The organism is Streptomyces sp. NPDC026417 (genome assembly GCF_055567695.1).
In genome coordinates this window covers 1-45,128 of record NZ_JBVHPY010000036.1, presented here as the reverse complement: position 1 = coordinate 45,128, position 45,128 = coordinate 1, and the positions used below count along the sequence as shown (strand labels likewise).

Sequence of the window (45,128 nt, the reverse complement as noted above, 5' to 3'; positions counted from 1 at the left end):
GAGCCCGCAGCCGAAGGTGAGGGTTGATAAGCCACCCCGAAAGCCTCCCACCCACGCGACCAGCACACCCACCGAACTTACGAAAAGATCAGTAGACGTCATCTCATTTGGTGTTTGCCGAGGTGGATAGTCGCTGGCAGACACGATGCGTTGGCGGTTGAATGCTCCGGTGAGCGACTACTGGACGCCTGCCCATCACGCGGTGGAGCACGAGGATGCGGAGACCCTGGCCCGGTTGCTGGCCGATGGCACCGATCCCGATGAAGTCTTCAACAACATGACGCTGCTGACCCATGCAATCGACGTCGAGGGAGACGGCTCACTCCAGAGTGGCCAGCCTTTGACGGTGCATACCACTGCGATCTTGCTGGCCTTCGGGGCTGACCCGGAGCTTGCAGGTCCGGGTGGTCGCACTCCCATGGAGGTGGCCGAACACTACTGCCACGACCTGGCAGTGAAGCTACTGCGCACCCACATCAGCGGGTCAGACGCTGGTAACAGATGAGAGTGCAGGCGATGCTTGTGGAGGCGAGGAAGGGTTCGGCCTTGCGCTCGTAGCGCCGGTGGAGACGGCGGCAGCCGGCGAGCCAGGACATGGTGCGTTCGATGGTCCAACGGTGACGTCCCAGCCGCTGCGAGATCTCAACTCCCCTGCGGGCAATACGGTGCCGGATGCCTCGGCTGGCTAATCATCGCCGCAGGTGGTCATAGTCGTATCCCTTGTCGGCGTGGAGTTTGGCGGGCTTACGACGCCGAGGGCCCCGGTGGGATCGAACCGGCGGGATGCCTTTCACGAGCGGGATCAGTGCCTGGCTGTCATGGACGTTGGCACCCGAGATCCCGATGGACAGTCCGGTCCCGTCCACATCGGGTAGTCGGGCAGTTCGACCCGTTGGAAGCGTTCGGGCACCGCCCCAAGCAGGTCCGCCGGCAGCTCGCACGCGTTGTACAGCCGACCTCCACCACCGAACAGTGCCTCGCTCAGTACTAGCTCGACGCATGCCAGAGACACCCGGTCCAAGAACGGCACCCAGCCGTGCCGCGCCTGGACGAGCACCGGCGGATCGTCCTGATCAAGGTCGCGCAGGCGTACGCCCCAGAAGGCGCAGCCCTGGTTTTCGCTGCGGAAGACGAGGACACCGCCGCACTCGTCATGCACGAACATCTCGGCGGGCGGCAGCAGCGGATCTTGGTTGGCGATCAGGCCGGACCGCGTACCCAGGAGCGTGTAGAACTCGCGCAGCACGGCCGGCAGGGAGCAGCCGAGCGTCGCCTCGGCCCGCGCCAGTTCCGCGGCCGGCGTGCCGTCGTCCTTGGTCAACGGCTCGTCCCAGGCTGCGGCGAAGCCGCGGACGAATGCCCACGCCCGCTCCTGGTCGGTGATTCCGCCGTCTAGAGCCTGGGCCACGTCGAACACGCCAGTCATGCCGCGACCGTACTGGAAGCACACGCCGTATCACCCAGAGACGATCAGGCCGCCAGCCAGTCCGAAGCTCCTCGCCAAGATCGTGTTACGAGCTCTTAGTCCGTTACTCCCGGATGTCCGTAGCGCATGCCATGATCCGGCCTCATGAGTGACCGTTCGCTTTCGTCCGGCTGGCTGGCCTCCTGGACCGACAGGGTCTCGCGGACCCTGACGGCAATGACAGGCGAGTTCGAGCGTCGGCACGGATTTCCCCCGGGCGCCAACGTGGTCCGGCTGGCAAACCAAGACGACCAAGCCGCGGCTCGCACCCTCGCCCAAGCGAGCCCCATCCCAGCTGACTTGATCACGTTCTACGACATCATCGGTGACGTCACTTGGTCGGATGTCGGCAACGGCTACTTCCTCGACCCGGCACGTGACGTCCTGCTGCGGCTCCAGGAGTACGGCGCTGTCGCTGTCGACGTGGACCCACCGGCCGGCGGCTTGGTCGTTGGCTCGAACGGCGGCGGCCTGTCCTATGTGGCGGGCCCTGAAGGGACGGTCTACCGGACGCGGACAGCGTCGCTGGACGAACCGGAACTCGACAAGGTGACCGATGACCTGCGGCAGTTTCTGGAACTGCTGGAGCGATCCCTGACACAGTTCGTCGCCGACGGCGAGCCGGACCCCCCATAGACGCAGTCCCATGGCGCTCATTTTGTGCCCGTCTACGACGGGCCCGGCTACCAGGTCAGGGCCTGTGGGAACAACGCCGACGGCGCGCACCGGACCTGCACACGGTGGCCCTGACGACTGTCCCGCATGGGAACGGTCGCGGTCCGGGGCCAGCTCGATGCGGGGCAGTCCGGGAGCAGCCCCGCGGGCACGAGGGTGGTTCCCACGGGAAACCCAGGTCGGCGAGCCGTTCGGCTGCTCCCGCACGCACGGTAGTGGTCCCAGCGAGTCAGGCGCCGAGATGTTCGCTGAGGCAGGCGTACATGGGGGCTCGCTGGTCGCCGAGGCTGCTGTAGTCCAGGACGGCTGGGTAGGTCTGGCGCGTCCCCGGGTACAGCGGTGTGCAGTCCTGCTCGGTGTCGTAGAAGACCGTGTACTCCCCCGGTGCGTCTCCGCTGCCGGCGGGATTCACCAGGTCGGCGCCGCACTGGACGCCAGGAGCGTTCATCAGCAGTACAGCGTCACGGGAGGTGTCGCTGGCGCTGCCGGTCCAGGCCACGCAGTAGAAGGAACTTGGGTCTCCGCCGGTGGACGGTTCGGAGATGATGTTGATCTTCTGCAGGGTGGGCGGGCCGCCGCACAGACGGTTGATGTCCTTGATGTAGTACGGGGCTCCGATGGCACAGATGTTCTTCTTGGGTTCACAAGATGCCGGGCCTGTGGGCAGCTTGTAGGTGACCGGCAGGCACGTGGCGGACCGGGTCGCCGGGGTCTTCTTCTCCGGCTTTGCTTGCGGAGGGTCTGCCGCCGGGGAGGTGGTCACCGCGCCGGATCGTTGGCTGGGGGAGGTCGTTGCGGGAGTCGTCGTGCCCGCCTCTGCCCTCGTGCTGGACCGCTGCTCGTCCCGGTTCTGATCGACGATCAGGAACGTGGCGGCGGCCATGGCGAACGCGGTGACGGCGGCCGCGGCAAGATTCCAGGTGCGACGGCGGGCGATCCGGCGCCGGGCCAGCGTCCAGGCCGGGTCGTCCTCGGCTGTCGACAGGCCCTCCCATCCGGCCGCCACCAGGTCACCCGCCAGGGTCGGCGCCTGGGCCCCTGGCTGCAGCACCTGGGTGGCCTGGGCGGCGAGCAGCCCGGTGCACTGGGCGGCCAGCTCGGCGGCCGTGGGCCGCTCTTCAGGGGTTTTGGCCAGTGCGGACGTCACCAGGGCCACGAGGTCATGGGGGATTCCGGCGAGCTCGGGGTCGGCGGACATCACCCGGGCCGCGACCGCATCCGGTGGACCGCTGCCGAACGGGAGGCGTCCGGTGGCGGCGTAGGCGAGCAGTGCTCCCCAGGCGAAGACGTCCCCGGCCGGCCCCACGGCGCCGGTGCGGTAGCCCTCGGGGCTGATCCACCCCGCGGTGCCGGTCATTACGCCGGTCCGGGTGACCGACGTGCCGTCCAGAGTATGGGCGATACCGAAGTCCAGCACCCGCGGCCCGTCTGGGGCAAGGATGACGTTTCCCGGCTTCACATCGCGGTGCACCACCCCGGCCGCATGGATGGCTGCCAGCGCGGCCGCGGTCCCGGCCGCCAGCGCGTACAGCCAGGCACCGGACAGCGGTCCGTGCGCGGCGACGTGTTCGCCAAGGGTGAGGCCGGGCACGTACGGGGTGGCCAGCCAGGGAACGTCCACGTCGGAGTCGGCGTCCAGCAGCGGCACCAGACAGGGCCCCGTGACCCGCCGGGACACCTCGACCTCCCGTTTGAACCGGGCCCGGAACTCGCCGTCGCCGGCTTGCGCCGGGTGGACGACCTTGACCGCCACCCGCAGCCCGCCGGAATCCAGGGCGGCGTGGACTGTTCCCATGCCGCCCGAACCGAGCCGGCCGATGACCCGGTACGGGCCGATCCGGCCCGGATCACCAGGCCGCGATGGATGAATTCGCGCTGACAACGACGCCCCCCACAGGCAAGAACACTCCGGCCGTCTCGGCCGGATCCGCAACTCTCTCACGCATGGCACGCGGAGGATGCGGAGCGCCGATTCCGATGACGCGGTGTGCGTCAGTTCTCTGACGGAATCGTCAGCGGGGGTTGGAGCACGTGGTGTGCCTTCTGCAGTGTCAGCAGGGCCAGTCTGTTCAGACCTATTCGCCGGGCTAGGCCGCCGGTGGCCGTAGGCGGCCGTTGACCCTACAGTACCTGGCTCGACAGAGTTCTACAGAGCTTCTATAGTGCAGCTATGGCGACCACGACGATTCAGGTATCCCGGCAGGTGCGTGATCATCTGGCCGAGCTCGCCCGGGAGCGAGGCGTGAGCTTGGGGCAGCTGGTCGAGGCCATGGCGGCTGAACTGCCTACGGCGTCGCAGCGCGCCGAGCGTCTCGCGGCCGACCGTGAGGTGGTGCGGCGCGTCATCGGGATCGAGCTGAGTGATGAGGAGTTCGACCAGGCTCCGGATGTCCGCGGCAACATCTACAAGATCGCTGCCGAGAAGGCGCGCGCAGCGCGGGGCAGTGCCGCGTGATCATTCTCGACACCAGTGCCGTACATGCTCTGGCTCTCGGACACAAAGCGTTGAACCTGCTCGCGGGCAATATGGCCCAGACGCCCACCGACCAGATCCGCGTTCCCGCCCTGTGCCTCATGCAGGCCGAGGCGGACGAGGAACATCTGCATCGCCGCGTCCTTGCGTTCTCCTCCGTGGTCGTCGATCCGCTCGACACCATGGCAGCCGCCACCGTCGGCACCATGATCCGCGACGGATACGGTGGCCCCGACACCTGCCACGCCCTCTACTGCGCCCTGCCCCGCGCCGAGTTCACCGGCATGTCCATCCTGCTCACCGAGCACGAAGACCACTACCCGCCCGGCGTGATCACTGTCGACATCAACTCCCCCGGCATGCTCGGCTTCCACTGAAGACTTCGCGCAGGCGTGTTCCTGAACGCCTTTCTTGGGCGGCCTGCTGATCACCTGAATGTGCCCGTGGCGCGCCGATAGGCGCGCCGGGGGCTGTGCCGAACGCATTCGGCACAGCCCCGCTCACGGCTGAGGGCGTCGGCCGAACAATGCCTGGCGCAGCGTCGGGTAGAGGTACTGAGGTTCGGTGTCGGCGTGGCACTCGGGGCAGTAGTGGTTGCCCTTGGGCAGGGCGATGTCATCGTCCTGATCCTGTGGGCTGGTGGACCTTCCGCATCCTTTGCACGGCACCAGCGCGGGTGCCGGTGCCGGTGCCGGCGGCTCGGATGCCCGGTCGTCGCGTGGTGCGCCCCACGGCTGCTGGTTCAATGCTGTGTCGAGTTCGGCTTGGCGAGCCTGGTCCCGGGCAGCGACCCGGGCGTCGTAGTCCTTGGGGTTGCCGAGAGCGTCAGTGAGGGTTTCCCACTGGCCGTGGCCGCACCGCCACCACACCGCCCCGTACGGGCCCTGCTCTTGGAGGCGGTCGAGGGTGGTGAATATCAGGGGGATGGCGTCCGCGTAGTCGTAGTAGCCATCACGGTCCTTACCGCCGCCGTAGCTGCCGCGCGACTGGTAGGTGCCAGACCAGATATCCCTCGTCTGCTGCAGCACCGCGTTCATCCGGTTCTTCAGCCCTTCGGGACCGGTGCGGGTGCCGGGGTTGAACACCACCGCGACCGGCGGATGCCCGTCTCGGCCGGTCGGCGCGTAGCGGGTACGCCACACCGGCAGTTCACGGCCCTGCAAGCCTTTGGTGGTGAGGCGGAAGTAGTGGGCGTACTTCTCGAACTTGGCCGCCAGGGTCTGCGCGGTCTCGGTGCAGTTGTCGACCTCCACGAACAGCACGGGTAGGCCGGCCTCCGGAGCCTGGAGGACCGCATCCGCCCGCACCCCGGCGCGGCCACCGCGGCTGCTGGGTAGATTCAAGGGCACTTCCGTAGACCAGGCGGCGACCGATCCCATACCCGCCGGGGTGGTCGCTTCCGATGCGGTGGTGGCCCTCGCGTCTGCGGGCATGGGGCGGCTGGACTGCCGGGATATCGGCCGGGTGGCCACAGCGGGCGTTCGGGTGATCGCTATGACGGTCTCGTTGACGGCCATCGCATGCGGGGCGCCCGAACGGGCCGCGCCCCGGGCGGTACCACCCATCTGATCCGCCGGCCGGTCCAACACTTCCGCTGCCGCGTCCAATCCCAGCGGCGTCAGCGACCACAGCTTGCCGCCCTCGCGCGTGCTGCCCTCCGAAACGGTCAGACCATGCCGGGCCAGATCCAACAAGGCGTTGCGGAACGCCTTGTTGTCCTTGTGACCTGGTGCCGTGAGCCGGTGGATCTGATCTGCCGTGGCCACCTTCAGCACACCCAGCGCGGCCAGGACGTGCCCGCGCACCGTACTCGTGGACCCGTACGGGTACGCCTTCGAACCACCCACCCCTACCCCCCTTTCGTTCTTGCCGCCCCGTGATCCTGCGGCGCCGGGCGCCGCGGCGGACCGACGTCGGCCGGGCCGCCAGCAGCCGATGCCACCCAGGCCCTCTTCTTCTCCGCCGCCGCTCACCCTGCCATCCACCACAGACAGGCAGGGTGAGCGGCGGCGGAGAAGAAGAGGGCTGTCGGGGTCGGTGGTTGGGGCTGGTCAAGGGGGCTGACCTGCGCAAACCGAATACCACGTACTTCGAGTGCCGGTAGGGGATTTGGTAGGGGGAAGGGTAAGAAGTTCGGTAGGGGAATCGGCCCCCGGTCCGCACCGGGGGTTCAGTGTTCCAGGCGGGCGGAGCGGGCCTGGCGGGTGATCTCGCCGCGCTTCTCCAGCTGCCGCAGTTGGTAGGCGGCCACCGAAGACTTGCTGGACAGGCCCACGGGACGGGCGGGCTCGCGCAGCGTATGCGCTTCACCGCGCTCTACGATCTCGCTCCGGATGAAGGCCAGAATCTGCTCCCTGCCGTGCGCTCAGGTACTCCAGCTTGCACCTCACCCTGCTCGCCGCCCCCGTCATGGGTAGTGCCGGTGCCGGCAATCCGTGGGACGTCCTCGAAGAGGTCTCCACTCAAGGCCCAAGAGTGCACCGGGCCGGGCGTCGGCAGGTGGGGCACCGCAATCACAGAGTGCAGCCTGTCCCACTCGAAGAGCACCGGGCCCGCGCTACTCACCGGCCGCACAGGGATCAGGCCCCGCAGTCCTCTGCCGATCTCATGAAGTACGGCAGTCCGTTGGCTGCTTATCGACGGGCAGGATCAGCAACAGGAGAACCGGTGCGGCGGACACGGGGTTTGGTTCAGGGGTGCAGGTGCTTGACCATGACGGCATACAGCGGTGAATCGGCGAAGGGACGCTGCTCTCCTACTTTTGTGTAGCCCCACGCCGTGTAGAGGGCTTGTACTTTCGGGTGGGTTACGTCGACCAAGAGTACGGCTAGGTCCTCGTTCCGCTCGGTCAGCAGCGCCTCGTGCAGCCGATCGGCTATCCCCTGCTTACGCCATGCGGGCCGCACCATCACTTCGGAGACGGCGAAGGTGGCGGCGTGGTCCTTGGTCGGCTCGTAGCCGGTGGAGCGCCACCACTCGCGCCCGGGTTGAAGTGGTGCGCCGTATGCGAAGCCCGTCGGCTCGTCGCTCTCGAATGCAACGACGCAGGTGAAGTCGTCCATCGCCGACCAGTGATCAACGAACCAGGGGAACTTGCGGTTGAATTCCAGGTCCATGGCGTCGGCGTAGGCGTCGGCGTGCACGTCGATAAGCAACTGCCGGAAGCCCTCGGGAAGGCTTCCGTGGCGGTAGTGCCGCAGGTCGATCACCCTGGTCATGCTCGACTCCATTCTTCTCGCATCCGGTCTGCCCAGTCCCTGGCGTACGTCGTGGATGGCGCCATCCGGAACAGGTCTCGGTGGAAGTCTCCGATCAGAGATCTCATGCGTCCAGGCAAGGAGACGCCATCCATGATCGTGAAGACCGTGGAAGCGGTGGCCGTTGCTTGTTCCGGTTCTTCCTGACGTAGTTGGGCAAGTGCGAGCTGGCATGTCGCCAGCGCGCGGTTACGTTGGAACTCGGCTGGGATCTTGGCCAGGGCGCGATGCGCCATCGCTTCGGCATCGGCGGGCCTGCCGTTGCGGTTGAGGATGACGGCGGACAGATGGTTCAGTTCCGCCGGCCCGTAGAAGGCGGTCCACCTCGGACGCTCGTCGTCAACCGCTCTGAGTAGGGCGTCCTGAGCTGTTCCGAGTGCTCTCTGGGCAGCCTGGGGGTCTCCTTTGGAGGCGTATGCGAGAGCAAGGCGTACACGCCCCAGGGATGCGTAGAACGGGTCCCTGCGCGCGGCCGGTGAGGCTGTAGCGGCTTGGGCCGCGGCGAGTTGCTCGCTGCCGTTGTTCCGCTGGTAGGCGAGCATCGCGAGGTTGATCCACACGCGCATCCCGGTGGGGGCGTCCTGGGACAGTCCGGCGAAGGTTGTCGCTTCGTGGAGATAGCACTGGGCGGTGTCGAGGTCTCGCAGGTCGATGCAGGACCAGGCCGCGATGGTGGTGTACTCAGCTGCGAGCGCGTACAGGGCGCGTCGGACGCGTTCGCTGGCGTTGCGTTGCTGGAGGTCCAGGACCTGAGCGCGGCCGTCGAGAGCCGCCGCCGCCAATGCCTGCTGACCTCCGTGGCGGTCGTCAGCCTCCACAAGAATGTTCATGCCAGCTGCGGCGCGGTGTACATCCGTCATGCCAACTGACCGGCGCTGTCTGCCGAGAGGAACGGCGGCGGCCGTGCCGGTTGTGGTGGCGATGAAGTCACGACGCCGCACGGGATCCTCCGGTGCATGGTGCATGGAGCTGGGTGCGTTGAACCCTAAGTCCGACACGGGGCAGCCGAACACACGCTCAAGTGCGACGCAGGTGCGGCCGATTGGGCGACGGCTCGTCCCATTTAGAAGGTTGCGGACAGTCCTCGGCGACATATCCCCTGGGCGGCCAGTGATCTCCATAAGCGCCTTGTTGCACCGTGCGGCCAACTCTTCCTGCGTGAGGCCGAGTTGATCCATTCGGCTTTGGAGGATGACGTTCGCTCCCATGCTGCTGAACGTATCGCCAGCGTCACTGTGATGCCCATACGTCAGGTAATGCGGACGTAAAGTCTTCCGGTTGTCCGCTACGCACGACTCCCCAACCCTTCCTGTTCTGACTGGCTCGCGGCCCGTTCACTGGACACCAGCCGCCCGGATCTGGGCGCGGCAGCAAACAACAACTGACCGAGCACCATGGTGAATCTGGGAGCTTTTCCGTGAACTCGCCACAGCAGCATCGGCCGCGCGCCACCGCGTACAACGTGGAAGGGCTCAGCCTCACCGCCTCGCGGAAGGCCTCCGAGACGAACGCCGAGGGCTCCTCCATCAACGAGTCGACGCGCTCCCGCATCGTTCCATCGTGTACGCAGGGGGACCTGGCAACAGCCGTGGGGCCGCGCTTTTGGTGGGAGACGAGGCTGATGGCCAATCCGGCGGCGGGTTTCAACGCCCGGCTCCGGGCGCGCCCTCGACTCACGGTGGCCCGCTGGTCCGGGAACGTCGAGATCGCCTCCCGTATCGCCGCCGCGCTTGTCGCCAACGCTGCCGAGTGGGGCCTGCCGTTCCATGACGGCTGCGTGGGACTGCGAATGACGCTGGGCCCCGACAGAGAGGAACTCGCCATTGAGGTAGACGACGCCTACCCGCGTTTCGACGCCTTCGAGACCGTGACGTCAGACCCCGAAACCGACCCCACCCGCAGCAGCCTGCGGTGGATGCTGCGCCAGGGGGTCCGGCTGTCATGGAAAGAGCGCAGGGACGCCGAGGGCGATCTCATCGGCAAGACCGTCAAGGCGATCGTCCCCATCGACAGCACGGAAGAGACAGCATGAGCCTTACCCAACAGCTCCCTCGCCGACGAACCGACAGGAAGCAGGCACGACCGGATACGCCCTTAGCGGGCTTCACCCCCATCCACGAGTTCATCGAGCCCGGCTCCATCGCATCCGACATGGGAGATCTCGCCTCCCGAGTCCGCGCCCTCATGGCACTCCAGCAACAGGTGTTGCAACTGCCCTTGGGTGGCCGGTTCTTCGACATCGTCCTCACCACGAGCGGCCCGCAGGCCTACGCCGTCATGGCGGTCATGGACGACATCCAGCACTCCGGTGACGAATCCGTTGACGCCTGCGGGCCGGTGATCGAGGACCCGCAGCGGTCGTGGCTGATCTGGCTGGTCCCTCCGGGTACCAGCGAGCAGTGGGCCCCGCACCGCTACGCGACGTGCCTCGGCCGGCCCCACCACCTCGCGCTGCCCGCCATCACGGCAACAGAGCCACCCGGCCCCTACTGGCGCCGCCCCTGCCGAGGCGACCGGCTCGTCCCGCCGACAGCTCTGCGCCAGTTGCTCGATCAGTTCCAGCCCGGCCCTGCACCCCACGAAGAGCTCATCGGTTCCATGTTGAGCACCATCTCCTGATCTCCGCGTGCGGCACAGATGTGCTGCCTCCCCGGCCCTGGCCGCACGCGGCTCCACTCCCTGCCGCCGAGACCATCCCCCCTCGGCGGCAGGGTCCCCATCACGAGAGACCCGGCCGTGATCACACACCGCAGCCAGCAAGAACTCCCATTCCCTTTGGCCCACATGGACCTGGAGCGCCTCCGCCGACACTACGAGCGAGAGGTCATCGAGGCCACGACGCGGACCGTCCGCGTCGCCCCCTACCTCCTGGCCACCTCATGCGCTGAACGACGCGCAGACCTGGCATCGATCGAGGACTACGTCGAGCAGCGGGGATGGCGCCTTGCACGCAGCAGCTTCGCGGACATCGGACAGCCCCCACCGCTCGGCGATCGGTCCGGCTTCGGCGAGGCCTTTCGGTACGCCGCGGCGGGCTTCGCGCACGGCATCGTCGCCATCAGCCGGGCAGCCATCACCACCGACGACGAGGCGTACCGGCACCTGCTCGACCAGCTGCACCAATACCGCGTATTCCTGTCTTATCTACCGGCCGACGGGGATCCGCCTTGCTGACCTCTCGCTCCTGGTGCCGGCCGCTCGCACCTCCCCCGGCGGACGGCACCAGGATCCGTCGAGCTCACTTCCGCCTACGCAAGGCACTCATGGACGCCAAACCTGCCCTCTTTGACCAACTGCTCCATCACGTACCCGGTGGCCCGGCGGAGCAGCCGGGGTCCCTGCGGAAGGGGGCTGCGGCTTTTGCTCGGAGCGGCGTTGGCTCGCGTTGTTCGTTACGGCGTGTTGGTGAAGGAGCGGCGGTAGGAGCGGGGCGGCACTCCCCGGCGGCGCACGAACTGTTCGCGCAGGACGGCCGCGCCTCCGTATCCGACGCGGTGGGCGATCTCCTCGACGGGCAGGTCTGTGGTCTCCAGGAGCTCCTCGGCGCTGCTCAGACGCAGGCTCCGCAGCCAGGCGTGGGGGGTGGTGCCGGTCGCGGCGGTGAAACGGCGGGCGAAGGAGCGCTTGCTCATCACGGCACGCCGGGCCAGTTCCGCGACGGGGAGCGGCTCGTGGAGGTTCTCGCGGGCCCAGGCGAGTACCTCGGCGAGCCGCTCGTCGCGGCAGTCTTCGGGGACGGGGGCGGCCAGGTACTGGGCCTGCCCGCCGTCGCGGTGAGAGGGCAGCACCACGTCCCGGGCGACGGCGTTGGCGATCGCGGCTCCGTGCTCCCGCCTGAGCAGGTGCAGGCAGAGATCGAAGCCCGCGGCGGCTCCGGCGCCTGTGATGATGCGTCCTTCGTCGATGTAGAGGGCGTCGGGTTCGACGGTGACGTGGGGGTGGCGGCGGGCGAGCAGTTCGGCGAACCGCCAGTGGGTGGTGGCCCGCCGACCGTCGAGCAGTCCGGCGGCGGCGAGCGCGAAAGCGCCGACGCAGTGGGCCGCGACCAGTGAGCCGCGCTCGTGTGCGGCCGCCAGTGCATCGAGCACGGCGGGCGCGGGTGGTGTGCGGAAGCCGGCCCATGGCAGGGCGATCACCAGATCGGCGGAGGCGAGCCGGTCCAGGCCGTGTGTGATGGTGAGCGGCACGCCGAGGTCGGTGGGGACAGGGCCGGGCCGGTCGGTGCACAGGGCGAAGTCGAAACCGGGCAGTGTCGCGCCGTGCGGGCCGAAGACCTCGGTGACGATGCCGACGGCGAGCATGCCGACTCCGGGCGGGGTGTACGCGGCGACGGTCACGAAGGGAGACACACGTGCAGTGTGGCACTAATCCTGCGATCAGCGGCAGTTGTGCCACTCGTGAACGGTCGGCCTCCCCGGAAGGATTGAGGCCATGACAGACGCACCGCTCGGCCGCAGCGCCGTATACACGATCCTGACCACTGGATATGTCGGTTCCACCGGCCCCGGAGTCGCCGCCACCGTCTCCTACATTTCCGACGCCGGCCGGCATGTGATCTTCGATCCGGGCATGGTGGCGAGTCGCGACCACATCCTCGCCCCGCTGGACAAGTTGGGGCTCGGCCCCGACGACATCACCGACGTGGTGCTCAGTCACCACCACCCGGACAACACCATGAACGTGGGCCTGTTCGAACGGGCCCGGGTGCACGACCACAAAGTGGAATACCTCGGCGATCAGTGGAGGAACCGGGATGCGGAGGGTTACGAACTCACCCCGTCGCTCAGGCTGATCCGCACCCCGGGCCGAGGACATCACACTGCTGGCGGGCACAGACTCGGGCGTGGTCGCCTTCGCCGGTGACCTGTGGTGGCACGCGGACGGCCCGGCGGAGGACCCAGTAGCCCCCGACCGTGAGGTGTTGCGCGCCTCCCGGCTCCGGGTGCTGACCGCTGCGGATCTGATCGTGCCCGGCCATGGCGGCCCGTTCAGGCCCGACGACACCACGCCACGCTAGCCGCCCGGTGTCCGGCATGAGCTGCGGAACTCCGTCCGGCCACGCTTCGATGGCACAGACGCCCGATCGTCAGACGTCGATGGCCATCGGTGAAGGTTCACTGTCCCAGGACAGTTCGGCGCCTGGGGGCCACGCTGGCGTTTTCCTGCTCGCAGCGAGATCGACCAGTGAGTTCGTCGATGGCGGCACGAGGGAGCGGCCCGGTGGCGGTGAGCTGTGCCGTGTCCCCGAAGCACCCCGGGTGCCACTTACGACTATCCAGTGCGGCGGCCGGTCGAAGGTGACGGTCAGCGAGCCGGTCAAACGCTGCGGTTCCTCACCAGCATGATGGAGCTGCCCGACGGTGTAGAGGGCGACGTCTTGACATCGGGCTACCAGCGGCAACTCCGCCGCGCCCCAGTGCGCGTAACCGCGTCCACAGCAGCAGTGCGGCCGGCCCGCTGCCCGGACTGCCCGGACTGCCCCCTGGCCGAACGATCGGCGGCTGGGTGCGTTGCGCCATGGAGATCGCCGCCGGGACGGGCAGTCCCAGCAGACGGTGCCCCGGCTCGCCCGGCGCGGCGCCGGGGCGGTCCGGGTGGCACAAGAGTGGCCGGCCCCCCTTGTCGCGTTCGTGGCAGCGAATGGAGCAGCTTCGCGGCCCGTGCTTCGCGACGCGCGCGCCCGTCTCCAGAGGGGGTCACGTCAGCGCGAATATCCCTAAAAGGGTGCACTTCTGCCATTTCGGTGGCCCTGGAGGCGGAGAGATCGGCAGAGTCTGCAGGGCAACGCCACCCGTCCCACGGCCTCCTGGCCCAGTGAAGGGAAACCGGACATGAAGTACCGCAAGCGTCTCGCCGTCAGTCTCCTCGCGGCATCGGCTCTCCTCGGCGCCGGTCTCGTGACAGCCTCCCCGGCATCGGCCGCCGCCACGGCATCCGCGCGGGGCACGGCCCCGGCCTGCGTCAAGCGGGACGTCATCAAACACCGAAAGTACGTAAAGGTCACCAACACCTGCAACGAGGCCATGCACCTGAAGGTCGTCATCGACTGGGGCAACGACTCGCCCTGCCTCACCTACCAGCCCGGTGAGCAGTGGGAGTGGAACTGGGGCCACGGCTCCTACGGCAAGGTCGTCACCTGCTGAACCGACCAGTACCCCCTGGCCAGTCTCCTCAATTGACTGCGCCGGGACGCGAGCACTCTCCGGCCCCGCACAGCCCTTCAAAGCCTGCCACCGGCAGGTCTTGCGGAAGGACTGTGCATGACCTCTTCAGCGGGCAACAGCTGCGCAGAACTGCGCCCCGACATGCGGTCGCTGCGGGCAGGAGACACCTTCGATCGTTCCGGGGCCTCCTGCGTGGCACGCCCCGGAACAGCAGGATGCAGCGGCGCCCCAGACCATCAGGCGGTCGGGGCGCTGCACGGGCGCTCGGGAGACTCCTCCGCCTCAACGGGCGTACGGGCGACCCACCGGTGGGCCGTCGGCCAGTGCCGCAGTCCGATCTCGGACCGTGCCGCCGGTACGCCAACGGCGTGCAGCACGCGGCGATGTGGCTGCGCGGCGCCACCCGGGACCAGCCCTGGGCTCCAAGGGGAAACAGCCGGCCTCCACCGTGCGGATCCCTCGCCGCGTTTGATCCAATCTCCCTGAAAAACGCGAAGGGGCCCCACTGGCAGGGGTAGGGGCCGCGGAAGCCGGAGATGACGCGCAGGTGGCCGGTGCGGGCGATCACGTGGGCGGGGAGGTGGTCGCTGCGCGTCCAGTGCGTGTCGTTGCGCTGGGGCGGCGCGGTCGGTGTGCCAGGCCGGTGTGCTGCCGTTCTTGGCGGGCTTGGCGGCGGGGGCGCGGGCGCCGCGCAGGCCGCTTGGATCGATGGCTACGGCCGGGGCCTGGAGCGCAGTCAGCGACTGCTGGACGCCGAGAGCGGACAGTGTGCGGCAGCCCGGCTCTAGAACCCCTTGGCGTTCATGTCGCTGAACTACGACTATATGCACGACCGTTGACGCGGCCATGGCAAGCGCTTACCTTCCAGAAACAAGCGCTTTGGTCATCTGCGCGTGCCGCCCGGTCGTCTGCCATGTTCACGTTGTCGAACCAGCCGTATGGTCGCACCGGGCCCGCCGCAGAGAAAAGGGGTCAGCGAACCCCTCGTCGGACGAGCCGCAACCACCTGGAGAGAGAACGATGCAACGGAGACCCGTCATCGCGTGCGTCGGCCTGCTGGCCGGCACACTCGTCGCGTTGTCCGGTACCACGGCGCAGGCAGCGTCCATCCGCTACGAGGCCGAGAATTCCCCGGCCGTCTGCACCGGCACCATCGACTCCGACTGGGCCGGCTACTCCGGCAGCGGATTCTGCAACGCCACCAACGCGGTGGGCGCCTACGCCCAGTTCACCGTGAGCGCCTCCACCGCCGGGACGGCAACACTGAGCATCCGCTTCGCCAACGGGAGCACCGCGGCCCGCCCCGCGACCCTCACGGTGAACGGCGCCTCGGCCACGTCCGTGTCCTTCGAGAGCACGGGCGCCTGGGGCACCTGGTCGACGAAGACGCTGTCGGTGCCGGTGAGTTCGGGCGGCAACACCGTCCGGCTCAGCCCCACCGCAGCCGCCGGGCTGCCCAACATCGACCATCTCGACGCGGAAGTGGGCGGCACCACCACCCCGCCGCCCTCGGCGAGCGCTCTCTACGTGGCGCCGAACGGCACCGACGGCGCGGCCGGCACCCAGGCGGCGCCCACCACGCTCACCTCCGCGATCAGCCGCATCACCTCCGGCGGCACCATCTACCTGCGCGGCGGGACGTACAACCACGCGCAGACGGTCACCATCCCGGCGGGCAACAACGGCACCGCCGCCGACCGCACCGAACTCCTCGCCTACCCCGGTGAGACGCCGGTCCTGAACTTCTCGGCCCAGGCCGAGGACCCGGCCAACCGCGGCCTCGCCGTCAACGGGTCGTACTGGCACGTCAAGGGAATCGTCGTCGAGCGCGCCGGGGACAACGGGATCTTCGTCGGCGGCAGCAACAACATCTTCGAGCGCACGGTGACGCGCTTCAACCGCGACACCGGCCTCCAGCTCTCGCGGATGCTGTCCAGCACCCCCAGCAGCCAGTGGCCGTCGAACAACCTCATCCTGAGCGCGGAGTCGCACGACAACGCCGACTCCGACGGCGAGGACGCCGACGGCTTCGCCGCCAAGCTCACCACCGGTCCCGGGAACGTCTTCCGGTACGCCGTCTCCCACAACAACATCGACGACGGCTGGGACCTCTACACCAAGACGGACACCGGCCCGATCGGCCCGGTGACCATCGAGGACTCGCTCGCCTACGACAACGGCACCCTCAGCGACGGTTCCCAGGCCGGGAACGGTGACCGGAACGGTTACAAGCTCGGCGGCGAGGACATCGGCGTCGACCACATCGTCCGGCGCAGCATCGCCTACCACAACGGCAAGCACGGCTTCACCTACAACAGCAACCCCGGCTCCATGAAGGTGTCGGACAACATCAGCATCGACAACGCCCAGCGCAACTTCAACTTCGACGCCGGCACTTCGGTGTTCACCAACAACACCTCCTGCCGCAGCGGCAGCGGCACCAACGACCGGATCATCGGCACCGCCGACGGCACCAACCAGTTCTGGTCCGGCACGAACGGCTCCCGCTGCTCGTCGTACGCCGGGGCCCTGCACTGGTCGTATGCCTCGGACGGCCGCCTGGTGGTCACCTTCGGTGGCTAAGCCGCACCTTCACCGCGGCCAGACCGCGAGAATGGCCTTTCTGGAGGCCCCGACGCCCCGACGGCTTGTCACCGGCCGCCGGGGCGTCACCGTCTCGTCCAGGCGGCGAGTGGACAGCGCCCGCGCTTCTCCGAGCCGAGCGGTCCTCACGAATCGCTCGCGGCGCCCGGTCGCTCTCCTTCGCGTGGGCCGTCCCGTCCGCGGAGCACCGCGGGCGGAGCGGTGCCGTCGGGCAACTGCTTCCTCGCGGCGGAGAGCGGGGAATGTCGAGCATCGCCGCATGTGCGTCCGCGACTTCGGCAGAGTCGGGCAGCGTCACGGCGCCGGGAACATCGGGCCGGCGCCAGGACTTCGCGGACGCGTTCGCCCATGACGGCCGGGGCGGGGCCCTCCGAAGAGGGCCGCTTTTGCCGATCCGGTCGGCTGCAGCGTCATGGGGTTTCTCGATCCTCCACAGCGTGGCCGATGAGTCTGTGGCTCCCGGTCAGTCCACACTCGTGACACCCGAGGACCCGAGGAAAGGACACCGCCGTGTCGGAGCTTCTCGTCGACTTCATCACCTCCCTCGACGGCTACGCATCGGGAGAGGGATGGCCCGGGTTCTGGGGCCTGGAGGGCCCGGAATACCTCGCATGGCTCGCCGCGCAGCCCGAGGCGACCTACCTGATGGGAGCGAACACTTACCGCCTGATGTCGGGCTTCGCCGCGGGCGAGGTCCCGAGCGGTCAGGACGAGTTCCGGCCCGAAGAAGAGGCCTCCGTCGACGAGCTGACGCAAGCGTCCAAGGTCGTGTTCTCCTCCTCGCTTAAGGAGCCGCTGACGTGGGCCAACGCCACGCTCGTCCGCGAGGACGCCGTCGAGACGGTCCGCGCCATGAAGTCCAATGGCTCGGGACTCCTCAGCACGATCGGCAGCCTCAGCCTGTGCCGGTCCCTGCTGCGAGCCGGACTCGTCGACCGCTTCCGGGTCGTGATGTTCCCCGTGATCACCGGGGCCACGGGCGAAGAACGCATCTACGACGGCTATCCGGACGTCGCCCTCGAAATGATCGGGCACCGCACCTTCGACGACCGCATCCAGCTGGTCGAGTACAAGCCCCGCGTGCTCGAGCACCCACCGCTCGGCACTCCTGCGTGACCTCACCCTGTCCGCCCGTCTGGGGCACCAGGCCGGCGCCAGGGTGTGGGGCAGACCTTCAGGGCTTTGCGCTGGCCGATGCCGTGAGGTCGGCAAAGATTCGTTGGCCGAGTGAAGGGCGTCTGCCGGGGCCGCTGGTTTGTCAGGCGTCGGTGCCGGCGGCCGCTTCGAGCAGGTCCATGGCGCGGTTGTGGAGGCGACGTTCGGCGTTGCGGCACGGTGCGTTGAGGAAGGCTTGTTGGGCCTCGGCAGGATCGCAGTTCAGCAGGCCCAGGGTCACGAACACGGCTTCGGCTCCGTGACACCCGTGGTCCTTGAGGAACTCCTGGAGTGCGTCCGCGTCGCCGGTGGACTCCCGGGACGGGCCGGGCGGTGTCCTGCAGGGCAGCGATGCCAGCCCGCCGCGGCAACGACTGCCACCACCCGAGTGAGACCGCGAGGGGTCCCTCAGCGTCGGGGCCGCATGCGAGCTGCGCGAGGTCCTGTGAGCAACTGCTCGGGTTCTCACGCTGGTCGTGGCATCGCCTGCTGCTCGTTCAGTCGCGGCTTGCGGCCTGTTTCCTGGACCAGGCGGTGGCGTCGTCTCCGTATCGGGCCAGGAGGCGTGCGAACTGGATGCGCTCCTCCGGTGACCAGGCGACGGTGATCTCCTGGAACGCCTTGCGCTGTTGTGCGGCGAAGCGGCTGCGTTCGGCCTCACCGTGCTCGGTGAGTTCGAGCACGGTACGACGTCCGTCGGCCTGGGACGCCGCCCGGCGCAGCAGCCCTTCCTCGATACAGGCGGCCACGGTCCGGCTGGCCACCGGCTGGGCGACGCCCATCTCGGCGGCGAGGCCGCCGACGGTCGTCTCGCCCGGCGCGTCGGCGATCACGTTGAGCACGAGGTTGCGGGAGAGGTCCTTGCTCGATGCCGGTGCACGTCGTCGCAGACGTGACAGCGCCGGGCCGATCTGGTTCAGCGCCGATTCGTCGGACGGCTGCTCGGAGAGGGGCGCGCTGCTCATGTGGCCGATTCTAGGCCCGGCCCGCACATTTGCATACCCGCAGACAAGTGCATAGCATTAGGTATGTAAATTTTGGACGAGTGACGAAACGAGGCGGACCGCCATGGCGCTCACCGCGATCACCAACGCGCAGATCTTCGACGGAGAGAAGCCGGCAGGCGTGCAGACCGTCGTCATCGACGGCGGGAGAATCGCCCGCATCGGGGGCCGCGCTCCTGAGGGCAGCGAGATCGTGGACGGCGGCGGCGCCACCCTGCTGCCGGGACTCATCGACGCCCACGTTCACTCCGCCCCGGGTTCCCTGGCGCTCGCCCTGCGGTTCGGGGTGACGACCGAACTGGAGATGCAGGGGATGAACACCCGGGAGAACCGGGGACCCGTCACCGACGACGACACGCAGGCCGACGTGCGCTCGTCCGGCTTCGCCATCACCCCGCCCGGCGGTCACCCGAGCGAGCTGATGCCCGAAGGGTTCCGGCCGATGCGGGATCTCCCCCCGGTGATGCCCCTGATGCCGTTCTCCACCACGCCCGAGGAAGCGGCCGCCTTCGTGCCCCAACTGCTCGGCCGCGGCTCCGACTTCATCAAGTTCATGATCGACGACGGCAGCGTGGAGGGGCACCCCGGACTGCCCGCGCTCGACCAGGCCACCGTGAACGCCGGGGTGGCCGAAGCCAAGAAGTACGGCGCCCTCACCGTGGCCCACGCGCTGACCGTGGACGCCACCAGGATGGCCGCCGAAGCCGGCATCGACGGCCTCACCCACGTATTCATGGACCAGCCGCACACCGCCGAGATCATCAGCATCATCAAGGACGCGGGCATGTTCGTCATCCCCTGCATCACTCTCAATGCCTCGATGATGGGGATCACCGGCAGCGAACTCGCCGACGACCCCCGGGTCGCCGCACGCCTCGACAGCAAGTGGGACCAGACCCTGCGCTCCAGCTACAACCGCTACCCGCAGGGCAAACTCGACGACGTGTACGACACCGTGCGCGCCCTGGACGCCGCCGGCGTCGACGTGCTGGCCGGCACCGACGCCTCCATGCCCGAGACGTTCTTCGGAGGCCTGGCCCACGGAGCGAGCCTGCATCACGAACTGCAATACCTGGTGGCAGCCGGCCTCACGCCTGCACGGGCCCTGCGCGCGGCCACCGCGACCACCGCCCGCCGCTTCCGTCTCAGCGACCGGGGCCGCATCGCCGAGGGACTCCGCGCCGACCTTCTCCTCGTCGACGGCGACCCGCTCGGCACCATCAGCGACACCCTCAACACCCGCGCCGTCTGGCGCCGCGGCACTCGCCTGGCGGCATGAGCCCAGCACTGCCCCCAGGGGGAAGACGGTGGAGGTTCGGGATTTGATTCGGCCTTGGCCGGACTCCTCCGAGCCGAGCGGTCCTCACGAAGCGCTCGCGACGCCCGGTCGCTCCCCCTCGTGTGGACCGGACCGCCAATCGTCAGGGTTCAGGGGCCGTCCCCGCGGCTTCGGCGCCATAAGGGCCTCGTTGATGGTCCCCGGCGCCTCAGCCGCCGCCACCGCACCGGGCGATGCAGACCCCTTCGACCGAGAGAGTAAGGCTCTAGCACCCGAGCGCCGGTGGCGGTGCCGTAGCTCCACACAGTGGTGAGCCGGACCGACAGCGGCGAACCGGCAGCAGTTGCCAGTGCGCCTGCTTCACCATGGCCGCACCCTGCCTCCACGGCCACGTGTCGCTTGACGACCCACCTGGTCTTGCCGAGGCCGGATCTGCGGGCCTGGCATCATCGTGGAGGCAGGGGTGGGAGGGGGAGCTTTGAAGTTGATGGTCTCTCGGATGACGGACAAGCGCACGCTGTTCTTCGGCGAGGCGGATTCCTACACAGTCATGACCGGCGGGGTGGCCGCTCAGGATCTGCTGGCCAAGCTGCGTACCTCCGCATTGCTGTACGACCACGTGATCCTGGCAGCGGCGTACTTCTGGCAGTCCGAGCAGCTTCGTCGTGTCCTTCCCTACGTGACGGAGCTCATCGAGACGGGTGAGATCCTGCCGTCGATCCGGTCCCCTTGGATCACCCGCGATGTCATCGACTACTTCGACAAGCGGATCGAGGACACCGCCGGACTGGTCGGCACTCCTATCTTCGGGATCCAGGCGCTCGCCTCGGAAATCGCCCGCCCGGAACAACGCCCGGTGGCCGAGCAGCTCGCCTCCATCGGCACGATGGTGCATCTGGACACCGGATCGGTGGAGGACACCTTCCGGGGCCTGTGGCTGACCGATTCAAGCAACGTGCGCGACCCGTTCTCCGTCCACAACGCGGTGCTTGAGACGACGGGCGGGCACGACGGCGTCGGCGATCTGCTGAGGGGCATCGGCTCGATCGCCCATCAGGCCTTTTTCTCCCGCAGTGTCGTGGCCCAGGAACTGTACGGTATGAACCTCCCTCCGGCGCTGACGACGGTGCTCATCGACCGGGCGTCCGAGCTGTACCTGCGGTCGAACGCCTCCGCATGCGGCAGCGATCAGCTCGTGACGGCGCGCTGGGCAGGCCCGGGCGGCTCGTCGGTGGGGCCATTGGCCTCAGCGAACATCGACCTGTTCACCCAGGTACTGGGGGTCTGCGGAATCTCCCGCCGACAGCTCCACGGTCTCGGGGACGACGAGATCCTGGCCATCAAGTACTCCGAGGAGTTCCAGGCGTTCCGCCAGACCTACTTCCGGCTCGTCGAGACCGCAACGCTCGAACATGGGAACTTCACCGACGAGGTCTGGAAGCGCTTTGAACGAATGCGGACGCGTGACCGCATGGCGAAGCGCTTGATCCGCGTACTGAAGTCGATTGAGCTGGCGTCGGGAGCCCTGTTCACGGCAGCGCTGGGCTCAGTGGTCCAGGAATCGACGACGTTCGGGCAGACCCTCATGGCCGCCAGCGGTGCGGGCGCCGGTGCCGGACGGTTCCTCGGCGGCCTCAAGCGCCTCAACACCACACCGGTCGACGATTTCGTGGAGTTCGCCACGCGCAAGGCGTACCGGGACCGGCTGCGCGCATCTTTCCGCCTGCGACGCTGAAGGCCCGGCCCCGGCCCGTGTCGCTCAGGTACGCGAGGCCTTGTCCTCCCGGTCGGTCACGAAGTTGACCAGCAGGGGACACTCGTTGCCGCACCGCGTGCAGCCCATCGCGAACCGGTTCTGGGCGGACTTCTCGAACAGGCCGCCGTCCACCACGCAGGTGTAGTTCGCCGCTCGGTTCTCGGTCATCCGGTTCTCCGCCGGGAAGTCCAGGTCGGGGAAGAGCGAGATGTTCGCGGAGTGCGCGGCGATGCGTGCCGCCCGCAGCCCTTCCAGAATGGAATCAAGGTTCGGGATCTGTCCGGTGTGCTCCTCCCGGGTCACCGAGTTCACCACGTCCGTTCCGCCCTCGACGGCAAGCATCCCGGCGCCCAGCGCGTTGGCGATGTGGTCGTTGCCGACGGCGGCGTCCGTGGGGATGGGGCCAAGGGTCATGACCGGGCCGGGGTAGCCGAGCTTTCCGCGGAGCAGCAGGGTGAAGGCCCCGATCTGCCCGAGTCGCATGTGGCCGACCGCTTCCAGCATGGTCGGCACCCCGAGTGCCCGGGCCTCGCGGTAGAACATCTGCTGTCGTTCGAGTTCTTGGACGTGCACGGCGTCCAGGGCGTCCACGGTGCTGGCCGGCCGGAACGTCGTACCCAGGCTGAGAGCCACTCCGTGCCGTTCGAGTATCGCGGCGATGTCCCCGAACCGCTCCGCGAGCACGCTCTCGGCACGGTCGTGGATCAGCATGTCCCGGACGACGATCCCGCCCCCGCGCGCGGTGGTCGCGGTCTGCCGGGTGACTCGGGCGAGCTCGTACATCTCGCGCGTGGGCGAGAGGTGGAGCGTCATCCACGCGACACCGGACGCCGCCTGCCGCTCGATCTCGTCGAGCAGGCGGGGGACGTCTATTCCGCGCCGCGGCTTGAAGCAGAGGTAGTGCGGCAGCGTTCCGACAGGCAGGCCGAGCTGCTCGCGCGCGGTCCGGTAGAGCGGGGTGGGCAGGCTGACCGTGCTGAGGTCCATCATCAGGTCGGGCTGGTAGCCGAGCTTGCCTATCTCCGCGATCTTCTCGACCTCGGTCGCCAGATCGGCCGCTTTGTTGCATCCGATGCTGGTGTTCACCTTGACCAGCGAACCCGGCCCCACCAGGACCGGACTCCCAGACGTCCGCAGAGCGACGAGGGAGCCCGAGTCGATGCGCGTTCGGGCCTCCGGCTCGCTCAGCAGGCCCTCGCGAACCTCTTGGGCGTCACTCAAACCGTTCATGGAGCCTCCGTCAGCGTCTGTGGACCATCGATGAGGGTCACGGAAAGCAACGCCCATCCTGACAGCGCCAAGGCGACCGGCGAAGACGTACTTCGCGTCGTATGACACGTGCCACCCCTGCCACCCCTGACTCGCCGGGGGGACGGGCCGGGCATGCGGCTCGTTGCCAGTGCACGCACAGGGCCGATGCACCGGTGTGAACAGGCACGCCCACGGCAACCAACCATCCCCACGATGGGCATCCGGCGGGCGCAAGGGCGGTCATGCGGGTACCGGGCGTCGAGGAAACCCAGCAGAACGGCCACGACGATGCGTACCCGGCAGGACAGATCGCGACTCAAGCCGTGGCGGCGGGCGCGGTCAGGGGCGAACTCAGTCACCCGAGCAGCTAGTTGGGAGTGACGGTCGTCACGGACAGCAGTCGATATACGAGCCCTAGGTATCCCCCTCGCAGGCCCGAAACCTTGCCTCGTTGTACCTGTCGGATGCGGCTTGACCGCCCCGGCACCTCAACCTCAGGAGAAGACCGTGCGTCTACGTTGGTCCGTCCCGCTGCCCGGTCCACTGTCCCTCGGCGGCTCCATCCCCCTTTTCGGAGGCCGCAGCCGCGGAGGTGGTGGCGGTGGCGCCGCCCTCCTCGTTGGAATGGCCAAGCTGTGCGGTTACTTGCTGGTAGCCGAGGCATGGATCCTCTGGTGGTTCCTGAAAGGCTGGTACGTCCTCGGTGTCTTCGCGCACCGGAAAATCACCGGCCAGTCCACCCCGATCTGGCGTTCCCGCGGTGGCTGGTGGTAGCCGCCAGGGTCGGCCCCGAAGTCCTGGCCGACAAGTAACACGCGGGTGCAACGTCCGTGGCGGATCAGTCGAGTCGCCTCGACCAAATCCTGTCCAACCGCCCGGCGGCTCAGTAGCCTCTCAACGGCCGTCGCACGGGTCGTCTCCCACCTGCATCGGCCTGGTGTCGACCGCAAGGCAGGAGGAGTACACCCGCCGCGGCGGAGTGGGCTGCGGCTCCGCTTCGGTCGCGGCGTTCACGGCGATGACTGCCACGGCACCGGCGCAGATCAGCCCCGCTACCGCGGCGAGTTCCGTAGGGCGGCTCACCGGTCGCCGCTGAAGTGGTCGAGAATCTCATCGCGGCAGTCGTCCGCGCCGACCCGCGTTCGCGTGAAGGCCAGCACACCGTCGTCGATGCCTTCCGCCTTGGCCTTGGCCTTCCGCCTTGGCCTTGGCCTTCCGCCTTGGCCTTGGCCTTGGCCTTGGCCTTGGCCAGCTGTATCTCGATGTCCGCGATGGACTGGGCGCGGCGCTGACGGGCTTCTCGGGCTGCGCCTCAGGCTCCGCAGAGGCGTTCAGAGCGGCGGTGGCAGCGATGCCGGCCACGCACAGCACCGCCCACGCGGCGACCCACGTACGACAACTCGTCCTTGACGGCTCCGGCATCCAGGCACTTTACGAGCACCTCTCGGGCCGGCGTAGTTGGGTGCGGGCGGCACTCTCATCCGTCCTGTTGACGTCGAACAGGGCAGCACCCGGCGTGTGCGCGTACGGAATCAAGGGCTCAGCGTTGCGCGAGCAAGTCCGGCGCGAAGAGGGCCTGCTGAGACAATCACCTGCCCGGCTGTCTGCGCTCCCGCTTCTGAGCCGCACGGCCGGACGGCGATCGCAGCGAGGTAGAACGCGCCGACCACGCCGTCGCATCGGTGCTGCGCTCGGCCCGCGACCGTATCGCCCCGATCGAGCCGGGCACCCAGGCGCCGGGCCCTCGTGGCGTCGACCGTGGGACACGGGCACCCCTCGCGTCACCGCCCTCCGCGCCCGCACAAGCGCTCTTGTCGCGCGCCCCAATAGCCGTGTCCAAAAAGGTGTGTCCGAAAAGATGCCCCGATTTCATGGTCCGCCGGCCGGGGCGCGGAGATCAATTGTCCGAAACCCTACTCCGCGGCATTCCTTGATCGAGGTTGACGGGGAAACGAGGGTGTTGTGAGAGAAGTCACCGTTCGCTACGCTCATGCTCCTCGTCGGGCGTAAGTCCACTTATTGCAGGGGGCATTGTGGGTGCGTCAGCGTCGGCAACACCCCGCGGGCGGGCAGTTTGATGGAAAGAGCCGACGAAACGTTGGAGTCCGCCGACCCTGAATTATCCCGGGGGCCGTCCCCTTTCCGCATTCGGGATTTCCTGCTTTTCTGGACGGCGGGCGGGGTCGATGGTCTGGGGACCTGTGCGTCCTCTCTCTTCCTCCCGCTGATCCTGCTGGGAGCCGGACATCCGGCCGGGCTCGTCGGACTCGTCGCGTCGGTGGCGCTCATCAGCGGCCTGGTGGTCTCCCCCATCGCGGGCGTCCTGGCCGACCGGTGGCCGCGCAAGCCGATGATGTACTACGCGGCCCTGGTCGCCGCCGGGGCCATGGGGTCGGTCTTCGTGGCCGTGGCGCTGGGCCACGTCGTCCTGGTTCACGTGCTGGCCGCCGCCGTGATCGAGCAGGCGGCCAGCGCCGCCTACGGGGCAGCGGCCTCCGGGACGATCCGGCGTCTGGTGCCGGCCGCCGGATACAGCAGGGCCATCGGCTACCTGCAGGCGCGGGACCAGGCAGTACAGGTCGTCGGACCGACACTGGGCGGCGTGCTGTACCAGCTGGCGCGGTGGGTGCCGTTGCTCGCGGACGCGGTGTCGTTCCTGCTGGTGGCGGTGTTGAGCAAGGCGATCCGCACGGATCTGACCCCCGTCCGGGACGGGGCGCCTGCGTCGTTCACCCGCGACCTCGCCGAAGGGCTCCGCTTCGTCTGGGCAGAATCGTTCCTGCGCTTTGTGGTGGTGTGGAGCGCCGGGATCAACGCGCTGCTCGGCGCGCTGTACTTCCACGCGGTGTTCGCCTCCCACGCGCGCGGCGCGAGCCCGTCCTCGATCGGGCTCATCCTCACCCTGGCCGGCATCGGCGGGCTGCTGGGTGCGCTCGCCGCGCCGTGGCTGGTGCGCAGGGTCCCGGCCGCGCGGATCGTGACCGGGGCCTCGTGGGCCATGGTCCCCACGGCGGCCGGGCTCGCGTTCGCCTCCCGGACCTGGGCCTACGGGCTGCTGCTGAGCGGGGTGTCGCTGATCGTGCCGTCCGTGGTCGTCGTGCTCCAGACCCGGGCGGTGCTCGTCACCCCGGACCGGCTCCTGGCGCGGATGGGAACGGTGCTGAGCACCGCGAGCCAGGGGGTGGCGGTGCTGGCGCCGGTGGCGGCGGGTGTCCTGGTCGCGGAGTTCGGGGGCCGTAACGTTGCGCTGGGCTGTGCGGGCGCCTTCGCCGGGCTGGCGATGTACGCGACCGTCAGGGCCGGTCTCGTGACCGGGGAGGCCGCGTGACCCCGGCCCCGCCGAAGGCGGCTCCCCGCACCTACGGCGTCTACCGGCCGGTGCTGCCGATGAGCAGCCCTCGCAACCCCGACCGGATGGTGTACACGGGCGACGCCGACGGCCGGTGCGAGATCTTCGCGTGGGACCGCTCCACCGGCGTGCGGCGGCAGTTGACGGACCGTCCGCACGGCACGCTGCTGTGCGCCCTCGACGACGACGAGGCGGTGTGGTGGTTCGACGAGGACCGCGGCGGCAGCGGCGGCTGGCGCACGCAGCCCTTCGAGGGCGGCCCGGACCGTCCTGCGCTGGCCGGGGTGCCGCGCGGGCGGCCCGCCGGTCTGGCGCTGGCCGCGGGGGGCGCGGTGGCCGTGGGGATTCGCAGCGCCGAGGGGCTCGGCATCCACCTGGGGCGGCGGGGCGGCACCGCCACGACCGTCCTGCGCACGACGGAGCCCGGCACGCTCTGCGACCTGGCTCCGGACGGCAGCCTGCTGGCGGTGTCCGGACCCGCGCACTCCGCACGGGCCGTGACGCTGTTGGCCCCGGACGGGGCCACGGTCGCCGTGCTCTCCGGAACAAAGGAGCGCACCTGGGCCCTCGGCTTCGCGCCGTCGCCCGTTCAGCCGTCACGCGAGCCGTCGCCGTCCGGGCCGCCGGTTTCCGGCCTCCCCTCGTCCCGGCCGTCCCCGTCCGGCCGGGCCGACTCCGGCCAAGACCCCTTTGCCCCGCCCGTGTCCGGCCCCCCGCACACCCCTGTCCGCACCATGCTGCTGGTCATGCGGGAGCGGGACGGCCGCTACCACCTCGGGACCTGGACTCCCGGCGGCGGTGTGGAGCTGCTGCCCTGGTGCGTTTTCGACACCGAGACAACCGCGCGCTGGTACCCCGGCCCCGGTAGAGCGCGGGTCCTGCTGCGCCAGGACCGGCACGGCCGCAGCCGGCTGTTCACCGCCGACCTGGACCGCCGCGAGCTGATAGCGGTGCCCACGCCGCCCGGCAGCATCCTCGACGCGTCACCGGCCGCCGACGGGGACGTGCACTTCATCTGGACCGACGCGGTGAACGTCCCCCGCGCCCTGTCCCTGTCGGGTGCACCGCTGCCCGGGCAGAGCGAGTGGCGCCTGCCCCGCTTCGGCCGCCGCCAGGACCTGTGGACACCCGGACCCGACGGACCGGTCCACACCCTCCTGACCACCCCCGCCGACCGTCCCGCGCCGCACCCGCTGGTCCTGCTGGTCCACGGCGGGCCGGCCGACCACGACCGCGACGCCTACGACCCCATGGTGCAGGCGCTCGTCGGCTCGGGGTACGCCGTCGCCCGCGTCAACTACCGGGGCTCGACCGGCTACGGGCCGCGCTGGCGCTCCGCCTGGTCCGAGGGCGTCGGCCACACCCAGGTCGCCGACCTGGCGCGCGCCCGGGCCGACCTGTTGGAGCGGGGCATCGGCCGCGAGGGCGCCGTGGGGCTGTGCGGCACCTCGTGGGGCGGGTACCTGACGCTGCTCGCCATGGGGACCCGCCCGGAGCTGTGGGACGTCGGGGTGGCCGTGAAACCGCTCGCCGACTGCGTCACGGCCTTCCGGCACTCCACGCCCGCCCTGCAAGCCCTGGACACCGCGCTGTTCGGCGGCACCCCGGACGAGGTCCCGGCCGCCTACGCCCGCGCCTCCCCGTCCTCGTACGCGGCCGCCATCCGCTCCCCGCTGCTGATCGTCGCCGCCCGGCGGGACGCGAAGTGCCCGCCGGAGCAGGTCGAGGCGTACCTCGCGGTGCTGCGGGCGGGCGGTGTGCCCCACGAGCTGATGTGGCTGGACTCGGGCCACGACGGCTACGACGGCGCCGATCACCTCACGGTGATCCGGCGCTCTCTTGGATTTCTCGGCCGCGGGCTGCCTTCGGCGCCCGCTCCGGCCGAGCCGCCCCCGCATCGGGAGAGGAGGTGAACATCATGCAGAAGGACATCATCCACGGCGACCCGCTCGACGGCGACGAGGAGAGCCGCAAGCCCGGCGTCGGCGTCGTCGTCTACCTCCGCTCGGCTGAGGAGATGGAGGACGAGGAGCAGTAGACCGGCACACAGCACCAGGTGGGGCCGGCTCCGCACCTCGTGCGTGACCGGCCCCCGACCGGCTTGAACCGGCCCCGCCGGCCCCCGACCGGTTCCGGGACCGCCCGGTCCGGGCGCCCACGGCGGCGCCTGGCCGCAATCCGGCAGCCCGACGCCTGGCGCCGGACAGACGACCGACTCCCGTCGACCCGTGCTCACATGAGAAGAGGCCAGCCGTGCGCGTACTCCTGGTGAACATGCCCTGGGCCCCGATCGACCTTCCGTCGCTGGCTCTCGGAATACTCAAACGCAGCGTCGACGAGCGCGTTCCGAACGGAACGGCGGACGTGCTCCACGCCAATATCGAATATGTGGACTGGATCACCCGGAACACGGTGTTCACTCTTGAGGACTACTCCTATTACGCGCTCGGCTCCTATTTCCTGGGCTGCGGTGACTGGGTGTTCTCCTCCGCCCTTTACGACGATCCCGAGTGGCGGGTTCCCGAGTTCACCGAGGCGATGCGCACCCGGGTGAGCGGGTCCCGGATGGAGATGACGAAGGCGCTGCACGCGACCGCGCCCGATTTCGTGCGGTACATCGCCGAGCGCATCGTCGAACTGGAGCCGGACATAGTCGGTTTCACGTCGACCTTCCAGCAGAACACCGCCGCCCTCGCCGCCGCCCAGCAGGTCAAGCGCCTCGCCCCGCACATCGCCACAGCCATGGGCGGGGCCAACTGCGACGGCAAGCAGGGCGAGGCCGTCCACCGCAACTTCCCCTTCGTCGACTACGTCCTGCGCGGCGAAGGAGAGGTGTCGTTCCCCGCGCTGCTCAACGCACTGGACGCCGGCGAGCCGCTGAAAGCCGTGCCGGGGCTGTGCTGGCGCGGCGAGGACGGCACGTCCGTCGTCAACTCCATGAGCACCGCACCGCTTCCTCCCGCAGCGATCCTGCCGCCGGACTACTCCGGGTACTTCGAGCGGCTTGCCTCCTCCCACGCACGGAACTGGGTCGAGCCCAAGCTCGTCGTCGAGGGGGCACGCGGCTGCTGGTGGGGCGAGAAACACCACTGCACGTTCTGCGGCCTGAACGGCTCGTTCATGCAATTTCGCAGCAAGAGCCCGGACGTGTTCTACGACGAGATCATCGAACTGGCCCGCCGGCACCGGGTCCTGGACATGTACGTCGTCGACAACATCCTCGACATGGGGTACCTGAAGACGGTGCTGCCGCGGATCATCGACAGCGGGTACGACCTGCGCATGCACATCGAGATCAAGTCCAACATGCGGCTGGGGCAGCTGCGGACCCTCGCCGACGCGGGCCTGATCTTCGTCCAGCCGGGCATCGAAAGCCTCAACAGCCGGGTGCTGACCCTGATGGACAAGGGTGTCACCGGCGGCCAGAACGTCCGGATACTCCGCGACGCCGCCACCGTCGGCCTCTCGGTGGCCTGGAACTACCTGCACGGCTTCCCCGGTGAGGCCGCCGAGGACTACGACGACGTGATCGCTCAAATCGGTGCGCTGGAGCACCTCAACCCCCCGGTGGGCCCGTCCTCCCGGATCGCGATCGAGCGCTTCAGCCCGTACTTCAACAATCCCGGGCTCGGCTTCTCCGCGCTGCGCCCCGCCGAACCGTACCGGCTCACCTACGACCTGCCCGACGCGGAGATGTTCGACCTGGCGTACGTCTTCGACGTGCCGCCGCGCGGGATCGGCGAGGACGTCGTCGGCCGCCTCGATGAGGCCATCTCGCACTGGCGCAGGAACTACGCCGGCAGCCGGCTCACCCACTGCGACCTGGAAGACCGGATCCTCCTGGTCTCCAGGCGCCGGGCCTTCGACTGGACCCATGCGGAACTGACCGACCCGCTGGAGCTGGCCCTGTTCCGGTTGCTCGATCAGCCGCACACGGTGAAGGCGGCCGCACGCAAGCTGCACGAGGCGCACCCAGTGGACGAGGAGGCCCTGCGGCGGGTGCTGGCGCGGTGGCGGGAGCTCGGGGTGGTCTTCGAGGACAGCGGGCAGTTCGTGCAGATCGCGCCGCCCGCACTGAACGAGGAGTTCCTGCGGATCGACTTCATGCGCCACACCTGCGCCCGTGACGCCGAACTCGCTGCGACCACCGCCTGACGCCTGCGACCACCGCGGCGCACACCATCCGGAGAGACGACGATGACTCCCGTACGCACCGACCCCGCCCCCTTCACGGTGACCGCCTCACGGGACTACGACCCCGAGGCGAGTGCGCTGCCCGGCATGTCGCTGGGCAGGTACGAGATCGACATGTCCGGCGGCGATGCGGCCAGGCGGCTCTTCGCCGCCGGGGCCCGGCATGTCACGCTCCCCCGCCCCGTCGACGTGACGGACCCCGCCGACGCGGCCTGGACGGTCCGGGCACTCAGCTTCGTAGGCGCCCTGTCCAGCATGGCCATCGCGGTCGGCTGGCAGCTGCGCACCGGCCCGGACCCCGACGCCTGGCGGCACTACAGCCATCTCCACCCGCCGACCGCCGTACTCGGCTCCGCGGACCCGGCCGCGACGGCGCTGGCCTGGCGCACCACGTACTACATCTGCAAGTGCGTCTTCCGCCACGGCCCCGGCTTCCTCCAGGTGCGCGACCGCCGCTACGGCGAGCTGCGCCGCTACACCATCGACGAGCCGGAGTACCACGAGAGCGTGGCTGCCCTCACCGACGGCGCGCCCGCCGACGCGATCCCCGGTCCGGTCCTGGACGACCTCATGAGCGAGACCCTCGTCCTGCGGTTCGGCGACCACCTGTGGTGGGCCCCCTACCGGGTCCGCCGCTGGTCGGAGGCGCCGCTGGTGATCTGAGGGGCACACGGCGGCAACGCGGGCCGGCACACGGAGCGCATGCCTGATCCTCACCGCGGACAAGACCGCAGAGGGCGATGCCGTCGGAGGGAGCGAGTGGGACGGAGCCGGATTCATGCCCGCCACGGCAACGACGACGGACACCAGGCCGCTTGGTGGCCGGCGACTCCCCGAGCAGCCTGGTCGGTCCACCGGGGAGGAGGGGCCGAGGCATCCCGCGGCGGCGGCCAGGGCGAGGACCGCGAGGTCCCCGGCCCTGCCCACCGGAGGCGAGCCCGGCGAGCGCGACACCGTGGAAGAGGCGGCGCCGTCTCAACCGTGGATCCATGGCGATGCGCCTTATTCCACCGTCTCTTGGCCGGCACGGAGTGAGCGCTGGCCCTCCAGGGAGTCGGACGTTGGCTTCGTCGCTTCCAGCGCCGTCTGCCACAGCACTTGCGTGGCAGCGGCCGCTCGGAGGGCCGCTGCCAGTCGGCAAGGAGAGTACAAAGTGCCCCTGCCGTCAGGAGGGATGATCCACTTGAGGTGACCCGCATCCCGGTAGGGAGGCGGGACAGCTACCCAGCACCCGTCTCGGGCGTAGCGCAGTCCTGCTCCGAACCAGTCGTCCGTGTCATCCGGCGGCAGGAAGAATCCCACCTTGCCCGCCCTGCGGTTCACCAGGGTCGGGCCAAGGGGCAGCGCCCGGTCGTGCCAGAGCGCCTCGAGGGCGAGAAGACCGACATGTTCGGGTGCGCTGAGGACGTTCCAGAGCCGGCCGGCTTCCAGGAGTGCCGTCCCGAGACCACATTCCCATTGCTGCTTGCACGCCCTGGGGGAAGGGGCTGCCGCAGCAAGCCATTCGACGCTTTGTATCCACAAAGGACTCACCATAGGAACCATCCAGGGCGGGTTCGCAACTAATTGATCGAATGCATGTACCGTCGAACGACTGATGCCTGCGACAACGCAGTTCAGACGCCTTGGACTATGCTCGTGGCCTTTGCGATTCGGCGGGAAGGGTGGCGAACCGTGGCGCAAAAGGTCGGATGTTCGATCACAGCGATCGTGGTCGGTCGCATTCACTCCACGGAGGCGGTAACCACCGGTTGACCGGGCCCGGCAGGTGTACCGCGTCGCTCCACCGTCCTGCCCGGCCGGCCGGGCAGGACGGTTTCCCCCATCCCGGCTCACCAGCCGTGGCGGAGCCAGCGCTGGAGGGCCGTAGTGATGTGCTCGGGTAGAGCGCTGAGTTGATCGAGGACGGCACTGTCATCGGGCGCAGGCGGAATGCCTGCAGCAGTGAGTGCCGCATGGAGAGTCAGGCGCCGCTCGTCGCACGGGGTCAGGGTGTAGGGGAGCCGATGAGCGGGATGGGACGGTGGCAGGACGTGGTCGCTTTCCGCGTGGGCAGGAGCGGGCCACACGCTGTCACCGGAGGTTTCGCCAGCGTCGACAAAGACGCAGAAACCGAGGTTCTCATGATTGCAAGAGATCAACTTTTTCTCCTCACCGGCGTGACTTGTGGAATTAGTGGTGCAGAGTCCCCTTCGCTCCTCTTCGGTTGCGATCACGGCCGCATGTCACGCTGACGGCGCCATAACCGGCTGATCACCTCGTGTGACCAAAAGGCAGCAGTACCTCGATCGTCCGGGAAAGGATCGGTACGGCCGGCCGCTCGGGAAACAGCTGGCCGTGCCAGGACGGGTGACGGCCGTGGCCGCACGCCAGGGTCGGCACCGACGTCCCTGGCGAGGCCGGGCAGACACCGACCAGGCGCCCGAACGGCCCGGTCGTTCATGACCTTCGCAGTGCCGTCGTCCCGTCCGTTTCCACGTGGATCCGCCACCTCGCCACGCTCTCGGGTGGTCGTGGCGTCGGCCTGCGTGCGGTTCCCGTTGCGTTCCCGCATCCCAGGAGCCGGCGTTTCCGCAGGTCGTGGGGGGTGAGACGGTGCGGCGTCGCAGGGTGGGCGGCGGCTGTTGTCCCGGGCTCGCCCCCTGTTCGATGGTGTGGCTGTCGCACCGGCTGACTCCGTCGGCCGTCCTGCACAACGCCTGATCGAAGGCGTGTGCGGCGTCCTGTCGAGCGAGAAGGAACACGCACATGAACGTGAAATCTTTTGTCGGTGGTCGCACGGCCGCGGCCGCGGGCCTCGTCCTGGCGCTGGGCTGGGGGGTCTCGGCCCAGGCGTCCACCACCACGCCGAACACGGACGGGGGCGCCGGGACGGTGGCGCCGGGGCCGGGCGGCCGTGGCGTCAAGGCCGCCGTCGCCACCTGCTCCCCCAAGGTCCTCGGGGTGTCCGCGTCGAAGGAGCCGGCGGACGGCGAAGATGCCCGGCACCTCCTCCTCACCGTGCAGAACGCCGGCGACGAGAAGTGCAACCTGTACCGCTACCCGCTCGTGCGGCTCGGCGCCGGCCGCACCACGGCTCCCGTGATCGAGGAGAGCGACCCGGATCCGGGGAAGCCCTTGACCCTCGCCCCGGGCGAGGAGGCGTACGCCGCGCTGCTCGTCAACGGCCCCATGGACGAGTACGAGGCGAAGAGCATCACCCTCACCCTCCAGGGGCGCAGGCCCGGCGCGGGCGTGGGCGGGCCGATCGACGTCCCCATGCCCGTCGCCACGCTGTACGCCAACGACGGGCAGCGCGTGACCTACTGGACCACGGCCCCTGGTTACGCACTCGACTTCATCATGTCGAGGTGACCGACTCCGTACCTCTGCGCGGCCGCGGGCGGCCCGGCGGGCGGGCCCCGTGGCGGCTCCGTCAGCCGGCGCCGTCCGTCTCCTCGCGGGCGGTGGTCATGGGGATCCAGCCGCGGGTGGTGCGGTACCAGTAGTGCGGCAGCCCCTTGATGCCGGTGGTGCGGAACGGACGGCCGTGGTCGTCGATGCGCGTGGTGCCGGTCCGGCCCTCGGAGGACCACTCCAGGTCGACGTACCAGTCGCAGGTGCAGGACAGGGTCCGTGCGGAGAGCAGCAGGACCTCCGGTTCCCGCAGGGACACCTGGTACGGGAAGCCGGTCGGCGTGGTCGGTCTGCCCGGTTCGTTGCCGCGGACGGAACGGGCCAGCGGCCGGCGCGCGTCGAGGTCGACCGAGAAGTGGCGGGGGACGAGGGTGGCGCCGCAGCCTTCGTACATCGAGTAGGCGATCTGCGGGCTGGCGGCGGAGGGTCCGCGGTTGACCACCCGCACGTGCAGCGCTTCCAGGACGACGGCGGCGGAGCCCCGCCCCTGCACCGATATCCGCAGGTTGGTGGTGCGCCCGTGCACCGCTTGCAGGGAGGTGGCCCATGCCTCGGCGTCTGCCGGGGTCGGCGGTGGCGGGACCTCCTGCGGCTGCTTGGCGATGACGTAGTCGTGATCGCATTCGAGGCGCCAGAGGTGGGAGTTGGCCGTCCAGGTGAGCGGAGCCGCCGGCCGGAGCGTGTCGCCGCCGGCTCCGCTGCCCCGCGGGCTGCCTTTCTCCTTCTCGGAGCGCGCCGAGGGGGGCGGGGCCGCGGCCTCGGGGGCGGAGGACCGGTCGCGTCCCGAGGGCGGTTCGGTGGGGAAGCGTCGCCGGTGGGGTCGGCCGGTGGCGGCTTGGGCGTGGCACCGGCGGAGACGGGCCGTTCAGCGCCGGCGGAGGGGGGACCGGCGGCCGGTCCGGTGAGGCCGCCGAGCGCGACGGCGAGGAGCGCGGCCAGTGCCGTCGATCGCCCGGGCCGCCGTCGCTCGCGTCCCGTGCGGGACGGCGGGGCGCTGCGTGACATCTGCCGGGAGGGCGGGGCCGATCCCGGGCCCGGGGCGGCCGGTGGGTCCGGCTCGGGTCGCCGGTCCGCCGGGATGCCGTGGAGTCCGGCCGTGGACGTCGGCGCGGTGCTCGCGGCGCGGGGAGCTGGACGGGGGCCGGACGTGCGCGGTCGTTGCCGGGCCGCGACCGCCAGGACCCATCGGCGGTGCACCTCCGTGCGCTCCTGCGGGGAAGCCCCGCAGAGCGCCGCGAACTGCTCGATCCCCGCGTAGTCCAGGGGGACCGACTCACCGGCGCAGTAGCGGTGCAGCGTGGAGGCGTGCACACCCAGGCGGTTGGCCAGCGCCGCATAGCTGCGGTCCGTGCGTGCCTTCAGACGTGTCAGGAGGGACGCGAACTCCGCTACGTCGTCGTTTTCTGTGTCCATGCAGCCCGTACTCGCATCCATCGGTCGGTGTGGGCGGTCGTGTCGCAAACCGGGGCGGCGGCCACGGCGCTCACTCCCCTTTACCCGCACGTCGGCACGGCGGGAATGGTAACTGACCCGGGTATCACGGCCGTTGGGAGCGGTGGCCGGCGCGCAGGTGCCGGCGCGGTCCGCGCGCCATGCGGTGGGCGGGCCTCGTGGGAGGGGCCGTGTCGTGGTGGCCCCAGGGTGGGTGCGACGGGTCAGGAAGAGTGGATCGCGCCGTGGTTGCGGCTGGCGTTGCGGGTCGCCGGGGTCGTGGCCGCGTTCGGCCTGGTTGGTGTGGGGAGCTCCGGAGACCGTGACGTGGGCCGCCGCCGTGGTTGGTGCCCGGGGCGCCGGACGGCTGATGGAGTGTCATGCCCGGCGGCGCTGAGCCTGCGGTATGTCCTGCGTCAGCGCAAGCAGAGCGGTCGCGACGGGCGTGGCCGGTCCCTCACTTCACCGTCCGCGTCGGTTTCGATGTCCTCTCCCCCACAACACGTCGTCGACGGCCTCGGCGACAGCGTGCGGGTGGCTGATCGCCCTCACCGGACCGTCGCTGCCGGCTTGCGCAAGCACGTACGTCCAGTGCCAGGTCCAAGGCGAGGGCGGCAAATGCCGACGTGGGGTCCTCCCCTTATTCTGTCTCGTGCGGGTCGGGCTGCTGCCCGGTGCGGCACATCATCGCGGGCCCGCCAGGAAGCCGGTGAGTGCTGCGTTGGCTGCGTCGGGGGCGGACAGGTGCGGGCCGTGGCCGGTGGCGTTGAGGGTGACCAGTTGCGATCCGGCGATCATCTAGTGGACGAAGGCGCCGACTTCAGGTTGCAGGTGATTCCGGCAGAGGTCCGTGATCAGGCACGACTCAATCTGCAGCGGGAGCGTCTACGCCTCCTGGCCGGCGCTCCCGACGGCCGCGGAGCGCGTCAGCCGTCCTCACCCCTGTGCTCACGTCGGGCAGCCGAATGGGACGAGGTGAAATCGATCTTCAGATCGCAGTCCAGAGCTGACGCGATTCGGTTCAAGAGCGCCAGAGTGGGCAGGTCGCGACTGGACTCGATGCGAGAGATGGCGGCCTGGCCGGTTCCTGCACGTTCCGCAAGCTGTGTCTGGGACAAGCCGCGCCGTATGCGCCAGGCCTTGACCAGGCCCCCAGTGTCGATCATTGCCCTTCTCCGTTGTAACGCGGCAGACCCGCGGTGTCGATCTTCCAGTTTCCGATGGTGATCGACTCGCCGAAGGTGAAGTGCTGCCGGTTGTCGTAGGCGGGGGTACCGGTGCGGCGGACCGGGGCCCAATAGTGCACAGCACTGCCGTCTCGGGGATCTACGATCAGATAGTGCGGAACTCCCATGGCGGGATAATCACGCAGCTTGCCTTCGTAGTCGTTGGCCGGGTTCGACTTCGAGACGATCTCGATGACGAGATGGGAACGGCGAGGGTCAATAGCGTCACCAGCGGCGGTAGCTTCTTCCTCATCGATCACCACAAGGTCCGGGACCCGCAGGATGCCCAGCGCGGCATCCTCCATATCGGTTTCGATCATGAGGAGCAGGTCACCGCCCAACTGGGGCTCCAACTGGGTGCGCAGTCGGTGAGCAACAAGCTGGTGCTGCTTCTTCGGGCCCATCATCATCATCAGCTGGCCGTGACTGATTTCCGGCCAAGCAAGCGGCTCAGGCTTGTCGAAGGCATCACGAAACTCACGCAAGTGTCGGTAGATGCTCTGTTCCGTCATGCCCTCACGGTACATGCCGAAATCGTCATATGCGTGGTGCGGCCGGCGCTCAGCACACGTTCCTTTGCCCTGGTCGGCGGACACCGCCCCAAACCACCTCGAAGCGCCAGGCCAGGTCGTGTCCTTTCAGCGCGGTGTATGCCGTCAGCCCTCATCACGTCCAGGACGAAGTCCGGTCTGCCCGCTACTTGCTGGCAGCCGGGGGCCCTTCGTCAACTCGCGCCGGTCGTCGAGGCCGAGCAGGTCCGGGTCGTCACGGCGCTGACCAGGGAAGTCGAGCAGCGGGAATGGCGCCCCTGCGCGCAGCAGCTTCGTGGACATCGGGCAGCCCCCGCCGGTCAGCGATCGGCCCGGCTTCGACGGGGCATGCCGGTACGCCGCCCGGACTCGTGATCACGGCGCGGCTTGTGCTGGCGCGAAGGGCAGTCGGCACTTCGCCGGCCCCGGGAACCGGACTCCCCCTCGAACGCCGTAGTGGTTGTCACATTCCCGAGCCCGGCGGTGTCTTCATGTCCAACAGGCCGACAGGCCAACGGACATGGAGAAGAAGGAGCACACCGTGACACTGCGCATCCCGAAGGCGGAACTCCCCGCCGAGCTCACCGAGAACATGCTCGAACAGTTCGGTGCCGTGCCCGAGCCCTTCGAAGTGGTGGCGCACAACCCCAAGGTCGCCCAGGACTCCACGGAGCTCGGGCGCCAGGTGAGCGAGTGGGACATGGCCGACGAGGGGCTCAAGACGTTCGCTCACATGGCGGTTGCCGCGCAGGTCGGCTGCAGTTGGTGCCTCGACATCAACTACTTTCAGGCGCTGCACAAGGACCTGGACCTGGCCAAGGCGAGCCAGGTGCCGCGCTGGCGGGAGTCGACGGTGTTCACGCCACTGGAGCGGGACGTGCTGGAGTACGCCGAGGCCATGACGAACACGCCGCCGACCGTGACCGACGAGCTGTACGCGGGCCTGCTGGAGCAGCTGGGCCCGGCTGCGATGGTCGAGCTCACCGCGTCGATCGCCTTCGCCAACCTGTCGACCAGGAACAACACGGCCCACGGAATCACCTCGCAGGGCTTCTCCGACGCGTGCGAGACTCCGCTGACCGCACGTGCGGGGACCTCCGGCGTGAATGGGTCGTCGGCGACATGACCGAGGACCCCTTCGTCACCCACCGCAGCATGCTCTTCACGGTCGCCTACGAGATGCTCGGCTCGGCGGCCGACGCGGAGGACGTACTGCAGGAGTCCTGGCTGCGGTGGGCCGACGTCGACAGGTCGCAGGTACGTGAACCGCGGGCGTACCTCGTGCGCACCGTCACACGGCAGGCGCTCAACCGGCTGCGCACGTTGTCCCGCAGCCGTGAGGAGTACGTGGGCGAGTGGCTTCCGGAACCGTTGTTGACCAGCCCTGATGTCGCGGAGGACGTCGAACTCGCGGAGAGCGTCTCGATCGCGATGCTGACTGTCCTCGAAACGCTGGGGCCGACGGAGCGGGTGGTGTTCGTACTGCGAGAGGTCTTCGAGATGCCGTACGGCGAGATCGGCGAGGCCATCGGGAAGTCCTCGGCGGCGGTACGGCAGGTCGCACGGCGGGCACGCGAGCACGTGGCCGCCCGGCAGCCGCGCATGCCGGTGAGCCGGGCCGAGCAACGGAGCGTCGTCGACCGTTTCCTTCTCGCCCTGCGCACCGGGCAGTTGCAGGACCTGCTGGAGGTCATGGCGCCGGATGTCGTCCTGATCGCCGATGGTGGAGGGGTCGTGGCCGCCGTGCTGGCGCCGATCCACGGGGCCGAAGCGGTGGCGAGGCTGCTCACGCGCGCGGACCAGGTCGCTGTCCCGTTCGAGATGACGCCCGTGTGGCTCAACGGCGCTCCCGCGGGTCGGATCGAGATGAACGGCGAGTCGACCGCGGTGAGCCTCGTGGTGGAGGACGGGCGGGTCACCCGGATCTACATCGTGCGGAACCCGCAGAAGCTGACACGGCTCGACGAGCCGGCCGGACTCGCCAGGTGAACCCGCAGCCCGGTCTGCGAACCAGTCCCACTCGCTCATGGTGCGGCAACGGTGTGCGTCTGTGCGCCGTTTGTCCGCGTCTTTCGGCTGCGGTAGGGCAGGGCGGAATCGCTGAGAACGCGGGTGACGCGGCGGGTCCAGGGTGGGGTGGCGGAAAGGATGAAGCTGACACGGTCGGCGAAACGGGCCTCGGGGACGGGGATCTCGACCTCGGGGTGGCGCCGCTGGCCGCGCGTGACGGCGTTGGCGACGTAGTTGGTGATGGCGTCTGCGCGGTGTGTGCGGGGGCGTCGTCCCGGAGCGGTGAGGTGGCTGAGGATGCGCAGCACGGTGGGAATGCTGGCGTCGAAGCGGTGGTAGTGCAAGGGCGGGCAGGCCCCGGAGACGGTGAAGGTATCGGTTTCCGTGGCCTTTTCGAGGCCGGTTTGGTCGTACCAGAAGGCGGCGGCGTGGGATTCGCCGCGGGCGTGGTGGTGCAGGGAGAGGCAGTAGGCGGCTTGGACGTGTCCGGCGCCGGCGGCGTACTGCCACCAGAATCGGGCGCCGTCTTCGACGCCGGCCAGGTGAAGTGCGCAGCCCAGGAGCCAGGCACTGGGGGGTTCGGGTACCTGGTCGGTGAGGAATTGCAGGGTGGTGGGGGCGGCCGTGGTGATGACGACTTCGCAGAGGTGGTCCAAGTGCTGGGTGGCGGTGGCATCGTCGGCCAGGTCTTCGGGCAGGGGGGCGGTCGTTTCGGGGGCTGCGTCGAGGTAGCTGGTGTTCTCGTAGGCGATGGTGTCGGTGGGCACGTGGGGGTGGTGGTGGAGGCGGGCGCGGACGAGGAGGGCATCGATGGAGGTCATGGCGGCTGGGTTCACTCCCGGGGACTGTGTGCGTGGAGGAGGTGCTCGAGGGTGGCGCGGGCGTGATGGTCGACGGCGTGGGTGAGCGCAGGGCTCAGGCCCACAATGTCGGGGATCTCGTCGAAGGGCGTGGCGCACAGGTGGTGCAGTACGGCCACGTCCATCTGGTCGTGCGGGAGCCGGCCGATGGCGTCGAAGAGGTCGACCAGTTCACTCAGGACCACCAGGTGGCCGGGTACGGCGTCGTGGACTTCGACGGTGGAGAAGACGGCGGCGCGTAGGTCGGGGGTGTCGTCCTGGTGGTGGTGGGCGCGGGCCACGACGCGTGAGCGCAGCAGTCGCCAGGCGTAGCGGCGGATGTTTTCACTGGTGGCGGCTTCGCTCCAGCAGAGCCAGAGGATGTCGAAGGTTTCTGCCACGACCCAGTGGGCGCGGTGGTCGGTGAGGAGGAAGGCGCCGGCGTAGGCGGTGTAGGCGTCGGCCACGGCGTCGGTGAACGCCTGGTGGGCCAGGGGCGGGGGCTCGGGCTCAAAGGCGACCTGCTGGATGCAGTGGGCGATCCAGCCGGGTTCCTTGTTCGCTTCGCGTGCTGCCGCGGTCCACAGACGGCGCATCGGCTGAACGGGCAGGCCGAGCGCGTGTATGACGCTGAAGGTGATTTCCCAGGCGGGGTAGTAGCCGTTGCCGCGCAGGAGTTCGCTGATGCGGGTTTTGGAGTAGCCAGAGCGCTCGACGAGGTCGTCCAGGGTCAGGCCGCTTGCGAAGAGGAATCCGCGGACCGGTTCCAGCCAGGCCCGGTGGGAGAGGCCTGCGGTCTCGTTGATCGGGGCCGGTTTGCGGCCTCGCCTGCCGTAGGTGTCGGGCGGGGGCGGTCGGTCGGCGTCGGGGGACCAGATCATCGAGGCGGCTCCTGTCCGCTACCGGCGGCGGCAGGGCCAGGGCCCGCGGGCGGGCGAGCGCCATCGGGAGCGGTCAGGGCCTGGACGATCTGCTGTACAAGCAGGCCCAGGGACGGGAGCAGGGCGGCGACAGCCGTCACCTGTCCCAGCACGGTCATCACCGTGCTCCACGTGAGGACCGTCGCTAACACGGCGACGGTCACCACCTTCTTACTGATCGTTTCAGAATGAAGATCCGCGTGGGGCTTGGCAGTTGAGTGTTCTATCGGCAGGATCTGTTGGGTGCCTGCTGATCTTGTGCCTGATGACTTGTGGGAACGTGTGGCCCCGCTGTTGCCGGCTCGGCCGCCTCGGCGGCATCGGTATCCGGGGCGGTTGCCTGCGGATGACCGTGCGGCTCTCAAGGGCATCGTCTACGTGCTGTCCAAAAGCGGGAGCTGGCGGGACGTTCCTGCTGAACAGATCGGCTGTAGTGGTGTGACGGCCTGGCGGCGTCTGCGGGACTGGACCGAAGCGGGCGTCTGGCCACAGCTGCACGAAGTGCTGCTGGCCGAGCTGCGGGCCGCGGGCCTGTTGGACATGGACGACGCAGCGATCGACGGCTCGCACGCCCGAGCACTGAAAGGGGGGCTCACACCCAACCTTCGCCGGTCGACCGGGCCCGGCCCGACAGCAAGCACCACCTGATCGTCGACCGGCACGGCACGCCGTTGGCCGTCTCGCTGACCAGCGGGAATCGTCATGATGTCACTCAGCTGACGCCCCTGCTGGACGCGATACCCCGCATCCGCGGGGTGCGCGGGCGGCCACGTCACCGGCCGCTCCGGCTGTTCGCCGACCGCGGCTACGACTACGACAAGTACCGCCGACTTCTCCGGGCCCGCGGCATCACACCAAAGTTCGCTCGCAAGGGCACCGCGCATGGCTCCGGGCTGGGAAAGACCCGCTGGGTCGTCGAGCGGACCTTCGCCTGGCTCCACCAGTTCAAACGACTCCGGATCCGCTACGAGATACGCGACGACCTCCACCTCGCAACTCCTCCAACTCGCTTGCAGCATCATCTGCTTAAGGCGACTCCGAACCTCATTCTGAAATGATCAGTTACTCGACATCGCACTCGGTTTCTGTGAGCGGTTCACACACCAACAGCCTTGCCCGGCAGCGGTGCTGAAGCGCCGCCAGGGAGGCGGACGCCAGCATTGCGCGCCCGGCCCTCACACCGCCATGTGATCCCTGAGTTGCGGAACAATGCCTGCGTGACAGCCAGACCCCGCTACCCCTCGCCACCCCCGCTCGCGACCGCAACGGCAGATGTTTCAACCCATTGAGGGGGAATCATCACTTCTGCCCATAGCCGACGGCACATGCCGCATCATGGGGAGCCGAGGCGCCACTCGACGCCGCACCCGGCCGTGCGGTCCCCTGTGCTGAGATCCACCCAAGAGGGGACCGCACGGTACGGCGCCACATCGTGGTCTTGGCCGTAGGGACGCAGCGGCATCGGAGGGTGCGCAGCTCCCGGTAGCACGGGGTGGGGCACAACCGTCCCCGCCTATCCCGTCCGGGGACGGCCGGCAGAGCAGCCGGAGCCGGCAAGGGCCTGGGTTTCGAGACCGCGCGGCGGCTCGTCGGGGCCGGTCACACCGTGTACGTGGGGAGCCGGGACTCCGCGCGCGGCGAGCGCGGGCCGCCGGACAGTTGGGCATGCGGCCGCTCCTCCTGGACATCACCGACGAGGAGTCCGTGGCCGCCGCGGAACGCTCCGCCGCCCCCGGTCGCGGTCAACGTCAGCAGCGGGCTGAGCCTCCCTGACCCGGGTCCCAGCCGCGGGCACACCGACGCGCAGAGCGTCGGGGAAGGGGCGGAGATCATCGTCCGCATGGCGCAGGCCGGCCCCGATGGGCCGAGCGGCGGGTAGGTCGGCGCCGAGGGGGTTCTGCCCTGGTGAGGAGCCGCCGTGGCGGTTCCCAACCGGGAGGAAGGGGCGTGGGCGAGACGAGCGTGCTGACGGATGGCAGACAGTACGCTGAATCCAGTGGGACCGAACCCGCAGCACAGCGTTCGGGAGGTGCTTCATGACGGCCGAGATGGTGGCCCCGGCGTGGATGCATGAGCAGATCACGGCAGAGGAGTACGGGACCTGGTCCGCGGAGCAGTGCGCCGGCATCGAGATCGTGGACGGGATGGTCGTCGTGAGTCCGAGCGCGTCCAAGCGGCACCACCGCATGGCCCGGATTCTGGCAAACGCCCTGGATGTCGCCGCGGGCCCGGAGTGGAACGCCGATACGGACTTCGACGTCCGGCTGCAGGACGTCCCGCTCACCAATCGTCGCCCGGACGTCGTTGTGTACCGCGCAGACACGATCGACATCACCCCCACCCGCCCTGAGCACGTGCTGCTGGTCGCGGAGGTGGTGTCGCCAGGCTCGGAGACCACCGACCGGATCGTGAAGGTCGACCAGTACGCCAAGGCCGGCATCGGCTTCTACTGGCGAATCGAGCAGGCCGCGACAGGCGTGCCTCTCGTGTACACCTATGTACTCGACCCCGCCACGAAGACCTACCGTGACGGAGACGTGTTCACCGGCGTCCTCAAGGTAGCGGCCCCCTTCCCGGTCGAGATCGACCTCGGCCAGATCTGACCCACGCGCTGTGCAACCTACGGCCCGAGGAGAACGTCGGAGGCGGGGACTCAGTGCGGAGAGCGGTAATCGTGTCCAAAGCCGTGTTCACGGTGATAGGCACCTGGCTTGCCGTGGTAGCGATCGCCCTTCCCGCCCTGCTTCCGGAGCGGTGGGAGTACTACATGGTCATGATCTCCCCTGTCAGCGTGGGCCTGTGGATGCTCTCCATGCTCGTAGGCCCCGTCGCGGTCTGCTGGAAACTGCGCTCCTGGATTCGGACGGTCCCCGGTGATCCGCAGCGAGCAGACAGCTGACTGGCTGGACCCACAGACATGTGCCGTGCCACTCTCCTGCGAGAACAGGCCGGTTTCCAGGGAGACTCACCGTGCTCCTACGGAGACGCGGTCACCCCTTCCAAGGATCGTGCGGGAAACAACCGGAAACAGCCGTTGAGGAAGCCGTCGGCCAGTCAGATCCCGTAGCCGTTCCGCCGCAAGTCAGTGCAACTATCGCCCCCCCCAGAAGACCCAAGCTTCCCAAGCTGAGGTCCCCGATACGTCGGCGCAGCCTGCACTCGGACAGTCGCAACATGGTGACAGCGACTGTCCACGAGTGGTACGACGAGGAAGGGTTGGGGGGCTCGACTCTCCCGAGACACCCGGCGGTTGTTGAGGCCACTACGCCGATATCCAGACGAAGGGCTTCTATACGCTGTCGCCTGGGCAACGTGTGGATCTCCAGTGGGAAGCCCCCGGGCTTCAAGCGGGACGGCAACACCGCAAACCGGTACGGCCGAGGTCCTCAAGCCTATCCATGGCCGCTACCGGCCAAGGCATCTGCTCTTACAAACCAGTGGCGCTCCGCTCGTGCTTCTCATAGTCGAGGTTCAGCGATCTCGCCCTCCGGAGCGAACTCCAGCACGCGCTTGGCCAGCTGCTGCAGCAGCCCACCCTCCCCGGTCAGCCGCAGTCGCTCGCCTTGGCCCGGTCGACCAGCAGCCCGATACTGGTCATCCAGCAGGTCCGCCGCCAGCTCGGCCGGACGGACCTCTTCAACCGCCTCAGCCGAGGCAGTGGGCCCTGACCCCGGATTTTGGACACCGGAGAGACTTGGGCCTTGATGGTCCAGGAGAACGGAGTCCCTGTGGGGATGAAGCACTACCCCGCCGAGTTCAAGGCGGACGCAGTCGCGTTGTACCGGTCGAGGCCGGGAGCCACGATCAAGTCCGTCGCTGCCGATCTGGGAGTGAACACCGAGACACTCCGGAACTGGATCCGGGCCGCTGACGGACGCCGCCCCGGCTCCCACTCCGCGCCGGCGACCGCGGCGACGTCAGGCGGCGACGGCGTTCAGGCGGAGCTGGCCGCAGCCCGGAAGAGGATCCGCGAGCTGGAGGAAGAACGCGACATCCTCCGCAAGGCGGCCCGGTATTTCGCGACGGAGACGCGCTGGTGAACCGCTGCCAGTTCCTTGAAGATCACCAGCGCCGGTTCGGCGTGAAGCGGCTCTGCATCATTCTCGGCCTCTCCCGCTCCAGCTTCTACTACTGACGCCGCACCGCAGCC

General features: G+C 68.9%; 39 protein-coding genes and 7 pseudogenes. 28 read left to right on the top strand and 18 right to left on the bottom strand.

The features are described 5' to 3' along the window. Positions 1 to 169: 169 nt before the first annotated feature. On the top strand, positions 170 to 505 hold the full coding sequence (locus ACZ4NT_RS35710) for an ankyrin repeat domain-containing protein (RefSeq protein WP_467729374.1): 336 nt from the start codon (positions 170 to 172) through the stop codon (positions 503 to 505). Here ACZ4NT_RS35710 and ACZ4NT_RS35705 read toward each other — a convergent pair. Continuing rightward, positions 477 to 980: pseudogene (locus ACZ4NT_RS35705) on the bottom strand (IS5 family transposase); the annotation flags it as partial. The gene ACZ4NT_RS35710 and the pseudogene ACZ4NT_RS35705 sit on opposite strands and share 29 nt — an antisense overlap. Positions 981 to 1,036: 56 nt before the next feature. Here ACZ4NT_RS35705 and ACZ4NT_RS35700 point away from each other — a divergent pair. After that, complete coding sequence (locus ACZ4NT_RS35700) at positions 1,037 to 1,396, top strand: hypothetical protein (RefSeq protein ID WP_467729372.1); 360 nt, start codon at positions 1,037 to 1,039, stop codon at positions 1,394 to 1,396. A 246-nt stretch (positions 1,397 to 1,642) separates the two neighbouring features. Then, positions 1,643 to 2,101: an SMI1/KNR4 family protein gene (locus ACZ4NT_RS35695; RefSeq protein ID WP_467729384.1), complete on the top strand. Its 459-nt coding sequence runs from the start codon at positions 1,643 to 1,645 to the stop codon at positions 2,099 to 2,101. A gap of 268 nt (positions 2,102 to 2,369) precedes the next feature. Here ACZ4NT_RS35695 and ACZ4NT_RS35690 read toward each other — a convergent pair whose 3' ends face one another. Beyond that, complete coding sequence (locus ACZ4NT_RS35690; protein ID WP_467729370.1) at positions 2,370 to 4,082, bottom strand: serine/threonine protein kinase; 1,713 nt, start codon at positions 4,080 to 4,082, stop codon at positions 2,370 to 2,372. A 228-nt stretch (positions 4,083 to 4,310) separates the two neighbouring features. Here ACZ4NT_RS35690 and ACZ4NT_RS35685 point away from each other — a divergent pair, with 228 nt between their 5' ends. Together ACZ4NT_RS35685 and ACZ4NT_RS35680 are read left to right on the top strand one after the other, a co-directional pair. Continuing rightward, on the top strand, positions 4,311 to 4,595 hold the full coding sequence (locus tag ACZ4NT_RS35685; RefSeq protein WP_467729368.1) for a hypothetical protein: 285 nt from the start codon (positions 4,311 to 4,313) through the stop codon (positions 4,593 to 4,595). Then, complete coding sequence (locus ACZ4NT_RS35680; protein ID WP_467729366.1) at positions 4,592 to 4,990, top strand: hypothetical protein; 399 nt, start codon at positions 4,592 to 4,594, stop codon at positions 4,988 to 4,990. Before ACZ4NT_RS35685 ends, ACZ4NT_RS35680 begins: the two co-directional genes overlap by 4 nt. A 123-nt stretch (positions 4,991 to 5,113) precedes the next feature. On the opposite strand, the gene ACZ4NT_RS35675 is transcribed toward ACZ4NT_RS35680, so the two are convergent. From ACZ4NT_RS35675 to ACZ4NT_RS35660, 4 genes are all read right to left on the bottom strand, one after another. After that, a complete protein-coding gene (locus tag ACZ4NT_RS35675; protein ID WP_467729364.1) occupies positions 5,114 to 6,460 on the bottom strand; it encodes a replication-relaxation family protein in 1,347 nt (448 codons plus the stop codon). A gap of 323 nt (positions 6,461 to 6,783) precedes the next feature. Continuing rightward, the gene (locus tag ACZ4NT_RS35670) at positions 6,784 to 6,957 is read right to left on the bottom strand and encodes a LexA family protein (protein ID WP_467729382.1); all 174 of its coding nucleotides are present in this window, start codon (positions 6,955 to 6,957) and stop codon (positions 6,784 to 6,786) included. A gap of 346 nt (positions 6,958 to 7,303) precedes the next feature. Continuing rightward, positions 7,304 to 7,831: a GNAT family N-acetyltransferase gene (locus ACZ4NT_RS35665; protein ID WP_467729362.1), complete on the bottom strand. Its 528-nt coding sequence runs from the start codon at positions 7,829 to 7,831 to the stop codon at positions 7,304 to 7,306. Next, complete coding sequence (locus ACZ4NT_RS35660; protein ID WP_467729360.1) at positions 7,828 to 9,078, bottom strand: helix-turn-helix domain-containing protein; 1,251 nt, start codon at positions 9,076 to 9,078, stop codon at positions 7,828 to 7,830. The genes ACZ4NT_RS35665 and ACZ4NT_RS35660 overlap by 4 nt, the downstream gene beginning before the upstream one ends. Before the next feature lie 209 nt (positions 9,079 to 9,287). Between ACZ4NT_RS35660 and ACZ4NT_RS35655 the strand changes: the two genes are divergently transcribed. From ACZ4NT_RS35655 to ACZ4NT_RS35645, 3 genes are all read left to right on the top strand, one after another. After that, positions 9,288 to 9,902 carry a hypothetical protein gene (locus tag ACZ4NT_RS35655; RefSeq protein ID WP_467729358.1) on the top strand — a complete coding sequence of 205 codons (615 nt, stop codon included), beginning with the start codon at positions 9,288 to 9,290 and terminating at the stop codon, positions 9,900 to 9,902. Between the two features lie 119 nt (positions 9,903 to 10,021). Continuing rightward, positions 10,022 to 10,489 (top strand): hypothetical protein, encoded by a 468-nt coding sequence (locus ACZ4NT_RS35650; protein WP_467729356.1) that lies wholly within the window; start codon positions 10,022 to 10,024, stop codon positions 10,487 to 10,489. A 165-nt stretch (positions 10,490 to 10,654) separates the two neighbouring features. Beyond that, entirely contained in the window at positions 10,655 to 11,044 is a 390-nt protein-coding gene (locus ACZ4NT_RS35645) for a hypothetical protein (RefSeq protein ID WP_467729354.1), read from the top strand. 218 nt (positions 11,045 to 11,262) lie between these two features. On the opposite strand, the gene ACZ4NT_RS35640 is transcribed toward ACZ4NT_RS35645, so the two are convergent. Further along, the gene (locus tag ACZ4NT_RS35640) at positions 11,263 to 12,171 is read right to left on the bottom strand and encodes a GlxA family transcriptional regulator (RefSeq protein ID WP_467729380.1); all 909 of its coding nucleotides are present in this window, start codon (positions 12,169 to 12,171) and stop codon (positions 11,263 to 11,265) included. A gap of 130 nt (positions 12,172 to 12,301) precedes the next feature. Here ACZ4NT_RS35640 and ACZ4NT_RS35635 point away from each other — a divergent pair. The 4 genes and pseudogenes from ACZ4NT_RS35635 to ACZ4NT_RS35620 all read left to right on the top strand — a co-directional run bounded on the left by ACZ4NT_RS35635 (position 12,302) and on the right by ACZ4NT_RS35620 (position 17,754). Beyond that, positions 12,302 to 12,887: pseudogene (locus ACZ4NT_RS35635) on the top strand (MBL fold metallo-hydrolase). An 814-nt stretch (positions 12,888 to 13,701) separates the two neighbouring features. Further along, positions 13,702 to 14,013 carry a hypothetical protein gene (locus ACZ4NT_RS35630; protein ID WP_467729352.1) on the top strand — a complete coding sequence of 104 codons (312 nt, stop codon included), beginning with the start codon at positions 13,702 to 13,704 and terminating at the stop codon, positions 14,011 to 14,013. A gap of 1,041 nt (positions 14,014 to 15,054) precedes the next feature. Then, complete coding sequence (locus ACZ4NT_RS35625) at positions 15,055 to 16,617, top strand: silent information regulator protein Sir2 (RefSeq protein ID WP_467729350.1); 1,563 nt, start codon at positions 15,055 to 15,057, stop codon at positions 16,615 to 16,617. 531 nt (positions 16,618 to 17,148) lie between these two features. Further along, the gene (locus ACZ4NT_RS35620; RefSeq protein ID WP_467729348.1) at positions 17,149 to 17,754 is read left to right on the top strand and encodes a dihydrofolate reductase family protein; all 606 of its coding nucleotides are present in this window, start codon (positions 17,149 to 17,151) and stop codon (positions 17,752 to 17,754) included. A 142-nt stretch (positions 17,755 to 17,896) separates the two neighbouring features. On the opposite strand, the gene ACZ4NT_RS35615 is transcribed toward ACZ4NT_RS35620, so the two are convergent. Together ACZ4NT_RS35615 and ACZ4NT_RS35610 are read right to left on the bottom strand one after the other, a co-directional pair. Then, positions 17,897 to 18,040: a hypothetical protein gene (locus ACZ4NT_RS35615; RefSeq protein ID WP_467729346.1), complete on the bottom strand. Its 144-nt coding sequence runs from the start codon at positions 18,038 to 18,040 to the stop codon at positions 17,897 to 17,899. A gap of 250 nt (positions 18,041 to 18,290) precedes the next feature. Next, positions 18,291 to 18,758 (bottom strand): MarR family winged helix-turn-helix transcriptional regulator, encoded by a 468-nt coding sequence (locus tag ACZ4NT_RS35610; RefSeq protein WP_121409888.1) that lies wholly within the window; start codon positions 18,756 to 18,758, stop codon positions 18,291 to 18,293. Positions 18,759 to 18,861: 103 nt separating this feature from the next. On the opposite strand from ACZ4NT_RS35610, the gene ACZ4NT_RS35605 reads away from it, so the two are divergent. Then, positions 18,862 to 20,076: an amidohydrolase family protein gene (locus tag ACZ4NT_RS35605; RefSeq protein ID WP_121409887.1), complete on the top strand. Its 1,215-nt coding sequence runs from the start codon at positions 18,862 to 18,864 to the stop codon at positions 20,074 to 20,076. A 499-nt stretch (positions 20,077 to 20,575) separates the two neighbouring features. Continuing rightward, positions 20,576 to 21,811, top strand: coding sequence for a hypothetical protein (locus ACZ4NT_RS35600; RefSeq protein ID WP_467729343.1), 1,236 nt, complete (start codon positions 20,576 to 20,578; stop codon positions 21,809 to 21,811). Positions 21,812 to 21,835: 24 nt separating this feature from the next. On the opposite strand, the gene ACZ4NT_RS35595 is transcribed toward ACZ4NT_RS35600, so the two are convergent. After that, positions 21,836 to 23,062 (bottom strand): phosphomethylpyrimidine synthase ThiC, encoded by a 1,227-nt coding sequence (locus ACZ4NT_RS35595; RefSeq protein WP_183117332.1) that lies wholly within the window; start codon positions 23,060 to 23,062, stop codon positions 21,836 to 21,838. Between the two features lie 528 nt (positions 23,063 to 23,590). Here ACZ4NT_RS35595 and ACZ4NT_RS35590 point away from each other — a divergent pair. The 6 genes from ACZ4NT_RS35590 (at position 23,591) to ACZ4NT_RS35565 (ending at position 33,980) form a co-directional block, all read left to right on the top strand. After that, a complete protein-coding gene (locus tag ACZ4NT_RS35590; protein ID WP_147464512.1) occupies positions 23,591 to 23,857 on the top strand; it encodes a hypothetical protein in 267 nt (88 codons plus the stop codon). A gap of 1,303 nt (positions 23,858 to 25,160) precedes the next feature. After that, positions 25,161 to 26,411: an MFS transporter gene (locus ACZ4NT_RS35585; protein WP_121409882.1), complete on the top strand. Its 1,251-nt coding sequence runs from the start codon at positions 25,161 to 25,163 to the stop codon at positions 26,409 to 26,411. Positions 26,412 to 26,470: 59 nt separating this feature from the next. Then, on the top strand, positions 26,471 to 28,345 hold the full coding sequence (locus tag ACZ4NT_RS35580; protein WP_467729378.1) for an alpha/beta hydrolase family protein: 1,875 nt from the start codon (positions 26,471 to 26,473) through the stop codon (positions 28,343 to 28,345). Between the two features lie 340 nt (positions 28,346 to 28,685). Then, positions 28,686 to 30,587, top strand: a complete 1,902-nt coding sequence (locus ACZ4NT_RS35575) for a RiPP maturation radical SAM C-methyltransferase (RefSeq protein WP_467729340.1) — start codon at positions 28,686 to 28,688, stop codon at positions 30,585 to 30,587. A 42-nt stretch (positions 30,588 to 30,629) separates the two neighbouring features. Further along, positions 30,630 to 31,289, top strand: a complete 660-nt coding sequence (locus ACZ4NT_RS35570; protein WP_121409880.1) for a DUF5825 family protein — start codon at positions 30,630 to 30,632, stop codon at positions 31,287 to 31,289. 2,085 nt (positions 31,290 to 33,374) lie between these two features. Beyond that, positions 33,375 to 33,980, top strand: coding sequence for a DUF4232 domain-containing protein (locus ACZ4NT_RS35565; RefSeq protein ID WP_467729338.1), 606 nt, complete (start codon positions 33,375 to 33,377; stop codon positions 33,978 to 33,980). 61 nt (positions 33,981 to 34,041) lie between these two features. Here ACZ4NT_RS35565 and ACZ4NT_RS35560 read toward each other — a convergent pair whose 3' ends face one another. From ACZ4NT_RS35560 to ACZ4NT_RS35535, 6 genes and pseudogenes are all read right to left on the bottom strand, one after another. Beyond that, positions 34,042 to 34,548, bottom strand: coding sequence for a hypothetical protein (locus ACZ4NT_RS35560; protein ID WP_467729336.1), 507 nt, complete (start codon positions 34,546 to 34,548; stop codon positions 34,042 to 34,044). Positions 34,549 to 35,279: 731 nt separating this feature from the next. After that, positions 35,280 to 35,435: pseudogene (locus tag ACZ4NT_RS35555) on the bottom strand (helix-turn-helix domain-containing protein); the annotation flags it as partial. 702 nt (positions 35,436 to 36,137) lie between these two features. After that, a pseudogene (locus tag ACZ4NT_RS35550) lies at positions 36,138 to 36,278 on the bottom strand (alpha/beta fold hydrolase); the annotation flags it as partial. A gap of 101 nt (positions 36,279 to 36,379) precedes the next feature. Continuing rightward, complete coding sequence (locus ACZ4NT_RS35545) at positions 36,380 to 36,619, bottom strand: helix-turn-helix domain-containing protein (protein WP_467729334.1); 240 nt, start codon at positions 36,617 to 36,619, stop codon at positions 36,380 to 36,382. Beyond that, entirely contained in the window at positions 36,616 to 37,191 is a 576-nt protein-coding gene (locus tag ACZ4NT_RS35540) for a Uma2 family endonuclease (RefSeq protein WP_467729332.1), read from the bottom strand. The genes ACZ4NT_RS35545 and ACZ4NT_RS35540 overlap by 4 nt, the downstream gene beginning before the upstream one ends. 144 nt (positions 37,192 to 37,335) lie before the next feature. Continuing rightward, positions 37,336 to 37,512 (bottom strand): hypothetical protein, encoded by a 177-nt coding sequence (locus ACZ4NT_RS35535; protein ID WP_467729330.1) that lies wholly within the window; start codon positions 37,510 to 37,512, stop codon positions 37,336 to 37,338. 238 nt (positions 37,513 to 37,750) lie between these two features. Between ACZ4NT_RS35535 and ACZ4NT_RS35530 the strand changes: the two genes are divergently transcribed. Both ACZ4NT_RS35530 and ACZ4NT_RS35525 read left to right on the top strand, forming a co-directional pair. Further along, the gene (locus ACZ4NT_RS35530) at positions 37,751 to 38,335 is read left to right on the top strand and encodes a carboxymuconolactone decarboxylase family protein (RefSeq protein ID WP_121409892.1); all 585 of its coding nucleotides are present in this window, start codon (positions 37,751 to 37,753) and stop codon (positions 38,333 to 38,335) included. Next, the gene (locus tag ACZ4NT_RS35525; RefSeq protein ID WP_467729328.1) at positions 38,332 to 39,198 is read left to right on the top strand and encodes an RNA polymerase sigma-70 factor; all 867 of its coding nucleotides are present in this window, start codon (positions 38,332 to 38,334) and stop codon (positions 39,196 to 39,198) included. The genes ACZ4NT_RS35530 and ACZ4NT_RS35525 overlap by 4 nt, the downstream gene beginning before the upstream one ends. Before the next feature lie 35 nt (positions 39,199 to 39,233). Here ACZ4NT_RS35525 and ACZ4NT_RS35520 read toward each other — a convergent pair whose 3' ends face one another. Beyond that, positions 39,234 to 40,040, bottom strand: a complete 807-nt coding sequence (locus ACZ4NT_RS35520) for a DUF6207 family protein (RefSeq protein WP_467729326.1) — start codon at positions 40,038 to 40,040, stop codon at positions 39,234 to 39,236. An 11-nt stretch (positions 40,041 to 40,051) separates the two neighbouring features. Continuing rightward, the gene (locus ACZ4NT_RS35515) at positions 40,052 to 40,939 is read right to left on the bottom strand and encodes an XRE family transcriptional regulator (RefSeq protein WP_467729324.1); all 888 of its coding nucleotides are present in this window, start codon (positions 40,937 to 40,939) and stop codon (positions 40,052 to 40,054) included. 282 nt (positions 40,940 to 41,221) lie between these two features. On the opposite strand from ACZ4NT_RS35515, the pseudogene ACZ4NT_RS35510 reads away from it, so the two are divergent. From ACZ4NT_RS35510 to ACZ4NT_RS35485, 6 genes and pseudogenes are all read left to right on the top strand, one after another. Further along, positions 41,222 to 42,031: pseudogene (locus ACZ4NT_RS35510) on the top strand (IS5 family transposase). 439 nt (positions 42,032 to 42,470) lie between these two features. After that, positions 42,471 to 42,857: pseudogene (locus ACZ4NT_RS35505) on the top strand (SDR family NAD(P)-dependent oxidoreductase). A gap of 157 nt (positions 42,858 to 43,014) precedes the next feature. Then, positions 43,015 to 43,581 (top strand): Uma2 family endonuclease, encoded by a 567-nt coding sequence (locus tag ACZ4NT_RS35500; RefSeq protein WP_467729322.1) that lies wholly within the window; start codon positions 43,015 to 43,017, stop codon positions 43,579 to 43,581. Positions 43,582 to 43,652: 71 nt separating this feature from the next. Then, on the top strand, positions 43,653 to 43,877 hold the full coding sequence (locus ACZ4NT_RS35495; RefSeq protein ID WP_467729320.1) for a hypothetical protein: 225 nt from the start codon (positions 43,653 to 43,655) through the stop codon (positions 43,875 to 43,877). 275 nt (positions 43,878 to 44,152) lie between these two features. Beyond that, a pseudogene (locus tag ACZ4NT_RS35490) lies at positions 44,153 to 44,343 on the top strand (cold shock domain-containing protein); the annotation flags it as partial. Positions 44,344 to 44,682: 339 nt separating this feature from the next. Continuing rightward, entirely contained in the window at positions 44,683 to 45,018 is a 336-nt protein-coding gene (locus tag ACZ4NT_RS35485; RefSeq protein WP_467729376.1) for a transposase, read from the top strand. Positions 45,019 to 45,128: the final 110 nt, after the last annotated feature.

What these genes read in the sequence shown, in the direction of transcription:
- ACZ4NT_RS35695 (WP_467729384.1), top strand. Translation starts at nt 1,643, where the DNA reads ATGACAGGCGAGTTCGAGCGTCGGCACGGATTTCCCCCGGGCGCCAAC.
- ACZ4NT_RS35685 (WP_467729368.1), top strand. Translation starts at nt 4,311, where the DNA reads ATGGCGACCACGACGATTCAGGTATCCCGGCAGGTGCGTGATCATCTG.
- ACZ4NT_RS35665 (WP_467729362.1), bottom strand. Translation starts at nt 7,831, where the DNA reads ATGACCAGGGTGATCGACCTGCGGCACTACCGCCACGGAAGCCTTCCC.
- ACZ4NT_RS35660 (WP_467729360.1), bottom strand. Translation starts at nt 9,078, where the DNA reads ATGGGAGCGAACGTCATCCTCCAAAGCCGAATGGATCAACTCGGCCTC.
- ACZ4NT_RS35650 (WP_467729356.1), top strand. Translation starts at nt 10,022, where the DNA reads ATGGGAGATCTCGCCTCCCGAGTCCGCGCCCTCATGGCACTCCAGCAA.
- ACZ4NT_RS35645 (WP_467729354.1), top strand. Translation starts at nt 10,655, where the DNA reads ATGGACCTGGAGCGCCTCCGCCGACACTACGAGCGAGAGGTCATCGAG.
- ACZ4NT_RS35640 (WP_467729380.1), bottom strand. Translation starts at nt 12,171, where the DNA reads ATGCTCGCCGTCGGCATCGTCACCGAGGTCTTCGGCCCGCACGGCGCG.
- ACZ4NT_RS35630 (WP_467729352.1), top strand. Translation starts at nt 13,702, where the DNA reads ATGAAGTACCGCAAGCGTCTCGCCGTCAGTCTCCTCGCGGCATCGGCT.
- ACZ4NT_RS35625 (WP_467729350.1), top strand. Translation starts at nt 15,055, where the DNA reads ATGCAACGGAGACCCGTCATCGCGTGCGTCGGCCTGCTGGCCGGCACA.
- ACZ4NT_RS35610 (WP_121409888.1), bottom strand. Translation starts at nt 18,758, where the DNA reads ATGAGCAGCGCGCCCCTCTCCGAGCAGCCGTCCGACGAATCGGCGCTG.
- ACZ4NT_RS35605 (WP_121409887.1), top strand. Translation starts at nt 18,862, where the DNA reads ATGGCGCTCACCGCGATCACCAACGCGCAGATCTTCGACGGAGAGAAG.
- ACZ4NT_RS35600 (WP_467729343.1), top strand. Translation starts at nt 20,576, where the DNA reads ATGACGGACAAGCGCACGCTGTTCTTCGGCGAGGCGGATTCCTACACA.
- ACZ4NT_RS35595 (WP_183117332.1), bottom strand. Translation starts at nt 23,062, where the DNA reads ATGAACGGTTTGAGTGACGCCCAAGAGGTTCGCGAGGGCCTGCTGAGC.
- ACZ4NT_RS35585 (WP_121409882.1), top strand. Translation starts at nt 25,161, where the DNA reads ATGGAAAGAGCCGACGAAACGTTGGAGTCCGCCGACCCTGAATTATCC.
- ACZ4NT_RS35580 (WP_467729378.1), top strand. Translation starts at nt 26,471, where the DNA reads ATGAGCAGCCCTCGCAACCCCGACCGGATGGTGTACACGGGCGACGCC.
- ACZ4NT_RS35570 (WP_121409880.1), top strand. Translation starts at nt 30,630, where the DNA reads ATGACTCCCGTACGCACCGACCCCGCCCCCTTCACGGTGACCGCCTCA.
- ACZ4NT_RS35565 (WP_467729338.1), top strand. Translation starts at nt 33,375, where the DNA reads ATGAACGTGAAATCTTTTGTCGGTGGTCGCACGGCCGCGGCCGCGGGC.
- ACZ4NT_RS35545 (WP_467729334.1), bottom strand. Translation starts at nt 36,619, where the DNA reads ATGATCGACACTGGGGGCCTGGTCAAGGCCTGGCGCATACGGCGCGGC.
- ACZ4NT_RS35540 (WP_467729332.1), bottom strand. Translation starts at nt 37,191, where the DNA reads ATGACGGAACAGAGCATCTACCGACACTTGCGTGAGTTTCGTGATGCC.
- ACZ4NT_RS35535 (WP_467729330.1), bottom strand. Translation starts at nt 37,512, where the DNA reads ATGTCCACGAAGCTGCTGCGCGCAGGGGCGCCATTCCCGCTGCTCGAC.
- ACZ4NT_RS35525 (WP_467729328.1), top strand. Translation starts at nt 38,332, where the DNA reads ATGACCGAGGACCCCTTCGTCACCCACCGCAGCATGCTCTTCACGGTC.
- ACZ4NT_RS35520 (WP_467729326.1), bottom strand. Translation starts at nt 40,040, where the DNA reads ATGACCTCCATCGATGCCCTCCTCGTCCGCGCCCGCCTCCACCACCAC.
- ACZ4NT_RS35515 (WP_467729324.1), bottom strand. Translation starts at nt 40,939, where the DNA reads ATGATCTGGTCCCCCGACGCCGACCGACCGCCCCCGCCCGACACCTAC.
- ACZ4NT_RS35500 (WP_467729322.1), top strand. Translation starts at nt 43,015, where the DNA reads ATGACGGCCGAGATGGTGGCCCCGGCGTGGATGCATGAGCAGATCACG.
- ACZ4NT_RS35485 (WP_467729376.1), top strand. Translation starts at nt 44,683, where the DNA reads ATGGTCCAGGAGAACGGAGTCCCTGTGGGGATGAAGCACTACCCCGCC.